Annotated in this window: 49 protein-coding genes (2 of these 49 only partly in view); 17 read left to right on the forward strand and 32 right to left on the reverse strand. The window is 58.1% G+C overall.

Annotated features, from left to right (window positions below):
* From ABVS15_RS09025 to ileS, 5 genes are all read left to right on the forward strand, one after another.
* Positions 1–835: the end of a hypothetical protein gene (locus ABVS15_RS09025; RefSeq protein ID WP_369283402.1), read on the forward strand. The gene continues 1163 nt to the left of window position 1, outside the view; the window shows 835 of its 1998 coding nt (coding positions 1164–1998); the start codon falls outside the window, past its left edge; it ends in the stop codon at positions 833–835.
* A gap of 20 nt (positions 836–855) precedes the next feature.
* On the forward strand, positions 856–1530 hold the full coding sequence (locus tag ABVS15_RS09030; RefSeq protein ID WP_369283403.1) for an N-acetylmuramoyl-L-alanine amidase family protein: 675 nt from the start codon (positions 856–858) through the stop codon (positions 1528–1530).
* Between the two features lie 117 nt (positions 1531–1647).
* Positions 1648–1815 (forward strand): hypothetical protein, encoded by a 168-nt coding sequence (locus tag ABVS15_RS09035; RefSeq protein ID WP_293009972.1) that lies wholly within the window; start codon positions 1648–1650, stop codon positions 1813–1815.
* 457 nt (positions 1816–2272) lie between these two features.
* Positions 2273–2722 (forward strand): hypothetical protein, encoded by a 450-nt coding sequence (locus ABVS15_RS09040; protein WP_369283404.1) that lies wholly within the window; start codon positions 2273–2275, stop codon positions 2720–2722.
* A gap of 111 nt (positions 2723–2833) precedes the next feature.
* Entirely contained in the window at positions 2834–5647 is a 2814-nt protein-coding gene (ileS, locus tag ABVS15_RS09045) for an isoleucine--tRNA ligase (protein WP_369283405.1), read from the forward strand.
* A gap of 189 nt (positions 5648–5836) precedes the next feature.
* Here the strand turns inward: ileS and rsmI are convergent, their stop codons facing one another.
* The 3 genes from rsmI to ABVS15_RS09060 form a co-directional block, all read right to left on the reverse strand.
* On the reverse strand, positions 5837–6682 hold the full coding sequence (gene rsmI / locus ABVS15_RS09050; protein WP_369283406.1) for a 16S rRNA (cytidine(1402)-2'-O)-methyltransferase: 846 nt from the start codon (positions 6680–6682) through the stop codon (positions 5837–5839).
* A complete protein-coding gene (locus ABVS15_RS09055; RefSeq protein ID WP_369283407.1) occupies positions 6679–7422 on the reverse strand; it encodes a tRNA1(Val) (adenine(37)-N6)-methyltransferase in 744 nt (247 codons plus the stop codon). The genes rsmI and ABVS15_RS09055 overlap by 4 nt, the downstream gene beginning before the upstream one ends.
* Before the next feature lie 127 nt (positions 7423–7549).
* The gene (locus tag ABVS15_RS09060; protein WP_293009967.1) at positions 7550–7723 is read right to left on the reverse strand and encodes a DUF362 domain-containing protein; all 174 of its coding nucleotides are present in this window, start codon (positions 7721–7723) and stop codon (positions 7550–7552) included.
* 144 nt (positions 7724–7867) lie between these two features.
* On the opposite strand from ABVS15_RS09060, the gene ABVS15_RS09065 reads away from it, so the two are divergent.
* The 4 genes from ABVS15_RS09065 to ABVS15_RS09080 all read left to right on the forward strand — a co-directional run bounded on the left by ABVS15_RS09065 (position 7868) and on the right by ABVS15_RS09080 (position 11573).
* Positions 7868–8083: a hypothetical protein gene (locus tag ABVS15_RS09065; protein WP_369283408.1), complete on the forward strand. Its 216-nt coding sequence runs from the start codon at positions 7868–7870 to the stop codon at positions 8081–8083.
* Entirely contained in the window at positions 8034–8489 is a 456-nt protein-coding gene (locus tag ABVS15_RS09070) for a CtsR family transcriptional regulator (RefSeq protein ID WP_369283409.1), read from the forward strand. Before ABVS15_RS09065 ends, ABVS15_RS09070 begins: the two co-directional genes overlap by 50 nt.
* Before the next feature lie 91 nt (positions 8490–8580).
* The gene (locus ABVS15_RS09075; protein ID WP_369283410.1) at positions 8581–9090 is read left to right on the forward strand and encodes a UvrB/UvrC motif-containing protein; all 510 of its coding nucleotides are present in this window, start codon (positions 8581–8583) and stop codon (positions 9088–9090) included.
* A 32-nt stretch (positions 9091–9122) separates the two neighbouring features.
* Positions 9123–11573, forward strand: coding sequence for an ATP-dependent Clp protease ATP-binding subunit (locus tag ABVS15_RS09080; protein ID WP_369283411.1), 2451 nt, complete (start codon positions 9123–9125; stop codon positions 11571–11573).
* A gap of 90 nt (positions 11574–11663) precedes the next feature.
* Here ABVS15_RS09080 and ABVS15_RS09085 read toward each other — a convergent pair whose 3' ends face one another.
* Complete coding sequence (locus tag ABVS15_RS09085; RefSeq protein WP_369283412.1) at positions 11664–13544, reverse strand: CvpA family protein; 1881 nt, start codon at positions 13542–13544, stop codon at positions 11664–11666.
* Between the two features lie 286 nt (positions 13545–13830).
* Here ABVS15_RS09085 and ppdK point away from each other — a divergent pair, with 286 nt between their 5' ends.
* Positions 13831–16464: a pyruvate, phosphate dikinase gene (gene ppdK, locus ABVS15_RS09090; protein ID WP_369283413.1), complete on the forward strand. Its 2634-nt coding sequence runs from the start codon at positions 13831–13833 to the stop codon at positions 16462–16464.
* Positions 16465–16690: 226 nt separating this feature from the next.
* Here ppdK and ABVS15_RS09095 read toward each other — a convergent pair whose 3' ends face one another.
* The 7 genes from ABVS15_RS09095 to argC all read right to left on the reverse strand — a co-directional run bounded on the left by ABVS15_RS09095 (position 16691) and on the right by argC (position 26524).
* Positions 16691–18481, reverse strand: a complete 1791-nt coding sequence (locus ABVS15_RS09095; RefSeq protein ID WP_369283414.1) for a methyl-accepting chemotaxis protein — start codon at positions 18479–18481, stop codon at positions 16691–16693.
* Between the two features lie 719 nt (positions 18482–19200).
* Complete coding sequence (locus tag ABVS15_RS09100; RefSeq protein WP_369283415.1) at positions 19201–20301, reverse strand: alanine racemase; 1101 nt, start codon at positions 20299–20301, stop codon at positions 19201–19203.
* Between the two features lie 28 nt (positions 20302–20329).
* Positions 20330–21751 carry a Na+/H+ antiporter NhaC gene (nhaC, locus tag ABVS15_RS09105; RefSeq protein ID WP_369283416.1) on the reverse strand — a complete coding sequence of 474 codons (1422 nt, stop codon included), beginning with the start codon at positions 21749–21751 and terminating at the stop codon, positions 20330–20332.
* 284 nt (positions 21752–22035) lie between these two features.
* Positions 22036–23259, reverse strand: a complete 1224-nt coding sequence (locus ABVS15_RS09110; RefSeq protein WP_369283417.1) for an aspartate aminotransferase family protein — start codon at positions 23257–23259, stop codon at positions 22036–22038.
* Between the two features lie 40 nt (positions 23260–23299).
* Positions 23300–24172 (reverse strand): acetylglutamate kinase, encoded by an 873-nt coding sequence (gene argB, locus ABVS15_RS09115; protein WP_369283418.1) that lies wholly within the window; start codon positions 24170–24172, stop codon positions 23300–23302.
* An 11-nt stretch (positions 24173–24183) separates the two neighbouring features.
* Positions 24184–25404, reverse strand: a complete 1221-nt coding sequence (gene argJ, locus ABVS15_RS09120) for a bifunctional glutamate N-acetyltransferase/amino-acid acetyltransferase ArgJ (protein WP_369283419.1) — start codon at positions 25402–25404, stop codon at positions 24184–24186.
* A 46-nt stretch (positions 25405–25450) separates the two neighbouring features.
* Complete coding sequence (gene argC, locus ABVS15_RS09125) at positions 25451–26524, reverse strand: N-acetyl-gamma-glutamyl-phosphate reductase (protein WP_369283420.1); 1074 nt, start codon at positions 26522–26524, stop codon at positions 25451–25453.
* 181 nt (positions 26525–26705) lie between these two features.
* Here argC and ABVS15_RS09130 point away from each other — a divergent pair, with 181 nt between their 5' ends.
* Entirely contained in the window at positions 26706–27599 is an 894-nt protein-coding gene (locus ABVS15_RS09130) for a LysR family transcriptional regulator (protein ID WP_369283421.1), read from the forward strand.
* 76 nt (positions 27600–27675) lie between these two features.
* On the opposite strand, the gene ABVS15_RS09135 is transcribed toward ABVS15_RS09130, so the two are convergent.
* The 18 genes from ABVS15_RS09135 to miaB all read right to left on the reverse strand — a co-directional run bounded on the left by ABVS15_RS09135 (position 27676) and on the right by miaB (position 47884).
* Entirely contained in the window at positions 27676–28356 is a 681-nt protein-coding gene (locus tag ABVS15_RS09135; RefSeq protein WP_369283422.1) for a TIGR00266 family protein, read from the reverse strand.
* Positions 28357–28771: 415 nt separating this feature from the next.
* Positions 28772–30583, reverse strand: a complete 1812-nt coding sequence (gene lepA, locus ABVS15_RS09140) for a translation elongation factor 4 (protein WP_369283423.1) — start codon at positions 30581–30583, stop codon at positions 28772–28774.
* 48 nt (positions 30584–30631) lie between these two features.
* Complete coding sequence (locus tag ABVS15_RS09145) at positions 30632–31672, reverse strand: hypothetical protein (protein ID WP_369283424.1); 1041 nt, start codon at positions 31670–31672, stop codon at positions 30632–30634.
* Positions 31673–31682: 10 nt separating this feature from the next.
* The gene (locus ABVS15_RS09150; protein WP_369283425.1) at positions 31683–33122 is read right to left on the reverse strand and encodes an MBOAT family protein; all 1440 of its coding nucleotides are present in this window, start codon (positions 33120–33122) and stop codon (positions 31683–31685) included.
* Between the two features lie 4 nt (positions 33123–33126).
* A complete protein-coding gene (locus ABVS15_RS09155) occupies positions 33127–33804 on the reverse strand; it encodes a helix-turn-helix domain-containing protein (RefSeq protein ID WP_369283426.1) in 678 nt (225 codons plus the stop codon).
* A gap of 233 nt (positions 33805–34037) precedes the next feature.
* Complete coding sequence (locus ABVS15_RS09160; RefSeq protein ID WP_369283427.1) at positions 34038–34922, reverse strand: HAD family hydrolase; 885 nt, start codon at positions 34920–34922, stop codon at positions 34038–34040.
* 213 nt (positions 34923–35135) lie between these two features.
* On the reverse strand, positions 35136–35957 hold the full coding sequence (locus ABVS15_RS09165; RefSeq protein ID WP_369283428.1) for a DivIVA domain-containing protein: 822 nt from the start codon (positions 35955–35957) through the stop codon (positions 35136–35138).
* A gap of 75 nt (positions 35958–36032) precedes the next feature.
* Positions 36033–36473, reverse strand: coding sequence for a cell division protein SepF (locus ABVS15_RS09170; RefSeq protein ID WP_369283429.1), 441 nt, complete (start codon positions 36471–36473; stop codon positions 36033–36035).
* Positions 36470–37186, reverse strand: a complete 717-nt coding sequence (locus tag ABVS15_RS09175; RefSeq protein ID WP_369283430.1) for a YggS family pyridoxal phosphate-dependent enzyme — start codon at positions 37184–37186, stop codon at positions 36470–36472. The genes ABVS15_RS09170 and ABVS15_RS09175 overlap by 4 nt, the downstream gene beginning before the upstream one ends.
* 17 nt (positions 37187–37203) lie before the next feature.
* On the reverse strand, positions 37204–38508 hold the full coding sequence (locus ABVS15_RS09180; RefSeq protein ID WP_369283431.1) for an HlyD family efflux transporter periplasmic adaptor subunit: 1305 nt from the start codon (positions 38506–38508) through the stop codon (positions 37204–37206).
* 50 nt (positions 38509–38558) lie between these two features.
* Positions 38559–38783: an RNA chaperone Hfq gene (hfq, locus tag ABVS15_RS09185; protein WP_293009942.1), complete on the reverse strand. Its 225-nt coding sequence runs from the start codon at positions 38781–38783 to the stop codon at positions 38559–38561.
* A 59-nt stretch (positions 38784–38842) separates the two neighbouring features.
* Positions 38843–39787, reverse strand: coding sequence for a tRNA (adenosine(37)-N6)-dimethylallyltransferase MiaA (gene miaA / locus ABVS15_RS09190; protein ID WP_369283432.1), 945 nt, complete (start codon positions 39785–39787; stop codon positions 38843–38845).
* Position 39788: 1 nt separating this feature from the next.
* The gene (locus ABVS15_RS09195) at positions 39789–39968 is read right to left on the reverse strand and encodes a DUF6440 family protein (protein WP_369283433.1); all 180 of its coding nucleotides are present in this window, start codon (positions 39966–39968) and stop codon (positions 39789–39791) included.
* Between the two features lie 18 nt (positions 39969–39986).
* The gene (gene mutL, locus ABVS15_RS09200) at positions 39987–42068 is read right to left on the reverse strand and encodes a DNA mismatch repair endonuclease MutL (RefSeq protein ID WP_369283434.1); all 2082 of its coding nucleotides are present in this window, start codon (positions 42066–42068) and stop codon (positions 39987–39989) included.
* A 25-nt stretch (positions 42069–42093) separates the two neighbouring features.
* Positions 42094–42804 carry a lysostaphin resistance A-like protein gene (locus ABVS15_RS09205; RefSeq protein WP_369283435.1) on the reverse strand — a complete coding sequence of 237 codons (711 nt, stop codon included), beginning with the start codon at positions 42802–42804 and terminating at the stop codon, positions 42094–42096.
* Between the two features lie 22 nt (positions 42805–42826).
* Positions 42827–45430, reverse strand: a complete 2604-nt coding sequence (mutS, locus tag ABVS15_RS09210) for a DNA mismatch repair protein MutS (protein WP_369283436.1) — start codon at positions 45428–45430, stop codon at positions 42827–42829.
* A 157-nt stretch (positions 45431–45587) separates the two neighbouring features.
* Positions 45588–46418 carry an MBL fold metallo-hydrolase gene (locus ABVS15_RS09215; protein WP_369283437.1) on the reverse strand — a complete coding sequence of 277 codons (831 nt, stop codon included), beginning with the start codon at positions 46416–46418 and terminating at the stop codon, positions 45588–45590.
* Between the two features lie 47 nt (positions 46419–46465).
* Positions 46466–47884: a tRNA (N6-isopentenyl adenosine(37)-C2)-methylthiotransferase MiaB gene (gene miaB / locus ABVS15_RS09220; protein WP_369283438.1), complete on the reverse strand. Its 1419-nt coding sequence runs from the start codon at positions 47882–47884 to the stop codon at positions 46466–46468.
* A gap of 213 nt (positions 47885–48097) precedes the next feature.
* Here miaB and lspA point away from each other — a divergent pair, with 213 nt between their 5' ends.
* Positions 48098–48592, forward strand: coding sequence for a signal peptidase II (gene lspA / locus ABVS15_RS09225; protein WP_369283439.1), 495 nt, complete (start codon positions 48098–48100; stop codon positions 48590–48592).
* Complete coding sequence (locus tag ABVS15_RS09230; RefSeq protein ID WP_369283440.1) at positions 48561–49484, forward strand: RluA family pseudouridine synthase; 924 nt, start codon at positions 48561–48563, stop codon at positions 49482–49484. Before lspA ends, ABVS15_RS09230 begins: the two co-directional genes overlap by 32 nt.
* Before the next feature lie 107 nt (positions 49485–49591).
* Here the strand turns inward: ABVS15_RS09230 and ABVS15_RS09235 are convergent, their stop codons facing one another.
* Positions 49592–51064 carry an S-layer homology domain-containing protein gene (locus tag ABVS15_RS09235; protein WP_369283441.1) on the reverse strand — a complete coding sequence of 491 codons (1473 nt, stop codon included), beginning with the start codon at positions 51062–51064 and terminating at the stop codon, positions 49592–49594.
* Positions 51065–51100: 36 nt separating this feature from the next.
* Positions 51101–52123, reverse strand: coding sequence for an LCP family protein (locus ABVS15_RS09240; protein WP_369283442.1), 1023 nt, complete (start codon positions 52121–52123; stop codon positions 51101–51103).
* A gap of 258 nt (positions 52124–52381) precedes the next feature.
* Between ABVS15_RS09240 and ABVS15_RS09245 the strand changes: the two genes are divergently transcribed.
* The 4 genes from ABVS15_RS09245 to ABVS15_RS09260 all read left to right on the forward strand — a co-directional run bounded on the left by ABVS15_RS09245 (position 52382) and on the right by ABVS15_RS09260 (position 57128).
* Positions 52382–53485 (forward strand): hypothetical protein, encoded by a 1104-nt coding sequence (locus ABVS15_RS09245; protein WP_369283443.1) that lies wholly within the window; start codon positions 52382–52384, stop codon positions 53483–53485.
* Positions 53486–53591: 106 nt separating this feature from the next.
* A complete protein-coding gene (locus tag ABVS15_RS09250) occupies positions 53592–54299 on the forward strand; it encodes a response regulator transcription factor (RefSeq protein WP_294855489.1) in 708 nt (235 codons plus the stop codon).
* Positions 54296–55732, forward strand: a complete 1437-nt coding sequence (locus ABVS15_RS09255; protein WP_369283444.1) for an ATP-binding protein — start codon at positions 54296–54298, stop codon at positions 55730–55732. The genes ABVS15_RS09250 and ABVS15_RS09255 overlap by 4 nt, the downstream gene beginning before the upstream one ends.
* 10 nt (positions 55733–55742) lie before the next feature.
* Positions 55743–57128 (forward strand): S1C family serine protease, encoded by a 1386-nt coding sequence (locus tag ABVS15_RS09260; protein WP_369283445.1) that lies wholly within the window; start codon positions 55743–55745, stop codon positions 57126–57128.
* 334 nt (positions 57129–57462) lie between these two features.
* Here ABVS15_RS09260 and ABVS15_RS09265 read toward each other — a convergent pair whose 3' ends face one another.
* Positions 57463–57671, reverse strand: partial view of an RND family transporter gene (locus tag ABVS15_RS09265; protein ID WP_369283446.1) — the final stretch only. The gene runs 2224 nt beyond the window's last position; only the last 209 of its 2433 coding nucleotides appear in the window; the start codon falls outside the window, past its right edge; its stop codon occupies positions 57463–57465.

A 57671-nucleotide genomic window follows, 5' to 3' on the forward strand; every position in this document is an offset into this window, starting at 1 on the left:
TCCTACGGCGGAGGAAATACAGTCGCTGGAATTCCGACTTTACGGGCAGGACTCCATTTATGGCGACAGCGAGGACCCGGAGATGATCGAGCGCTTTTTGACGCTGCATCAAATGCTGGTGGAGGAGCGTCCCAAAGACAACGATTGGGACGAGGACGCGCTTTACGGAAGCATAGGGCTGGACTATACCCTGAAAAGCGGCGCGCATCTGCACAGGCATTACAGCTTTACCATCTTGCCCTCGGAGATTGAGGCACATGCCGCGCTGGCGGAGCAACTGACCGAGCTTGCGCGGGATCCGGAGGTATGGCAGGCGTATATGAAGGAGCGGTTCGAGCCGGGCCGCCTCGTGACGGTGGATATGTATCTTGACAGCGAAAACCGTACGCTGACCTTTGAGGGCGATACCGCCCGGGAAATTCTGGCGGCGCTGGAAAAGGACATTGAAGCGGGCCACACCGGAGCTTATATTTTTGATTCCAAGGGCTGGTCGGCCAATACGTATTCCACAAACCTGTCGTTCTATTACCGTGCGCAGGAAGACGCCGGCAATGGAAACTATTATAACAGCAGCTACTCCGAGGACGTGCAGTTTTCCAAGGACTATACCTACCTTCTGGCGGCGCTGGAAAAAGCGGGTGTGGATACGGAGCGTCTGTCCACATATCAGAACTACTATGATGAAGACTACAACGAGTACGTGAAAGAGGCGTCCTACCAAAACACCTATGCCGAAGAGAGCCAGGAAACTCCCATACCGGATACGCTGACGCCGGAGGGAGATGCGGCCATCATCGGCGGAGCCGACGGACCCACGGCGGTTTACGTCGGCTAAGACGCGGGAGCGGAGAGCACATGGCTTACAGAGAAAAAAGAAGGCGCCTGAATCCGCGGTTCTTTGCGCTGTGCCTGGCGGCGGTCCTTGTGATCGCCGCCGCCGGCGTTTGGATTTGGGGAAAGATTCATGCCGGTGTTTCGGCGGCGGAGGTGGTGCTGCCGGACTATGTGACACAGGAGTTTTTGACGGTGAATCCATGGTCCCGTCCCGGCACGGAGCTCGAACAGGTGAAGGCCATCGTCATCCACTACGTGGGCAATCCCGGCACCTCGGCGGAAGCCAACCGTAGCTATTTTGAGGGCCTTGAGGACGGACATCTGGAGCTTTACGCCAGCGCCCACTTTGTTGTGGGGCTGGAGGGGGAGGTACTCCAGTGCATCCCCATGACGGAGTGGGCCTATGCCTCCAATGCCCGCAACGCGGATACCCTTTCCATTGAGGTCTGCCATCCCGACGAAACGGGAGAGTTTCTTCCTGTAACCTATGACCGGGTGGCGGAGCTGACGGCGTTTTTGTGCGACGCGTTCGGACTGACCTCCAAGGATGTTCTGCGCCATTACGACGTATCGGGAAAGAACTGCCCCAAGTATTACGTGGAAAACGAGGACGCCTGGCAGAACTTTTTGACGCAGGTGGACCAGGGTATTGGGCTGCTGGAAAAAGAAAGGACGGAAAAAGAGGCGCAAAGCTGAAACTTTTTGCCTCTGAGAACCGTCATATAAGACAAGAAGACGGCGGATAGGGAACTCCGCCGGGAAACTGTGTGCGGAGCGGCGGAGGCCGCAGATAAGAAGAAGGGAGCTTTCTGAATGGAAGCCACAAGAAATGCCGGGCTCTGGCGCGTATGGGTAGACACCGTGAACCGCATTGTCTCCTTCCACGAGGCGGAGGGCTTCCGGCCCATTGAATTTCGCAGTCGGGAGATGTTTTTGTCCTGCGTGGACGAGTACACGGGAAAGCACTATCGATATCAGTGATAGAGGGGCGCTTTGCGCTCCTGATTGCCGAGGGCTTGCTGCCTGTCAATTGCGGGCAGCAGGCCCTTTGGCCTTGCATTCGAGAAAACCGGGCCGCCCTCCGGGAAATTTCCGACTTGACAAATCGGCGGCGGCGGGTATAATAGTGTTGAAAAATTGAATAGTTGGCGTGGATAAGGACGAGTAAGACCCAGCCCCTGCACAGAGAGCGGCCCAGTTTGGTGGAAGGGCCGATGGCGGATGGGACCTGAAAATCACCTTGGAGCCTCCTGCTGAAAGACGACGCGAGTAAGTGAGGACGTGTGACGGCGTTACCCGTCGGCCTGTGCATGCAGGCTGTGAGCGGCTTTTTCCCGCAAGGGAGGAGCAACGAGAGTGGTACCGCAGAAGTAGTTTAAACGCTTCTGTCTCTTTAAGAGACAGGGCGTTTTTTGTTTTGACTGAAGGGGGGAACGCGTTGCGCCGGAAAAAAGCAGCAATTCTTGTGTTAGCGGTGCTTGCCCTGTGCGCGGTGGGCTATGCCGTGGTGGGAAACCCGGCAGTTGCTTTTCACAACCGTCAGGTAAATGCCGCGCTTGCCGCCGTGGAGGACGGGCAAACGGTCACGCTGAACGAGACGATTCCCTTTGAGTGGGACCGTGTGTACGCCATCGGCCCTTACACCGGCAGGGAGGAAATCGCGGAGATAATTGGCTTTGACAGTCCCGACATTCAGGAAAACAACGTCAGCGAGGGCATGGTGAACCTTCTGTTTGTCAGGGACGGGAAGGTGATGGCCAGCATTCTGGGCTATGGCGAGACTTTGGGGTATCGGATAGAATTTCCAACAGTGGTTACCTTTGAAGAAAAGACCCCGTTTCTTGCGTCAAAGGAAGACGACGTTGTGACGCTGAATTGCGCGGCATAAATTTTACCCGCTGCCGGGTGCGTCCGCCGAAGGGCGCTGAACCGTTTACTTTATGAATCAATTCCGAGGGCCGAAACGCCCATCAATCTATTTGAGAGGAACCGAACACTTATGGACTATAACAAGACGATCAATCTGCCCAAGACCGACTTCCCCATGCGGGCGGGGCTGCCCAAGCGGGAGCCGGAGATGCTCAAGCGCTGGGAGGATATGGACCTTTATAACGCGCTTTTGAAAAAGAACGAGGGTAAGCCCCTGTTCAACCTCCACGACGGCCCTCCGTTCTCCAACGGCGACCTGCATATGGGCCACGCCCTGAACAAGTCCATTAAGGACTTTATCACCCGGTCCTATGCCATGCGGGGGTATTATACGCCCTATATCCCCGGCTGGGATAACCACGGTATGCCTATCGAATCTGCCATTATTAAAAAGAATAAGCTGGACCGCAAATCCATGAGCGTGCCGGAATTCCGTTCCGCTTGCCACGATTTTGCCCAGCACTATATCGACGTGCAGATGGACGGCTTTAAACGCATGGGCGTCATCGGCGATTGGGAGCATCCCTACAAGACCATGGACCCCGGCTTTGAAGCCGAAGAAGTCAAGGTTTTTGGCGAGATGTACAAAAATGGCCATATTTACAAGGGGCTCAAGCCCGTGTATTGGTGCCCCCACGACGAAACGGCTCTGGCTGAGGCGGAGATTGAGTATCAGGATGATCCCTGTACCACCGTGTATGTGAAATTCCCCATGCTTGATGATGGCGGGAAGCTGGGCAACTTCGACCACAGCAAGCTGTTTTTTGTCATCTGGACCACCACCATCTGGACCCTGCCGGGAAACCTTGCCATCGCCCTGCACCCCGAGGAGAGCTATGCGCTGGCAAAGGCCCCCAACGGCGAGGTGTATATCATGGCCGAAGCACTGGCGGAGAAGGTCATGAAGCTGGGCGGCTTTGACGAATATGAAATCGTGGAAACCCATCCCGGCGCGTTCTTTGAAAACATGCTGGCAAAGCATCCCTTCCTTGATAAAACCAGCCGCCTGCTGCTGGCGGACTACGTTACCATGGATTCCGGCACCGGCTGCGTCCACACCGCCCCCGGCTTTGGCGCTGACGACTATGACACCTGCCGCCGGTACGGTATGGACATGGTGGTGCCCGTGGACGATCAGGGCCTCCACACCGACTATGCCGGAAAGTATGCCGGGATGAAGACCGACGAATCCAACCCCGTGATTCTGGCGGACATGAAGGAGAGCGGCGCGCTGTTTGCCCGGGAGGATATCGTGCACAGCTATCCTCATTGCTGGCGCTGCAAGGGAGCCATTATTTTTCGGGCGACGCCACAATGGTTCTGCTCTGTGGATTCGTTCAAAGAGGAGGCCTGCGACGCCTGCGAGGACGTGCGCTGGGTGCCCGCGTGGGGCAAGGAGCGCATGAAGTCCATGATTCGGGAGCGCAACGACTGGTGTATTTCCCGCCAGCGCAAGTGGGGCCTGCCCATTCCCGTGGTATACTGCAAGGACTGCGGAAAGCCTGTCGTCACAGACGCGTCCATTGACGCCATCTCCAAGCTCTTTGCGCAGGAGGGGTCCAACGTTTGGTTTGCCAAGGAGGCGGAGGACATTCTGCCCCATGACTTTGCCTGCCCGCACTGCGGCGCAAAAGCTGGATTTACCAAGGAAGAGGATACGCTGGACGGCTGGTTTGATTCCGGTTCCACCCACTATGCCTCCATGAAAAAGGATCAGGGCTTCTGGCCCGCCACCGTCTATATGGAGGGGTTGGATCAATACCGCGGCTGGTTCCAGTCTTCCTTGCTGACCGCTGTGGGCGCTTTCGGCAAGGGTGCACCGTTTAAGGAGTGCGTCACCCACGGCTGGACTGTGGATGAGCAGGGCAAGGCCATGCACAAGTCCGCTGGCAACGGCATGGACCCCGCCGAGATTTTCGACCAGTACGGCGCAGACCTGCTGCGCCTGTGGGCGGCTTCCGCGGACTATCACTCCGATGTGAGCGGCTCGGACAGAATCTTCAAGCAGCTCAGCCAGAACTATCTGAAATTCCGCAACACCGCCAGGTACTGCCTTGGCAATCTGGATGGGTTTAATCCCGATGACCTGGTTCCCGCCAATGAGATGGAGGAGCTGGACCGCTGGGCCGTCACCCGGCTCAACGCACTGACGGAAAAATGCCTGAAAGCCTATGACGACTATGAATTTTTCGTAGTGACCCATGCGGTGAATGACTTCTGCGTGGTGGAGATGTCCAACTTCTATCTGGACATCATTAAGGACCGGCTGTACTGCGAAGAAGCGGACGGCAAGCGCCGCCGCAGTGCACAGACCGCCCTGTTCCTGATTCTGGATACTATGACCAAGCTGATGGCCCCCGTTCTGGTCTTTACCTGCGATGAAATCTGGCAGGCCATGACCCATCGGGCTGGGGATGACGGGCGCAACGTGCTGCTCAACGAGATGAACAAACCCTTTGCGGACTATGCGCTGGGCGAAAAGGCTATGGAGCGTTGGGAGACGATTGTCCGTTTACGGGACGATGTAAACGCGGTTTTGGAAACTGCCCGTGCCGACAAGAAAATCGGCAAGGCGCTGGAGGCCCGCGTTTCCCTCCACGCAGACGACGACGCGGCGGCGCAGGCGCTGATGGCGACTGTGGGCGTGAGCCTCGCCGAGGTGTTCATCGTCTCGGATTGCAGCATCACCACGGCGGAGCCTTCGGCGGAAGCCACCGTGGGTAAGGGAACCAATTTCCCCGGCCTCACTGTGGAGGTGGGCAGGGCCGCCGGCGCCAAGTGCGAGCGGTGCTGGATGCAGTCTGCCAAGGTGGGAGAGAATCCCGACCATCCCACCCTCTGCCCCCGCTGCGCGGACGTGGTTTCCAAGCTGCCCCGGTTCTGAGCGGGTATATCATTTCCTTTGCCTAGGGTTTGCACCCTGTACCGCGGCGCAGAGAGAGAACAACGAAGCTGGCGGAAACTTTATAAAAACAACCGCGCCGGAGGGATTTTCCCTCTGGCGCGGCATTTTATATTGATTCTGCTTTTTGGGCGGAACGCTGCCGCAGAGGTGCGGCAGGGAACTGCGGACTTAATTCTCCTCCACTTCGGCGGCCACGGCGGCGCTGTACAGCTCGTTCCGGGAAAGGCCTGTGGCCTCGGCCACCTGCCGCACGGCGTCCTTCATCCGCAGGCCCCGGCTTTTCAGCTCCAATACCTGACGGACGCCCTCCTCCGGCGTGATTTCCGCTTCTTCCGAGGGAGTGGTTCCCTCCAGCACCAGGACGTATTCTCCACGGGGGCTGTTCTCCCGGTAATAAGCCACGGCTTCTCCCAGCGTGCAGCGCATCGTCTCTTCATGGAGCTTGGTCAGCTCCCGGCACAGGGCAATTTTCCGCTCCGGGCCGAAAAAGGCGCACAAATCGTCCAACGTGGTGCGCAACTTGTGGGGTGCCTCGTGGAACAGCATGGTGCGGCGTTCGTTTTGCAGGGAGGAAAGATGCTCCCGCCGCTCCTTTTTGTTGGTGGAAAGAAAGCCCTCGAAGGTAAACCGCCCCGTGGGAAGACCGCTCACTGCCAGCGCGTTCACCGCCGCGCAGCAGCCGGGGATGGCCAGAATCTCCACGCCCTGCTCTGCGCAAAGGCGCACCAGCTCCTCTCCGGGGTCGGAGACGGCGGGCGTGCCCGCGTCCGTCACCAAGGCGCAGCTTTCTCCCGCCAGCAGGCGGTTTAAAATGGACTGCCCGGCGGAAACGTGACTGTGGGCGTGATAGCTCACCATCGGGCGCTTGATTTCAAAGTGATTCAGCAGCTTTACAGAGACGCGGGTGTCCTCGGCGGCAATGAAATCCACCGTTTTCAGCGTCTCCACCGCCCGGGGAGAAAAGTCGCCCAGATTCCCGATGGGCGTGGCGACCAGATACAGCGTTCCGCTCATGGCGTGTTCTCCTTTTGTTCAGGTGTTCGGAAATAGGCGGCGGCATATTCCGCAGAGGGTCCGCCGGACGCATCCGTCAGGCACAGGGGCGGCTCAATGGAAAGGCCGGGCTTTCCGCCCCGGCGGGCCTCCACCAGCAAAAGAGACGGTGCGGCTCCCGGACGGAATTCCACCAACTGCATTCGCTTTGGCTCCAGCCCGTTTTCCCGCAGGGTGCAGATAATATCGCATAGCCGCTCCGGGCGGTGTACCAGACAAAAAGCGCCGCTCCAACGCAGCAGGTGCGCTGCTGCGCGGCACAGGTCCGAAAGGGTGCAGTCCGTCTCGCTGCGGGCGGTCCTCCTTGAAGGGACTGGAGTGGTTGCGCCGCCGCCGTCCAAAAAATAGGGGGGATTCGAGACGCACAAATCAAAGCGCCCGGCGGGTAAAAGCGCCCGAATCTGCCGAATATCGCCCCGCAGGGTTCGCAGGCGGTCCCCAAGGTTATTTTCCGCGACCGCTGAGTCCGAAAGCGCAGCGGCGTGGGGCTGAATTTCAACGCCGGTGATATGAAGATTCGGCTGCCGTTGAAGCAAAAGCAGGCCCAAAAGCCCCGTTCCGCTGCCCAAATCGCATACCCGTAAGCCGGGACGCAGCGGAGGAAAGCTCCCCAGCAGAAAGCTGTCGGTGCCGGGCTTGTGGGCGTACTCGTCCCAGCAAAAGCGCAGGCCCCCGGGGCACAGGCTGTCCCATTGCTCCACCGCGCGCGCCCCCTTTCCGACTGATGTGCTCCTATTATACGGCAAAGCACCGGATCACGCAAGGCGTGCGATTGGGCATAATAAAAGCACCGCAGATTTTCTGCGGTGCTTTTATGTACGAATTCCTTTATTCGCCGGGAACGATGGCGCTGCTGGGGCAGGTATCGCTGCAAGCACCGCAGTCCAGGCAAGCACCGGCATCGATCACATAGGAATCATCACCCTGGCTGATAGCACCGGCGGGGCAAACATCCGCGCAGGAGCCGCAGCTTACGCAGGCAGAAGTAATCTTGTAAGCCATGGAAAAGCACCTCCATAAAATTAGTAAGCTCATTGTAGCACATGTTAAAAAAAAAGCAAGCGTTTTTGCAAAAAATATATTGGAAATTTAGGCGGTTTGTCATGTATAACTGCGTTTTTCGTAACTTTTGAGGGAGATTGGCCGATGTTCACAATTTCTTTTCAATTTGGTCAAAGAAAGTCAAAAATTCCCCTTGACATTTTTGCTGACGGTGCTATACTACGTATCAAACAAAGGTTAAAGAAAGTCAAAGTCAAACTTTATATAAAGCGTTATGCAAAAATGAACGTAAGAGAAAGAGGCGGATTCAGTGGGCATTTCCGATTTGATAGCAAGCTTCCTGCAAGAGAGCCTGAATGAGGCCGACGGCGGAGTGCTGGAGGTGCAGAGAAGCGATCTGGCCCAGCGGTTTAACTGCGTGCCAAGCCAGATCAACTACGTAATGAGTACCCGGTTTTCTCCCGAGCACGGCTACATTGTGGAAAGCCGCCGGGGGGGCAACGGCTATATCCGGATTACCCGGGTGCGGATGGACCGGCAGACGCTGCTGATGCATGTGATTAATTCCGTGGGCGACCGGCTGGATTTTCCCTCGGCAAGGGCGATTTTGAGCAATCTGGTGTCCTCCGGAGCACTGGAGGCCGGGGTGGGCGAAACGCTGCTGATCTGTATGGACGACCGGGCGCTGGGGGCCGTGCCCCGAGAAGCGCGGGATTCTATCCGGGCTGATATGATGAAGCAGGTTTTGATTCATCAGGTGGAGTGATTTTTTTCATCCTAGCGCCGGGATGTAAGGTCGGCGCACAGTACAAACTGTTTTTAATGATAATTTATATAGACTTGAGGAGGAAACAATTATGAAATGCGAACATTGTGGAAAGAATGAAGTCAACTTCGTTTATGAAAGCAACGTGAACGGGCAAGTGGAAAAGGTGCATCTTTGCAGCGAGTGCGCCGAAAAGCTGGGCTATACCCAGGCCGTGGCGGCGCATAACCGCAGAATGATGCAGAGCTTTTTCGGCGGCGGACTGCTGGACAGCTTCTTCAGTCCCCGGTCCTCGCTGCTGGGACCGTCCCTTTTCGGGGAGGATATTTTTGACGATTTCTTCCGTCAAATGCCCGCGCTGGGCGCAGCTCCCGCACAGCAGCAGGAGGTTCGGGAAAAGCCGCTGGTAGAGGAAAAGGAGCAGGCGTATTTTGCAAAAATGCGCCAGTTGAACGCCCTGCGTCTGGAGCAGAGAGCCGCCGTGCTGCGGGAGGACTTTGAAAAGGCCGCCCAGCTCCGGGACCAGATTCGGGGGCTGGAACAGGAAAAACCGCAGGACCATGAGCCTGCCAAGGATCAGGCGCCGCCCAAGGCGGAATAACAAGGACGTTCCTTTGAAAGGGGAGAAAAACAATGAATGAGACGAGATTCAGCCCCAGAGCCGAAGAGGCTCTGCGGCTGGGACAGGAAGCGGCAGGCGAGCTGGGCCACGGCTATGTGGGAACCGAGCATCTCCTGCTGGGCCTTTTAAGAGAACCCAATGGCACGGCCCACGGTGTGTTGGAAACCGCCGGACTGACGGACGGCATAATTGTGGAGATTATCAAAAAGAGCGTGGGCGCGGGGCTGCCCGGCGGCAACCCCGCCCAGGGACTTACCCCCCGCGCTAAGCGGGTGGTGGAGCTGGCCGTGGAGGATGCAGCCAGAGGCGGCTATAACTTCGTGGGTACCGCCCATTTGCTGGCCGGCCTTCTGCGGGAAGGAAACAACATGGCGGTGCGTATCCTGCGAACCGCCGGGCTGGACGCAAAGCAGCTTTATACCGCCCTGATGCAGAAGATGAACGAGGCTCCCCGGGCACAGGGCCGGGAGGGAACCCGGCCTGCCGGAGGCGTCCGTGACGAAAATCAGGATAAAACCCTGCGGGAGTTTACCCGGGACCTGACCGCAAATGCCCGGGCCGGAAAGCTGGACCCGGTGATCGGCAGGGACGCGGAGATTCAAAGAGTGATTCAAATACTGTCCCGCCGGACCAAGAACAACCCCGTCCTGATCGGCGAGCCGGGCGTTGGCAAAACTGCCATCGCCGAGGGGCTGGCCCGGAAAATTGCGCTGGGTGACGTACCCGACGAGCTGCTGGATAAGCGGGTCCTGTCGCTGGACCTCTCCGGCATGGTGGCCGGAACCAAATACCGGGGCGAGTTTGAAGAGCGCATCAAAAAGGCGCTGGACGAGGTGAAACGGGACGGCGACGTCATCCTCTTCATCGACGAGCTGCACACCATTGTGGGCGCTGGCAGCGCCGAGGGTGCAGTGGACGCGGCCAACATTATCAAGCCTGCGCTGGGCCGCGGTGAAATCCGCTGCCTTGGCGCTACCACCCTGAATGAGTACCGCCAGTATATTGAAAAGGACGCGGCTTTGGAGCGGCGGTTCCAGCCTGTTCAGGTGGGTGAGCCTACGCAGGAGGCCAGTCTTGAAATTCTCAAGGGTCTGCGCAAGCGGTATGAGCAGCACCACAAGCTGAAAATTACCGACGAGGCCCTCTCCGCCGCGGTGGAGCTGTCCTCCCGGTATATCAACGACCGATTCCTGCCCGACAAAGCCATCGACCTGATGGACGAGGCCTCCTCCCGGGTACGGATGGAGGAAGAAGAACCCTCCGAAGAGCTGAAAAGCCTGGAAGAGAAAATTGCGGCCCTGCAAAAGGACAAAACTGCCGCCGTGGCAGCGCAGGACTATGAAAAGGCCGCCCAGCTCCGGGATATCGAAAAAAATTATCAGGAGCAGGCGGAGATGGAGCGGGACAAACGCCGTCGGAACAATTCCTCTCACCGTCCCGTGCGGGCGGAGGATGTGGCCGCCGTGGTGGCGGAGTGGACGGGAATCCCCGTCACCCGCCTGACGGAGGACGAAGGCGCCCGACTGCTGCGGATGGAGGACGAACTCCACCAGCGGGTGGTGGGCCAGAGCGAGGCTGTGGCGGCTGTGGCAAGAGCCATCCGCCGGAGCCGGGTAGGATTGAAGGACCCCAAGCGGCCCATCGGTTCCTTCCTGTTCCTCGGCCCCACGGGCGTTGGCAAAACTGAGCTGAGCAAGGCACTGGCAGAGTCCATGTTCGGCGACGAAAAGGCCATGATCCGCATTGATATGTCCGAATATATGGAGCGGCACACCGTCTCCCGCCTGATCGGCTCTCCCCCCGGCTATGTGGGGCACGAGGAGGGCGGCCAGCTGACGGAAAAGGTTCGCAGAAAGCCCTATTCCGTGGTGCTGTTCGACGAGATTGAAAAGGCCCACGAGGATGTGTGGAATATCCTTTTGCAAATCCTTGAAGACGGGCGTATTACCGATTCTCAGGGTCGCACCGTGGACTTTAAAAACACCGTCATCGTCATGACCAGCAACGTGGGCGCATCAAGCATTACCTCGGCGGGAAACCGGCTGGGCTTTGACAGCGGCGCGGCTGTGAACGATGAGGCGGGGGCCTATGAAAAGGCCCGCGAACTGGTGCTGGATGAGCTGCGGCGCACCTTCCGTCCCGAATTTTTGAACCGGATTGACGACATCATTGTCTTCCATCGCCTGACACAGGGGGACATCACCGAAATTGCCCGCCGGATGCTGAAGGCCACCGAAAAGCGCATGTCCGCCATGGGTGTGAAACTGGAGGCCGACGACGCGGCGGTGGAGGCCCTTGCCAAGGAGGGATTCGATCCCAAATATGGCGCGCGGCCTCTGCGCCGGGCCATTCAGAGCAAGGTGGAGGACGCCGTGGCGGAGCAGCTGCTCAGCGGAGGGCTGAAATCCGGCGACACGGCCCATCTCAGCTATACGGACGAAAAGCTTTGCGTGCACAAGTAAAATATCAACCTGCAAAAGCGGGGGACGGTCATGCGACCGTCCCCCGCTTTTTGTTAGCCCTGTGCATGTCCCGGACATGCGAGTAATTTCTTAAACGGAGGCTTGCGCGTCGTCGGCGGGCGTCTGCTCCGTCTGGGCCGGATCAGGTTCCGAAGGGTCCGGCTGCGCGGGCGGCAGAATCGACTCAGCGGCTTTGCCCTCCGCCGTCACGCTGCCCGCCGTGAGGATGCTGCCCTCGCTGCCGGCGGTATAGGTGACGCGCACCCGGTCGCCCACGTTGAGAATCACCGCCAGAGGATTTTTCGCCGCGCTGACAGCGTAAAACGTGTCCGCACCCTCCAGACGCAGGAAGTAATAGCTGTTTCCGTCCATCACCGCCGAACGGATTTCCGCCAGAACGCCTGAAATTTCCTGCTGATCGGAGGGGACTACCTCCGCCTGATTGCCGTCAATCAGCTTGTTGTCCGCCAGAGCCGTACGGTAGTTGATTTCGCATTCCGCAAGAGTGGACCCGGTGGCCACGATCTGATACTGCTGGACGTTGACCATGGCGTACATTTTAACCAGACCGTCCGCCCCCTTCAGTGCCATGAAATAGGTGGGCTGCTCGGCAATGTTCAAAAGCAGGGGGAAAGTTGCATTATAGTTCATCTGCTGGACCTTGCTCTGGGCGGAGCCCCGGGCGGAATACTCCGTGGCCCCAGCGATAGAGTAGAAATGCGTCTCCTTGGTCCGCTGGTTGCACAGTAAAAAGCCGATAATGGATTCGTCGGAGGTGACAGAGGTAACGCCGGTGTACATATATACGTCGTCTCCGATGGCGATATAGTTATAGCCGTCGGTGGTCTGCGTTACGTTGCGCTGCCCGAAGATGGAGTTAAAAAAGCCGCTGTGATAGCTTCCGTAATAGTCGTACTGCTGCATCACCAGATCGCTGTTGTACACCCGGTCCACCCATGTGGGAACATCCTCGTAATACGTGCTTTCGCCGGTAATGGCGTTGGTAAGCACCGCGCCATGGATATCCACGCCGCCAAACAAACCGATGGTTTTCACGATGCGGGCGCTGACCCAATAGGGAACACCCTCTTCGTCAATCTCGAACACCGGCGTGTCGAACATCATGGTGGGGAACTGGAACCGCAGGTGCCGGTTAAGGTTGCGGTTGAAGTGCTCCGCCACGGTGTATTTCATCCCCTCGGGAAGCCGGATTACATCCGCGTCCTGCGTCACCATGTCAATGATGATATAGGCCGGAAGACCCTGTGCCCGGTTGGTAAACCATTTAATCAGATCGCCGTAGGCCAGAGAGGTAACACGGACGGGGCGGCCCCGGTAGTTAATCTGGGTATAGGTGCTGAGAATCTCAAACTGGGAAACCATGTCCGCCAGTTCGCCAAGCTTTCGGTTGCCCAGCAGCGCGGCGGAGTCCGCATCCAGCATGGGAATCTGATCATAGGAGATCTCGTCCACATCCTGGGCAAAGTCCCCCGTCTCAATCGGAAGCAGTTCGCTGTAACTCTTGGCGCGAATGACCACCCAGCCCGCGAGGGAGCCCACCGCCGTCACGATAATCATGGCCAGCGCCAGAGAAAAGGGGATGGTGCACTGCTTTTTTACAAAATGGAAGTAGCCTTTGGCCCCGTCTCCCTGAAACCCGGAGGTGAGCACGGCGCAGCCGCAGTATATCGCGCACAGCAGGAATAAAAACACATAGAATTCCTGACTTTGGAAGTTCAGCGCGGGCAGATTCACATAAAAGTAAACCAGTCCAACCACCAGCGTCACCAGCAGATTGAGCAGCACACGCGTAAACCGGTTGCCCACGGACTTGCGGGGTGCACGTTCCTTTTTTGGCCGTCTGGGCGGCGGGGGAGTGGCCTCGTTCCCGCTGCCCTGAGGTCCGCCGAAGCCCCCGAAGCCGCTGGGGTCAAAGCCGTTTCCGGGTGTAAAATTGATGTGAAAAGGCATATTTTGTTGGCCCTCCTCGTAATTTTTGCCTATTTTACAGTTTATTCTATTGTATGTCAAATATATAAATAAATCAACCTGTTCTATTCTTAGGGCCGGTATTTCTTTGGAGTTGTAGAAACTACACAAAAATTCCACCGCAAATTTTGCGCTCCATTGGTCCTCTGATTGAATTGTGACTTGTCTTTTCCTCTATATCCCTATATAATGAATCTATTCAATTCTTGAGGCAATCGTTTACTGGCTTTCCCTGCCGCAGGGCAATTCTAAGACGGAGGAAAAACACATGGCAAAAAAATATGTCTACAAATTTTCCGAGGGCAATAAGGACATGCGCGAGCTGCTGGGCGGCAAGGGCGCGAACCTGGCTGAGATGACTCTGGCCGGGATGCCCGTCCCTCAGGGCTTCACCATCACAACTGAGGCCTGCACCCAGTATTATACCGACGGCCGCCAGATCAACGCCGGCATTCAGGCTGAGATCGAGGAATGCATGGCCTGGCTGGAGGGGTACGCTGGCAAGAAATTCGGCGATCCCAGCGACCCGCTGCTGGTTTCCGTCCGCTCCGGCGCCCGGGCCTCCATGCCCGGCATGATGGACACCATTTTGAATCTGGGCCTGAACGACGTGGCCGTGGAGGGCTTTGCCAAGAAGACCGGCAATCCCCGCTTTGCGTACGACTCCTATCGCCGGTTCATCCAGATGTTCTCCGACGTGGTGATGGAGCTGAGCAAGAAGCGCTTCGAGGAAATCATTGACGAGATGAAGGCCCAAAAGGGCGTGTCAGAGGATCTGGAGCTGGATGCCGAGGATATGAAGGCGCTGTCCGTTAAGTTCAAGGAATTCTACAAGAAGGAAAAGGGCGAGGACTTCCCGCAGGACCCCAAGGTCCAGCTGATGGAGTCCGTGAAGGCCGTGTTCCGGTCCTGGGACAATCCCCGGGCCAACTTCTATCGCCGGATGAACGAGATTCCCTACGACTGGGGCACCGCTGTCAACGTCCAGTCTATGGTTTTCGGCAACACCGGCAACAACTCCGGTACCGGCGTGGCCTTCACCCGTAACCCCGCCACCGGCGAAAAGGCCCTATTCGGCGAGTACCTCATCAACGCCCAGGGCGAGGATGTGGTGGCTGGTGTGCGTACCCCCTCTCCCATCAGCAAGCTGAAAGACGAGATGCCCGAGGTTTACGAGGAGTTTGCCCAGATTGCCAACAAGCTGGAAGCGCATTACCGCGATATGCAGGATATGGAGTTCACCATTCAGGACCGCAAGCTCTATATGCTCCAGACCCGTAACGGCAAGCGCACCGCCGCCGCCGCCCTGAAGGTGGCCGTGGATCTGGTGGACGAGGGCATGATTACCGAGAAGGAAGCCGTTTTGCGCGTCGACCCCAAGCAGCTGGACGCGCTTTTGCACCCCCAGTTTGACCCGGAGGCTCTGAAAAAGGCCGCCGTCATCGGCAAGGGTCTGGCCGCCTCTCCCGGCGCTGCCTGCGGCCGCGTGGTCTTCACCGCCGAGGACGCCAAGGAATGGTCCGACCGGGGCGAAAAGGTCATTCTGGTCCGGCTGGAGACTTCTCCCGAGGACATCGAGGGCATGCAGGTTGCGCAGGGCATTCTCACCGTCCGGGGCGGCATGACCTCTCACGCCGCCGTGGTGGCCCGGGGCATGGGCACCTGCTGCGTGTCCGGCTGCGGCGAAATCGTGGTGAGCTATGAGAAAAAGCAGTTTGAGCTGGGCGGCAAGGCCTATTCCGAGGGAACATGGATTTCTTTGGACGGCTCTACCGGCAATATCTACGGCGAGGCCGTGGGCACCATCCCCGCCGACCCCAACTCCGGCTATTTCGGCCGCCTGATGGGCTGGGCCGACGAATACCGCCAGATGGGCGTTTATACCAACGCCGACACGCCCAGAGACGCTGCCCAGGGCCGCGGCTTTGGCGCGGAGGGCATTGGCCTTTGCCGCACGGAGCATATGTTCTTCGAGGGCGCGCGCATCAAGGCCATGCGGGAGATGATCGTGGCTGAGACGGAAGAGGAGCGCCGCAAGGCTCTTGCGCAGCTTCTGCCCTATCAGCAGAGCGACTTTGAGGGCATTTACGAAGCCATGGAGGGCTGCCCGGTAATCATCCGCTTCCTGGATCCCCCTCTGCATGAGTTCCTGCCCACCAAGGAGTCCGACATTCAGGAGATTGCCGGGGAGCTGGGCATCACCGTGGAGAAGCTGAAAAACGTTATTGAGAGCCTCCATGAATTTAACCCCATGATGGGCCATCGCGGCTGCCGTCTGGCCGTTTCCTATCCGGAGATTGCCGAGATGCAGACCACCGCTGTCATCAACGCCGCCATCGCCGTCACCAAGAAGGGCGTGTACAGCATTACCCCCAACATCATGATTCCTCTGATCGGCGAGGTGAAGGAGCTGAAATACGTCCGCGAGATCGTAGTGGCCGTGGCCGACAGGATCATCAAGGAGTCCGGCGTCGATATGAAATACGAGGTCGGCACCATGATTGAGATCCCCCGGGCCGCTCTCACCGCCGACGAGGTTGCCAAGGAGGCCGACTTCTTCTCCTTCGGCACCAACGACCTGACCCAGATGACCTTCGGCTTCAGCCGGGACGACGCGGGCAAGTTCCTGAACGCCTATTACGAGAAGAAGATTTACGAGTCCGATCCGTTTGCCCATCTGGATCAGACGGGCGTAGGCAAGCTGGTAGAGATGGCCGTGAAGTTGGGCCGCCAGACCCGCTCCAATCTGCACCTTGGCATCTGCGGCGAGCACGGCGGCGACCCCACCTCCGTGGAGTTCTGCCACAACGTGGGGTTGGACTATGTGTCCTGCTCCCCCTTCCGTGTGCCCATCGCTCGCCTTGCCGCCGCGCAGGCCGCTATCAAAGCTCCCAGAAAATAAAGCTTTTTTGATTTGAAGGCTCTATAAGCAGACAAAAGCACCCCTTGATTTCAACAGAAATTAAGGGGTGCTTTTTATTTGGAAATGCCGAAAGGGGCTGCGCTCTTCTGATGAGGCTGTGTTGTGCCGTGATGGGCGTGCCCATCCGCGACCGCCGTGCCTGAAAAAGCCATGAATGTACAGAAAACTGCACCACGGTCCGTGGTGCAGCTTCAAAAAACGGTGTTTAATATTTTCCCGTGCCTGCGGTAATCAATGTCCGGGATTCCGGAACAGTCTCGACCGCCTCAGTGCACGTCTCCGGTTCATTGGAGGAGGGGAGCTTTGCGGCGCTGGCATCCTCCTCCAGCTTAAATTTTGCAATTTCGCGCTGCAAAGCCTGTGCCTGCGCGGCCAGCTCCTCACTGGAGGCGGAGCTTTCCTCCGCGGTGGCCGCATTCGTCTGAACAACGGTGGAAACCTGCGTCAGTCCCTCACTGACCTGCTCAATGGAGGCCGCCTGCTCAGAGGAAGCGCGTTCTATTTCCTGCATTGCCTGCACGACCAAATCGGCTTTTCCGGAAACGTCGGCCAGACGCGCAAGGGTATCCGCTGCCAGCTTTTCGCCTTCTGCCACCGTGGATACGGATTTTTCAATCAGGTCGGCGGTTTGCTGCGCGGCCTCGGCGGATTTGGCCGCGAGGTTTCTAACCTCGTCGGCGACAACGGCGAAACCCTTGCCGGCGCTTCCCGCACGGGCGGCTTCGACAGCGGCATTTAGGGAAAGAATGTTTGTCTGGAATGCGATGTCTTCCACCAGCTTTGTAATCTTTGAAATCTGCTGGGAGGAGTCACCAATCTCTTTCATGACGGTGTTAAGCCGCTGCATATACTCGTTGCTGACTGTGGTACTCTCACCAACCTGACTAACGTATTCAGAGGCTTTTTTCACGCTGAGGGCATTGCTTTCGGCCAACTGAGAGACGCTGGAGATAGAGGAGTTCAACTCTTCCACGGTTGCAGCCTGCTCCGTTGTTCCCGCCGCCAGAGCCTGCGCTCCGCTGGAAACCTGTCCTGCGCCTGTGTCAACCTGATTTGAAGCCTCGTTAATGGCGGAAAGCACGTTGTTGAGGGATACGGCGGTTGATGCAAAGCTTTGCTTGATCGGCGCAAAATCACCTTCATAGTCCAAATCGACCTGTATTCTCATGTCCCCATCCGCGAGAAGTTCCAGCTTGGCTCCGATGTCCTGTATGTACGACAGAATTTTTCCATTCGCACTCCGAATGCTGTCAGCCATACGGCCAAGCTCATCCTTGCTCTTATAAGTAACCTGCGCGCGCATATTGCCTTTTTCGATCTCTTTGTATACGCCCTCAATTTCCTTTATAGGCCGTGCAATCGATCTGGTAATTGCAACAGTTACAATAATGCAGAAAAACAGTGAAAAAAGCGCCGAGCCAGCAAGAACAGCCAGTGAAATCATTCTTGTCCGCGCGGCCTGCGCGTTAAGCTCACTCATGCGGGTGTTGATGGTTTCCGCGACCTCGTTTACAACATCCCCAACTTGTGAGGCGTTGGGAATATACTCGTCAATCAATAGTTGTTTGCCCTGCTCTAACGAATCGGCAGTGCCGCGCTTTGCATAAGAAAGCAGTACCTGCTGGTAGGTCGCGTTTTTTTCCATAATCTGATCAAGGCTCGCTAAGGTTTCCTCGCTTGCACCGGAGGCAGCCTTGAAATCCACAAGCACCGCGTCAAGTCCCGCCTGCTCGGATGCAATTTTGTCCATATATTCTTGCTTCTTGGTTGCATCGTCAGTCAGGAATGTCAGCGTCATATACCGTTGCAGGGATATGTTATATCTGCGCAGCGTCCAGACATTTACGGTGTTTGGAAGCGCATCGTCCTGATATCGGGTAATCTGCGAATACAAGGTATTCAGACTAAACAGGGAAATGACGGTTGAAATAATCAGCAGAGCAAAAACGGTTCCGAATCCAAGGGTTAATTTTCTGGAAATCTTTAAATTTCTCATAAACATGTCCTCCATAGCCAAAGTTGTTATATTTTTTGTGTTTATAGTGTCAAGCTCTTTTTGCTTTGCGGAAAAGGGGAGACTTTTTGCCAGAGTGCTTCCAAGAAGGCAAGGGTTGCCGTTTAACAAAATGAAAATAGCGGGTATTGCATCAATCTCCGTTATTAACAGGGTTTAAGAAACTGGTAAAAGTTTTAAAACAAGATAATAAGCAGCAACCATGCTTCATGTAAAAACGTTACAAAACAATATTTAATATTCAAAAATCAAAACAAAATGTATCATATGCTTTTAAATGTTAATTGTCAATACAACAATATCAGTGGGTTTTACAAGGAAACACCATATATAATGCTGAAAATTGCGATTTAAAAAAATAAACGTTAAACAAATAACGAAAAAGTTGGTGACCTGCATAAATTGCAGGTTTTTTATTTTAAAAATTTGGAGGCTGTGCGATGATTTTGAGGTATTTTGGTTAGGGATATTTAAAGATTTTTGATAAAAATGCGGATAAATGTGGATTAAGAATACTGAGGAGCTTTTTCAACAGGCAATGTTTTTGACATTGTCACAAGGCGTGCGGTTTCGGTAGGCTGCCAGTTCCATCCGTAAATTGCAACTCCGATTCAACCAGACAGCCAAATTTTGCAAAAAATCGGCAGAGCCTCCGAAAATGGAGGCCCTGCCGGAGCATTCAAGGGAGATGATTGCGGAGCTTAACGCGGCTCTCCGCCCAGATAGACGATTTCCACGCTTTTTGTGTTGGTCAAATACACCAGGGAGGGGTAGCCCACGTCAAATTCCAATACGTCGCCTACCTTAATTTTGTCCTTTACATCCTCCACATCCAAAATGGTGTGGTCTGAAGAGGCACCTAAAATTTCTACCCCGGGAAGTCGGGGCCTGATGTCGGCAAAATCACCGTAATCCACCCGGCCAAGGGCCACCAGGGCCCGCCGCCGGATGCCCCGGTCCTCGTAGCTTGCAATTTTGCCGAAGGCGTCCACCGTCAGCTCTCCCACTGGGAAGCTGGGCTTGTCCCGGCATTCCACGACCTCTGCTTTGAGGGTAAATACGTCCTTGTGGGTAAAGTCCGGGCTGCACCCGTAAATCTGTCCGGTGAGGACAATTTCCCCCAGACGGAGCAGATTCATGCGGCAGGGCATGGTCCCGTTCAGAACCATGTACATGGAGGTGGACGCACCGCCGCTGACGTACTCCAGAGGGCGGCCGATGGCTTTTTCCACGTCCGCCGCCAGAGAAACCAGCCCCTGCATATTTCTGGAGTTGGGCTTTACGGAGCCATAGCAGCTGAGGTTGACGCCCACGCCGATCAGATGCAGATTTTTAAGGCTGTTTTCGATTTCCAAAGCCGCATCCACCACTTCCTCCGCATCCCAAAAGCCCTCCCGCAAATCGCCAAGGTCAATCATCAGCAAAACCTGATGAATTTTACCCTGCCGTTTTGCCGCGGCGTTCATGGCACGGATCACGGTAATCTCGCTTTGCAGGCTGGCGTCGCTCAGGGCCACCGCGTCCTCTGCCTCTGAGAGCATGGGAACGCGAATCAGCATCAGCGGCGCGTCAATTCCGGCGGCGCGCAGGTCGCGGAGCTGATCGATGCGGGAGGTGGCCACAAATCGCACGCCGCTGCGGGCAAATACCCGCGCCACTTTTGGAAGCGCCGTGGCGCCCTTGACAACGCCGGCGACCTCCACACAGGAATCCTGGCAGCGCTCGATGAGCGCTGCCAGATTCTCCTGCAATTTATCCAAATCAATCTCCAACAGGGGATAGCGAATTTGGTTTGCAGACATAATTCTGTTCCTCTACTGTTCGTTTCAATTACTTAGCGGCCTTTTCCAATTTGGCGCGCCGCTTTTTGGTGGCAAGACGGACACCGTCCATATCGCAGGTGGTCAGGCCCATATAAGCCATGATGACCACGACAATGGGCATCAGCCAGTTAAACACGGAGTAGACGCCATACTGGGCCACACCCACGCCTAGTGTGCTCACAATGAACACGCCGCAGGTATTCCACGGAATCAGAGCGGAGGTAACGGTGCCCGCGCCCTCCAGAGCGTTGGACAGTGCCTTGGGGTGCATGCCCATCTTCCGGTATTCCTCGGCATACATCCGGCCGGGAACCACAATGGAGATGTACTGCTCGGGCATGGTGGCGTTGGAAATGATGCAGGTGGCCTCGGTGAGGGTGACCAGAGAGGCCGGAGTTTTGGCAAGCGCTTTCAGCTTGTTGACAATGACCTCCAACTGGTGCGTATACTCCATAATGCCGCCGAACATCATGGCGATAATGGTCATGGAGACGGAGAACATCATGTTGATCAGGCCGCCGCTGGTAAGCAGATTGTCGATGGACTCTACGCCGGTGTTGCACTCATAGCCGCCCATGCCGCAGGAAAAGAGGGTGCCCAGGGTGCAGTCCGGCTGGAAAATCAGGCCGCAGATGGCGCCGGAAAGAATGCCCAGAGTGATGCCGGGAATGGCGGGAACCTTGCAGGCCACCGCCACAATGACGATCACGGGGGGCAGCAGTAGAATCGGGCTGACATGGAACAGTCCGCCCAGTGCATCGGAGAGAATCTGCACCTGGCTCAGATCGGCTTCGCCGCCGTGATATTGGGTAAAGCCCAGGACGCCATATACCACAAGACAGACTACGTAGACCACGGCGGTGGGCAGAATCATAAATTTGACGTGAGTCATCACGTCGGTGCCGGCCATGGCGGGGGCCAGGTTCGTGGTGTCGGACAGGGGAGACATCTTGTCGCCGAAGTATGCACCGGAAATGACCGCGCCCGCGGTCATGCCGGGGTCCATACCAAGGCCCATGCCAATGCCCATCAGGGCCACGCCCATGGTACCCATGGTACCCCAGGAGGTGCCGGTAGCCAGGGAGGTGACGGAGCAAATCAGCAGTGCTGCGATAAAGAAGATGCTGGGCTTGAGAACCATCAGACCGTAGTAGATCATGGAGGGCACAACGCCCGAGTCAATCCACACGCCGATCAGAATGCCGATGATGACCAGAATAATAATGGACTGCAACGCTTTGTAAATGCCGTCCATCATGGACTTTTCAATGTCCTCCCACTTGTAGCCAAGATACAGCGACATCAGAGCGGCGCCGATCACGCCGATGAACATGGGAACGTGGGGGTCCACTCCGTAGACAACAATGCCAACCGCCAGAACGATCACCAGGAACAGCATGGTCAGCAGGGCCTCCCACAGTTTCGGCATTCTGGGTTCTCTTACCTTGTTTTCTCCACTCATCGTTTTACCAACCTTTCTTCACTTTTCATTTCGATTTCTGTTGATCGCCAATGTATTCGTTCAGAGGTATGCTTTTACGGTAATTGGTGAGTTCTTCTCTTCGATGAAATAACCGACATTTGCAGGCATGCCGCCCTTTTCTCTCCGAAAACCACTCATGCAGGGGTTCGGGCGCTAACAGACCGGAGCTGACCTCTTCCCCGCGCCGATAAAGCGGCCTGCGGAGAAGAGGGGCTGCCGGGGGAAGGGCTTTACCAGCCCAGCTTGGTCATGGCGTCGTCCACGGCCTTGATTACAATGTCAATCTCCGCCTCGGTGACAATCAGGGGAGGCACGAAACGAAGCACGTTCCCGTTGGTGTTGTTGATCAGAACGTTGCTGTCCTTGAAGCACAGGTCCACCACCGGCTGACCGGAGGGCTGATTCAGCTCGATGCCGTCAATCAGGCCGAGACCACGGATTTCCTTCACGGCGGTGGGATGCTTGGCGGCGATCACGTCCCGCATCTGCTGGCGGAAGTATTCACCCACCTTTGCGCAGTGGTCGATGACGCCCTCATTGAGCATCACGTCCAGCGTGGTGGCAGCCAGAGCGCAGGCCAGGGGGCCTCCGGCAAAGGTGGAGCCGTGGGTACCGGGAGTGAGGGTCTGGGTGGTTTCGCCACGGGCGCAGACCGCGCCGATGGGAACGCCGGAGCCCAGCGCCTTGGCCATGGAGCAGGTATCGGGCTCCACGCCGTAGTTCTGATGGGCAAACAGCTTGCCGGTGCGGCCGGAGCCAACCTGCACCTCGTCGAACATCAGCAAGATGCCCTTCTCGTCGCACAGGTCCCGCAGGCCCTGCAAAAACTCCTGAGAAGCGGGACGAACGCCGCCCTCGCCCTGCACGGGCTCGGTGAGGATGCCGCAAACATACTCGTCCATCAGATCCTTCACGGAGTTCAAATTGTTGAACTCGGCATAGCGGAAGCCGGTGGGCAGGGGCTCGAAGAAGCGATGGACGGCATACTGGCCGGTGGCGGTGGCGGTGGCCAGTGTGCGGCCGTGGAAGGAGTTCTTCATGGTGATAACCACGAAGCGCTCGGGATGGCCGTGGTCCTTGGCAAACTTGCGGGCCAGCTTGATCTGGCCCTCGTTGGCCTCCGCGCCGGAGTTGGCAAACATCACCTTGTCAAAGCAGCTGTTCTCAACAATCAGCTTGGCGGTCTGCACGGCGGGCTCGTTGTAAAAATAGTTGGAGCAGTGCAGAATCGTCTCTGCCCGCTCCCGCAGGCACTTTGCAATGGCGGGATGGCAGTGGCCCAGACCGTTGACGGCAATGCCGCCCACAAAGTCCAGATATTTGTTGCCATCCTTGTCAAAGACATAGGCGCCCTCGCCCCGCTCCATGGAGATGGGCATACGGACGTGATTGCCGTACAAATACTTGTCACCGGCCTCGATGACCTCCGCGTTGGACTTGTAGAGCTCAATCATGGTGGTTCCCTCCTTGTAGTTATCTGAAATATTATTTTGATTATTTAATGCCCGCGCTGGGCCGCTCCGTCCCCACGGTGGTGCCGATGCCCTCGTCAGTAAAGGCCTCGTACAGGATACTGTGGGGCTTGCGCCCGTCGATGATGTGCACGCTGCCGACGCCCTCTTCAATGGCCTGCACACAGCAGTCCACCTTGGGAATCATGCCGCCAGCGATGGTTCCCCGATCCTTGAGCATCTGAACGTCTTTGGTGTTGAGATAGCTGATAACGTCCCGCAGCTTGATGTCGTTGCAAAGGCCTTCAATGTCCGTCAGCAGCACCAGCTTTTCCGCGCCCAGCGCGCTGGCAAGCTTGCCTGCGGCGGTGTCGCCGTTGATATTGTAGGTGTGCCCCTGCCCGTCGGTCCCCACGGGAGCAACCACGGGGATAAAGCCTGCGTCCAGCATGGCGAGAATGGAGGTGGGGTCCACGTAATCAATGTCGCCCACAAAGCCCAGCTCCTCGCTGCGCTTGTGGCAGTGATAGATGTCCCCGCTGACGCCGGACAGGCCCACGGCCTTGCCGCCAAGCTTATTGATAAAGCCCACCAGCTCCGTGTTTACCTGACCCACCAGCACCATCTCTACCACCCGCATAATGTCCTCGGAGGTGTAGCGCAGGCCGCCGATAAACTCCACGGGGATGTTCAGCGTCTCCAGCATTTTGTTGATGCCGGGGCCGCCGCCGTGGCTCAGCACGGGCTTCAGGCCCAAGAGCTTAAGCATCACCACGTCGTGCAGCACGGCGTCCTTCAGCTCTTCGTTGATCATGGCGTTGCCGCCGTATTTGATGACGACGATTTTACCGGCATATTTTTGCAGGTAGGGCATCGCCTCCATCAAGGTTTCCACCTTGCTTGCGATGTTGGTCATACGTCCCCTCCTTAAGAGCGATAGTCGCCGTTGATCTTCACATAGTCATAGGTCAAATCGCAGCCCCAGGCCTTGGCCTGCCCGTCGCCCTGATAGAAGCGAACAATGATGGTGATATCATGCTCGGTGAGGATTTCCTTGGCCTTTTCCTCGCTGAAATCGGTGCCGAAGCCATCCTTCATCACCTGCACCTCGCCGGCGGCGCTCTTGATGATGCAGTCTGCCCGGGTGGGGTCCACGTCTGCGCCGGAATAGCCGGCGGCGGCCATAATGCGGCCCCAGTTGGCGTCCCGTCCGAAGACGGCGGCCTTGAACAGCATGGAGCCCGCGATGGACTTGGCCACCAGCCGCGCGTCGTGCTCAGTGGGCAGGCCGTAGGACTCCACCTCAATGAGGTGGGTGGCACCCTCTCCGTCGGAGGCAATGCGCCGGGCAATGTCGATGCAGATGTACTCAACCAGAGCCGCCAGAGCCGCCTTGTCCTCCTCCGTTTTGATTTCCACGCCGGAGGCCCCGTTGGCCAGCAGGAAAATGGAGTCGTTGGTGGAGGTGTCTCCGTCCACCGTGCACATATTAAAGCTCTTGTCCACCGCAGCGGAGAGCATTTTCTGCAAATCTGCGGAGTCAGCCTTGGCATCGGTGGTGACATAGGCCAGCATGGTGGCCATGTTGGGGTGAATCATGCCGGAGCCCTTGGCCATGGCGCCGATGCGGATGGTGCCGCCGGAGAGGGTGAGCTCATAGGCGGATTCCTTGCGCATGGTGTCGGTCGTCATGATGGCCCAGGCAGCCTCGGTCCCCTTATCGGCAGACAGGTTGGGCACCACGCGGCGCACGCCGTCCAGCACCTTATCCACAGGCAGGCGCTGCCCGATGACACCGGTAGAGCAGACAAACACCTCGTCTTCGCCAAGGCCCAGAAGCTTTTCCGTCTCCGTTTCCACCAGTTTTGCGTCCCGGATGCCCTGCTCGCCGGTGGCGGCATTGGCGTTGCCGCTGTTGATGACGATGGCGCGGGCCTTTCCCTTTTTAAGAATCTCCCGGCCCAGAATCACCGGGGCGGCGCAGAACTTGTTGGTGGTAAAGCAGGCCGCGCAGGCGCAGGGCTGCTCGGAGTACAAAACGGCCACGTCGGGCTTTTCTTTTTTGCGGCTCTTGATCCCCGCGTAAACAGCTCCGGCCGTAAAGCCCTTTGGAGCGGTCACTCCACCCTGAATCACTTGATATGCCATATGCATGACTCCTCTCTGAATATGAATGGGAAGCAAACCTAAAAAATTATGGATACATGGGGGGGACCAGAAGGCCGGTGGTTTCCGGCAGGCCCATGATGAGGTTCATGTTCTGGATGGCCTGACCTGCCGCGCCCTTACCGATGTTGTCGATGACGGAGCTGACAATCAGGCGATGGGTCCGCGCGTCATACACGGGGGTCATGGCGCACAGGTTCGTGCCGTAGACCCACTTGGTCTGCACGGGCTGGCTGGCAGGGAAGACCATGACAAACGGCTCGTCCTTGTAAAACTCTGAATACATCTGATAGAGCTCGTCGTTGGTATAGTCCCGGTCCAGCGTGGCGTAAATGGTGACCTCGATGCCGCGGACCTGAGGCAGGAGGTGGGGCTGGAAGTTAATGTACTGCCAGGTTTCCGGCTTCATGGTGTCCCGGCCGGTAATGTAGGCGATATTCTGCTCAATTTCGGGGGTGTGGCGGTGGGATGCAGCCAGGCTGTATGCGCAGAAGTTATTCTCCGCCTCGGTGAGCAGCTTGTTCAGCCCCGGGCGGCGGCCTGCGCCGGTATAACCGCTCTTGGCGTCGATCACAATGGTGTTTTCCACAATATGGCCCGCCTTCAGCATGGGCTGAAGCCCCAGTGTGGAGGCAGTGGGATAGCAGCCGGGGTTCGCAATCAGGTTTTTGCCCCGGGCCAGATCGCGCATGACCTCGGGAATGCAGTAAACGGCCTCCCGGGTCATTTCGGGATCGGGATGCTCCGCGCTGTACCACTTGTTCCAGACCTCTGCGTCCCGGAAGCGGATATCTGCGCCGATATCGATGAGCTTCTTGCCCTCGCCCAAAACAATTTTAGCAAACTGAACCACTTCGCCGGAGGGGACAACAATAAACACAACGTCGCTCTCCCGGGCAGTAAGACGTACATTTTCCTCCGTCAGCTCCATGATGTCCTTGTCATAAAAGCCGCGCAGAGCGGGATGAGATTCCTGAATTTTGCTGCCCACCCCAAAGGTATCCAGTACGTTGACAAGCTCCCCCTCGGGATGATTGACCATCATCCTAAGAAGCTCCCCACAGACATAACCCGTGGCGCCGATGAACGAATAGCGAACCATGACACTTCCTCCTTTTTATCTTGCCAAAGCCGAAAAAACAGCTTTAATTTGGGAATTGGCACAGCTAACTGTTGAAATCCCCTAGCATGTATTGTATAGTTTAATGAAGAAATAAGAAAGCGAATTATTTTTTTACATAACATTCTGATTTGGAATGTAAAAGGGAGTTGGAAAATTTTTCATGAGTATTCGGAAATACATCGCCTATCTGCGGACCATTGAAACCGGCAGCATCACGCAGGCGGCAAATGATTTGGGCTATACGCAGTCCGCCGTGAGCAAAATGATTGCGGATTTGGAAGATCTGTGGCAGGTGACGCTGCTGACCCGCAACCGCTCAGGCATCGAGATCACCTCGGAGGGTCAAAATCTTTTGCCGAAGCTTCAGGAAATCGTCAGGAATTACAGGGATTTGAATTTTGCGGTTTCGGAGCTCCATGGAGTTCACTCCGGGCTTTTGCGGGTGGGCTGCTTTACAAGCCTGTCCACCAGCGTGCTGCCGTCGGTCCTGCGCCTGTTTCATGAGAAATATCCCAATATCCAGATTCAGCTCTTCACGGGGGAATACAGCGACGTTTCCGAGTGGCTGCGCCGGGGCATGATCGACTGTGGCTTTCTGGCTATGCCCGCCGCGGGAGAATTTGAGGCTACCTACCTCTTTCAGGATTCTCTGGTGGCCGTGCTTCCCCAGGAGCATCCCATGGCCGACGAGCCCTGCTTTCCCGTCAGCCGTCTGCCGGAGGAGAGCTTTGTAAACCTCAAAGAGGTGCAGGATTATGAAATCACCCAATTTTTGGACCATCTCAGGGCCTCACCCAAAACCATCTATGAGGTGACCAGCGACTTTGCGCTGCTGTCTATGGTGGAGTGCGGCCTGGGTATGAGCATTGTGCATGATTTGATTCTGCGGCCCAACCGCTACAATATTGTTCGCCTGCCTATGGATATCACCCAGTTTCGGGAGGTAGGCATCGCCCTCAAGCGGGATGTCACGCCCTCGGCGGTTACATCCCTGTTTTTGGAGCACGTGGTGTTCTGCATGAAAAAGTCTGCCTTTCTCGAGGGAATGAACTAAAGAGTAAAAGTGGCGGAATGCGGGAAGACCCGCTTCCCGCCGCTTTTTTTAATATGCTCCGCCCGAAAATAAAATCTTAACTCCCGGAGGGAATAAAACGCCCGATGACGCCGGCCACGTTGCTGATGGGCATGGTCTGCAAATAGACGCGGCCCGGCCCGGTGACCACTGTGTTGAACAGGCCTTCGCCGCCGAAAATGGCGTTTTTCACACCGGGAACAGTCTGGATATCCATGGAGCAGGTGGCGTCCATGGCGGCAAGATAGCCCGTGTCAACTACAATAGACTGGCCTGCCGCCAGATCGTATTCCATCACATGCCCGTCAAACTCGGCAAAGACAATGCCCCGGCCCGACAGCTTCTGCATAATGAAGCCCTCGCCGCCGAACAGGCCTGCGCCCAGCTTCTTGCGGAAAAACACCGACAGCTCCACGCTTTCTTCGCTTGCCAGAAAGCCGCTCTTTTGCAGCACCAGCTCCCGGCCCGGCCCGATTTCAAATACCCGGATGTCGCCGGGAAAGCTGGAGGCAAAGGCAATCATTCCGGGGCCGCCCTTGGCGGTATAGCGGTTTTGAAACATGCCCTCTCCCGCAAACATCCGGCCCAGCGCCTTACCCATTCCGCCGTTGGAGGTGGTTTCCATCTGCATGTTGGGGCTCATCCAGCTCATGCTGCCCCGCTCGGTAATCATGCTTTCTCCCGAATTGAGCTGGCAGATGACCACGGGCAGGGTCTGTCCTTCAATTTTGTATTCCATAATTCGCTCCTTCTACATTTGATTCGGCGGCAGGTGCCTCCAACCGGGGCGTGACCTTTACCGCTGTCCTTCTGGGGCGGATAATCAAGTAAAACCCGCGTGCAGGCCCTTAAGGGTTTACTTTTATTTTAATCCGTATTATCCGCTATTCCATTGCTCACGTCAATATATTTCGTGAAAATATTCAATCAATCGTGTATAATATTTTTGCGAAAAATCGCGCCTTCTTTTGTGATATTTAATAAATTCCCTTATACAAAGACAAAAATTCAATATTTGTGCTTCGTAAAAGAGAAGGCTTTAAAATTTGCTATGATAAATTATACTATTATTGTGTATTTTTTACCACGATGCGGTTCAAAAGAAAACCACTGTAAGCCCCTGCGTTTGGGGTGCTGCGCTATGGAGGAACACCTTATTCGTCTCCGTCCAGCTTGAGAACGGCCAGAAATGCCTCGGTGGGGACCTGAACGGTGCCCAGAGAGCGCATTTTCTTTTTGCCCTCCTTCTGCTTTTCCAGCAGCTTTTTCTTTCGGGTGATGTCGCCGCCGTAACACTTGGCAAGTACGTCCTTGCGCATGGCCTTCACCGTCTCCCGGGCAATGACCCGGCCGCCGATGGCGGCCTGAATAGGGATTTCAAAAAGCTGGCGGGGAATGTTGTCCTTCAGTTTTTCACACAGCCGCCGTGCCCGGGGATAGGCCTTGTCCCGGTGGGCGATGAAGGACAAAGCATCCACATGGTCGCCGTTGAGCAGCAGATCCACCTTTACAAGGTCGCTGGGCCGGTAGCCGGAAAGCTCGTAGTCCAGCGAGGCATAGCCCTTGGTGTTGGCTTTCAGGGTGTCAAAAAAGTCGTAGATGATCTCGTTGAGCGGCATTTGATAATGCAGTTCCACCAGATTTGTGTCCAGATATTGCATGTCCTTGAACTCTCCCCGCCGGTTCTGGCACATGGGCATGATGTTGCCCACATACTCGTTGGGGCTGATGATGGACACCTTCACATAAGGCTCCTGCGCGTCCAGAATAGCGGCGGGGTCGGGGTAGTTATGAGGATTGTCCACGGTAAGCTCCGTCCCGTCGGTTTTCGTCACGTGATAGATAACAGAGGGAAGGGTAGTCACCAAATCCAGGTCAAATTCCCGTTCCAGCCGTTCCTGAATCACCTCCATGTGCAGCATTCCCAAAAAGCCGCATCGGAAGCCAAAGCCCAGCGCCGCAGAGGACTCCGGTTCAAAGGAAAGGGACGCGTCGTTCAGCTTGAGCTTGTCAAGGGCATCCCGCAGGTCGGGGTACTCAGACCCGTCCTCGGTGTAGATGCCGCAGTAAACCATGGCTTGGGCGGGCCGATAGCCGGGGAGCGGCTCTGCTGCGGGGCGCTCTGCACCCGTCACCGTGTCGCCCACCCGGGTGTCCTTCACATTTTTGATGCTGGCGGTGAAATAGCCCACCTCGCCGGCCTCCAGCGTGTCGCAGGGCTCCAGCCCCAGGGGCAGCAGATGGCCGCATTCCACGATGCCGTACACCGCGCCGGAGGCCATCATTTTCACCTGCATTCCCGGGCGGAGGGTTCCGTCCATCACGCGCAGATAGACCACCACGCCCCGGTAGGCGTCGTACTGGCTGTCAAAAATCAAAGCCTTCAGCGGTGCGGCCCGGTCCCCCTTGGGAGCGGGGACGTTTTTCACCACGTCCTCCAGCACCGCGTCAATGTTAATGCCCATTTTCGCTGAAATCTCCGGCGCGTCCATGGCGGGCAGGCCGATAATGTCCTCCACCTCCTGCTTCGCCTTTTTGGGGTCGGCGGCGGGCAGGTCGATTTTGTTGAACACCGGTAGAATTTCCAGATTGTGCTCCATGGCAAGGTAGGTGTTGGCAAGGGTCTGGGCCTCCACGCCCTGCGTGGAGTCCACCACCAGAACGGCGCCTTCGCAGGCGGCAAGGGAGCGGGAAACCTCGTAGTTGAAGTCCACATGGCCCGGGGTGTCGATAAGGTTCAGCTCGTAAACCTCGCCGTCGTTGGCCTTGTAATTCAGCTTCACAGCCCGGGCCTTGATGGTGATGCCCCGCTCTCGCTCCAAATCCATGTTGTCCAGAAGCTGGCTGGACATCTCCCGGGCGGAGACGGCCTCGCATTTTTCAAGCAGCCGGTCGGCCAAAGTGGATTTGCCGTGGTCGATGTGGGCGATGATGGAAAAGTTGCGGATATGAGACTGGTCGGTCATATATGGAAAGCCTCCTTGGCGCCTGCCCCACAGGGGTTGCGGCGCAATTTACGCGAAGATTTTTTCGTAGTCGTAGTTTACCACAAAGGCGTGGAGCGCGTCCAGCCTCTCGCGGTAATTCTCCTCCGTCAGGCGGTATTCGTCCCCGGGCATGGCCTGAGACATGGCATAGGTCACCCGGCCTGCCACATGGATGTGGTCGGCGTAGTTTTCAAGATCGCAGATGGTGTCCGTGTCGGTCAAAAAGCATTGGAGGTCTGCATTGTCATAGGGGAGCAGCGTCTCCGCCGTGCGGCGCAGCAGGGAGAACACCGCCTCGGTTTCCCCAAGGCGCTGCATTTTGTCCCAATAGAGAATGCTGTACGGCGAGAGGAAAAAAACAAACTGCGTATCGGGATGGGCCTCCAGCCAGCTTGTCACCACCATGAGATTTTTGTCGCAGTCCTTTAAAAACGCGTCCGCAGGGAGGGGCGTGTCCGCAATTTCAGGCCGCTCGTAGCTGCCAAGGGCCAGCTCCCGGCTGAAATACAGGCTGCCGTCCCACATGAACGCGTCCTGTAAGGGGAGCGTCTGCCCCTGCGTCTTTTCTCCCGCGGCGTAGACGGCGCGAAGCAAGACATCCTTGCTGAAAAGATACTCGGCGTCGTTCCACGGGTTGTCGTCATAGAGATAGGCAGGAAGCTGATCCGGCGCGTCCGATGCAGGACGGGCCAAAATGTTGGGGTCCAGACCAAAAATCACCCGCTTCACGTCCTGCCGCGCATAGGCGTAGTCCAGCGCCTGTGTAAACTCGTGGAATCCGCCGTTGGGAAAGGTCACCTTGACGGTGGAGGTATCATAAAACACGTCGAACCAGAAGGGGCGGTAATTGGCGGCAAGGGACGTGCCCATCAGCACTGTTTCATAGCTTTGGCTTCGCAAAAGGCCCGCCGCCTGATAGCGCTCGTCAAACCAGACCTCTCCCTCCGGGTCCGGGGCACGGTAGTGGAAAAAAGGGTCCACTGCCCGCACCGTTCCGGCGCAGAAAAATAGAATGGACAAAAAGCCGGCCAAAAGCCCAACGGCCCAGCGCTTTTTTGCATTTTTCACAGCGCCCTCCTCAAAAATTCGCATAGATAAATGTCGTTACTCCGGAAAACGACAGGGCTGCCCACGCCAAAAGGATGCAGCACACGGCGCACCGCAACCCGGTGGGCCGGAAGGTGTCCATCCTGCGGACGGTATTTCCCGGCTTCAGTGCGGCAAGCAATGCGATGAAAAACACCGCCGCCAGCAGCAGATTGCCCGCGCTTGGGCCAAGCCCCAGTGCGGAAAGGGCTGTCGTCTCCGAGGGGAGCAGATTTTCCGTCAGGAACGCGGGGATTCCCGCGCCACCGGAAAATGCACTTCGTAAAAGGGAAGCCGCCGCCGCCAGAGAGGGGGCTCGGAAAAAAACCCATGCCAGATTGACAAATAAAAACGTCCCCGCCCAGCGCAAAGTCTTGGGCAGGCGGGTAAGCCTCACCCCGGCGGCTCGCTCGGCAACCTGCGCAAGGCCGTGGAGCAGACCCCAGAAGAGAAACGTCCAGCCCGCCCCGTGCCAGAAGCCGCTGACAAGAAACACCAGCAGAATGTTGCCGTAGGTCCGCATTTCGCCCCGGCGGCTGCCCCCCAGAGGAAAGTACAGGCACTCCCGCAAAAATGTGGTCAGCGTGATGTGCCACCGTTTCCAAAACTCTCCCACGCTCAAGGAGCGATAGGGCGAGTCGAAGTTTATGGGAAGACGCAGGCCAAGCAGCCGGGTCGCTCCTGTGGCAATGTCGCAATACCCGGAGAAGTCAAAATACAGTTGCAGGGTATAGCCCAAGATGACAAGCCATGCGCCGTGGGCGGTCAGCCCGTCCAAATGCGCGTAGCCGCCGTTGACCACTGCGCCCAGAGAGTCCGCCAGCAGCACCTTTTTCGCCATGCCAAGGGAAAAGGCATACAGGCCCGCCGCCCGGTCGTCCCAGTCGGGACGGAGAAAGTTTTCGCTCCGAAGCTGGGGAAAAAAACCATCCGGGCGTAGAATGGGGCCGGAGGACACGGTGGGGAAGAACAGGGAGAACAGCGCGAACTCGTCACCCCGCAGCCGCGCGGGTTCCGAAAGGGAAAATTGTCGGGTGCCGACCTCCTTTAAAAACCATAGCTGCTGGAAAGTAAAAAAGCTCAGGCCCAAAGGCGCCCAGCCTAAAGAAACAGCCCCGCCGGTAAAAAACCCCAGATACTTAAAACCCAGCAACACCGCGATGTGCCACGCCGCCGCTGTGAGCAGTACCCGCTTTTTCGGCTTTTCCGGCCCGGATAGGGAAGTCCGCGCGGCGGCAAAGGTCACAAGGCTTCCCAATGCCAGCACGGCAAGACCGAGCATGGCGTGGATGCCCAGCCCCCACAGGTAGAATATCACGGAAAAAAACGTGAACAGCGCGATTCCGGCCGGTCTGCTTTTTTTCGCCGCCAGAGGGCAGAGAACCGCCGTCAGCGCCAGAAGCAGCAGAAAAGACAGAGATTGAAACCCCATTTCCTCACTCTTTCACAAGGGCTGCGGTCCTTGCGTCGGCGCTGTGGAGCACCTGCGTGATGCACTGGCCGCTGCCGGAATAGCTTTTGCTCAGCGTTTCGCCGGTGGTGTCGGGAAAGTCTGTCCGCTGGGCCCGCAAAGTCTCCAGTGAGCGGGCGTACCGCGTCTCCGCCAGCTTCATCCCGGCGGAGGGAAGGCCCATGGACACCAACTCCGCCGGGGCGGAAAACATGGACTCGTTGCCGCCACCGGCTCGGTGCAGACGGCGGAAAAGAATGTAGACGGCGCTTCCCAGCATCTGTGCAGCTTCGTTCACCGCGTCCTTGTCGTTCAGCTTGCCCAAAAGGTCAAACAAAACGCTCACTGCGCCGCCGATCAGCTTGGATTGCAGGGTAGCCAGCACGCTGCCCCGCAGAATATTCCCCTGATCCGCCATGCTGACAAGGTCGTCCTCCGTTAGCGCGCCGCCCTCCCGGGTAAGGGTCCGACCCAGCAAAAAGTCTGCTGAGACATGGTAGTATTCGCAGGCCCGCACCACAAACGCAAGGCCCGGTTCCCGGGCCCCGTTTTCATAGTGGCTCAATAGGGCCTGAGAAATGCCCAGCTCTCCCGCAGCCAACCGCTGGGAAACACCCCGTTCCTGCCGCAAAAGGGACAGGGTCCTTGAAAATTCCGTGTTCATTGTTTCTCTCTCCTTCGCGCTGATTCGCCGTCGAATCATCTTCTCTTTAAAATCAAACTGCACTTGATGCCTGCCCCATGCACAAACCCGGCTGGTGTTGCCGTATTTGCAGGTGAAACTACAAGGCAGTCTCCCATAACCCGCCTCAGGTTTCGTCAATTCCTAGGCACAAAATTACACGCTGTATAGTTTAACAGAAACTATACAGCGTGTAAAGAAAATTCTTACATTACTTAAAACAGGCAGGACTGCTCCGGCAGCTCGCACCGCCCGACGGAACGGAGCTGCTGGGTGTTTTCCTCCGTCAATTGATCGGTGATCGCCATGCGCCGCAGGATGTTTTTCACCGTTTCCTCCAGCGCCGTGCCGGGGGAATAGTCCGCCGGGAAAATGAAGTCCACCCGGCCCTTGGCCAGCAAATCCTCCACCCCCGTTCGGTTGGACGCCTGATACACGGCGATGGCCTGCCCGCCGTAGGCCCGCATCATTTTCATGCAGGGCACGTCGGAAAGGCCGTCCCCTACATAGATCATGTTTGTAAAAGGGACGCGCTTGCCGTCGTCGGGCATGGAGGCGTTCAGGTCCCGGTCGTTGGATACGTCCAGCACGCCCTTGTTGATCCGGTAGACAAACTGGGTTTTGGCTGTAAAATTTACCGCCAGCTTGGGCCAGACCGGACAACCCTGCTCGTCGTAATAAAACTCGCTGGCGTAAATCTCTTTGAACGCCCCGCTGATGGAGCTTCCTTCGATAATTTCCCGCAGGCCGGAGGAGATGACATAGTGCTCCACCTGCACGCCCTGCTCCTCGCCAAAGGCGTTCACCCGGGAAAACCAGTCCTCCACGCCGGGGAACAGGACAATGCTGCGCCCTTTTTCCACCAGCTCCGCCCGGGTAAAGGGCAGGTTTTTCCGACCCGCCTCCCGCAGCATGGTGTACATATAGGCAAGAATCCCGTCCATCCGGTTTTCCCGGCCAAAGCGGTTGGCCTGTTCCCAAAATTCCGCGGGAGCCATTCCAAGGCTTGGAATAAAGGCGTAGTCCTGCATGTCGGTGGTACACAGGGTTTTGTCAAAATCATAGAGAAACGCCGCAATGGGTCTGGTTCCCCGCTGCATAAAAGTCCTCCCTTTCCCGGGCGGAGCCCACAAAAAGGCGAAACCGTCCCAAACCGGCGGCTCCCCAAAAGCCCCCTCGGTTTGAACGGCTCCGTGTGCTCCATCCGTGCCCGTGGCCCGAAAAGCCCAAGCCCCGCCGAACGCATCGCCCGGAGCCCGGTCGCAGGAAAAGCGGAGCGGGGGCAAAAGCCCCTCGTCTCCGTTTCCAGCGGCTTATTCGGACCGGTTGTAGTTCCGTCCGAACTTCAATTCGTCCAACTCAATTTTTTTGGTCGGCTCCTCCGACATGGGGATAAAGGGGTTTCCCTCGGGATAGGGAAATTCGTCGCCCTTTTCCGCTTCCGGCGGGGTGGGCTGCTCCACGCGTTCGGGTGTGCGCTCGGGCGCGGGACGAACCGGCTCCTCGGGCTGCGACCACTCGGCTTGGGAAGACACACTCTGAGCAGGTACGTCTTCTCCGGCGAAAGCCTCCGCCGGAGTGGAAACCCCTTCTGGGTCAGGTTCCTCCTGCTGGAAGGAGCCCATGATGTTGGCCTCGATTTCTCCTGCGGGAATTTCCGGCGCCGACGGGGCTGGCGTGGTTACCTCCGCCTGAGGAAGCTGCTCTAAAAACTGGAGCTGCTGGCGGCACAGGCCGCGCACCCGCTCCGAAAAGGCCGCCAGCTCTCGCTGACCGAGACGCAGACGCTCCTGCATCTCCTCCGCCTCCCGGCGCATAGCCCCGATTTTCTCCTGCGCGTGAAGTTCCCCGTCCCGCAGCATTTGGTCGCGCTTTGCCTCCGCCTCTCGGACGATGGAGTCGGCCATCTTCTGGGCAGTGAGCAGAGTGGCCCGCATGGAGTCCTCCGTGGCGCGGTAATCCTCCACCTTTTCGACCAATACCTTCATTTTTGCCTTCAATGCCGCGTTTTCCTTATACAGCGCGGTGTAATCGTCGGTCACTTCGTCCAGAAATTCGTCCACCATGGCCATGTTGTAGCCGCCCATCACGGCCTTTGCAAACGCATGGCCGGAAACCTCCTGCGGTGTCAGCAATGCAATAACCCCCTCCGCGTCCGCGGGGACGCCGGTTTCATAAATTTTTCTCCCGGGCCCGCCGGGACGACGGCCTTAGAAATAGAGGCCGTTGTTTTCCAGCTCGTCAATCAGATCTCCCTGAATGTCGACATGGTAGGGCGTAATGATGTATGTATTGGCCGCCACCTTTTTGATCTTACCCTCCCCAGCATAAGCCACGCCGGACAAAAAGTCGATCAGCCGCCGGGCTACGTCCTTGTTGGTGGACTCCAGATTCAGCACCACGGTGCGCTTGTCCTTCAAATGGTCCGCGATTTCCGAGGCGTTTTCAAACCGCTCCGGCTTTACCAGAACCACCTTCAGCTGGGTCGTGGCGTGAATGTTGACCACCTTGTTGTGGCGGTCCTCCCCCCGGGAAGACTTGCGATCTTCAAACGCGCTGTCTCTGCGGGACGGTCCGTCAAAATCTTCAAAGTCCTCGTCCTCATCCTCGTAAGGGTGAGTCCATTTTTTCAGTTCATCCAAAAGGCTCATACAGTTCCCTCCTGATTTGCGGCGGGGTACGCCCGGTGGCCAAAAATGGCTGTTCCCACGCGGATCATGGTGGCTCCGGCGCGGATGGCATCGGGATAGTCCCCGCTCATCCCCATCGACAAGATATCGAGTGTATTATCATATAGTTTTTGATTTATGTCAACATAAAGCCTGTCGACTTTTTCAAAATTTGTTAGATTCTCCCCCGGTTTTTTTTCGATGGGGGGCACTGTCATCAGTCCCCGAAGCCGGACATGGGCCAGCTCCTTGGCCTTTTGGGCGGCGGCGGGAATATCCGAGGGGTCATAGCCGCTTTTGGCCTCTTCGCCGCCCACGTTCACCTCCAGAAGAATGTCCTGCACGATTTCCAGCTTTTCCGCCTGCCTTTCAATCTCCTCCAGCAGTGCGTCGGAGCCTACGGACTGTATCAGCGCCGCCTTTCCCACCACCTGGCGCACCTTGTTGCGCTGCAAATGGCCGATGAAGTGGAGGGGGGCGCCGTCGTAGGCGTTTTCTTCCAGCTTGGACACAAGCTCCTGTACCCGGTTTTCTCCCAGCGCGTCGATTCCGGCGGCAATGGCCTCCCGGCAGGCCGCGGCGTCGTTCATTTTGCTGGCCCCAACCAGCGTAATCTCCGCCGGGTCCCTGCCTGCGGCTTTGGCCACAGCTGCAATTTCGGCGCGCACCCGCGCAATGTTTTCTCCAATGGACATAAAAAGCCTTCCTTTCTCTAGCCTGCGTAACTGACCACCGTGCCATGCTCCAGCCCCTCGGCGGAAAGAATTACCTCATCGCCGGGGCGCAGGGCAGTTTTGTCAACCCCGTCGGCACGTACCACGGCGTAATCGTCGTCCCCGGACCACAGCACCGTCACCGGCTTGAAGCAGGACTCCACGCCCACGATGCAGTAAACGCCGGCGGCGCCGTTCTCGTCCACCCGGATGGCCTGCTGGGGAATCCGGATACCCGAGTAGGAGGAAAGAATCACGTCGGCGGACTGGCGGCGCAGCAGCGTGAGCTGCGTCAGATACGAGCGCCCGCGAAACACCACGACCACCCGCCCGTTCTCCGCCTCGCCGACGGACTGGACGGTGACGCTCAAGTCCCGGTCCACGCCCTTGGCAAAACGCAGTGTCTGCGTGGCGCCGGGAACGAGGGTCTTTGCGTCGGCCGTAGAAAAAGCGGCCGCAAAGTACCACGTGTCTCCCACCACCAGCTTTCCCACGTCTCCGGTGGTCCCGGAGGGCTGTAAGCTGCCAAGGGCAGCGGGGGTCAGCGTGTCCAGCGCATTGGGCGTCAAAACTGTTTCATAGCCGTCCACCACGGCGGAATACAGCCCCGACTTTGGGGCCTTCACCGTCCGGGTAGAACCGGCCGACTGTGCCTTCAGCCCGGCAAGCTGGCTTTTCAGCTCCGTCGTCTGTGCTTTCAGCTCTTCGGCGTCCGTATAGGTGTAGTCCCGGCGCAGAACCAGCGCCTCCAGCTCCGTCACGCTGCCCGTGGCCGTATCCAGCCGGTCTGCGGCCACGGCCCGGCGCATGGTTACAAGCGTCTCCGCGATCTGGCTGTCCAGCTGAAGGGCTGCTTCGCTGGCGGAGGCGGCCTCCGACGCGTAGTTTAGCTGGTCCAGACGGGTCTGGAGCTTGTCAATTTCCGTCTGCCGGTCCAAGGAGGCCTGATCGGAATAAATCTGCGCAACCTTTCCGCCTGCGGCTACCCGCTCGCCCTCCCACCGGGTCAGCCGCAGCAGTCCGCCCCCGGAATCCGGCAGTACCAGCTCGTCCCGCACCAGAAAGCCGGTGACGGAGAGGGTGTCCTCCACCTGATAGGAATAGGCCACGGCGGTAATCAGCGGGTCGGCATAGGCCTGATAGACCTTGACTCCAAAGTAGGTCAGAACGGCCAGAAAAATCAAAACCGTTAAGGCTTTGGCGCCCAGCGACCCACCCTTTTTCCCGGCGGTGTCCCGGCCGGGGGCCGCTTCCTCCTCCACGCTTCTGACGGATTCGATTTTCGGAGCGTTGTGTTTTTTCATAGGTACCTTCTTGTCTCTTGGGCGGGACACGCCGGGTTTCCTCCGCCCGGTTATTCCTCATTCAGGTCCACCGTCCGCACGGGAGCGATGGTGGAAATGGCATGCTTGTAAATCACCTGCTGCTTACCCTCGGAATCCAGAACCACCACAAAAGAGTCGAACCCAGTGATAATTCCCCGCATCTGAAAGCCATTCATTAAAAACAGCGTGACAGGGACCCGATCCCGACGGGCCTTGGTGAGAAAAATGTCCTGCAAATTTGATTTGTTCTGCATATGTATCCGCTCCTTTTCTTTTTTTCAAGCGGACCGAGCTCTCTCTGCCCGCCTTGGACCTAGAATAAGCCCTCCTCGGAGAGAATTTCAGTCGAAATCTGCATGGCGCGGACAAAATCTCGGTTTTTTTCCCATTCAATCCAGCGGACGGACGGGTCCCGCCGCAGCCAGGTAAGCTGACGCTTGGCGTATTGCCGGGAGCGGAGCTTCACCTCTTCCACGGCCTCGTCCTCGGTTTTTTCACCCGCCAGAACCCCGGCGAACTCCTTATAGCCGATGGCCTGCATGGCGGTGGCGCTGCGGGGGAGGCCTCGGCGCAAAAGCCCGCGGACCTCGTCCAAAAGCCCCGCGTCCACCATGGCGTCCACCCGGCGGTCAATCAGGGCTTTCATGTCGTCCCGGTCGGCAAACCGCAGCCCGATTTTCACCGCGTCGAATCTGGGGGGCAAAGCCCGCTCGGCGGCGTTGTGGGCGGAGATGGTCTGCCCCGTCTCGTGAAAAACCTCCAATGCGCGAAGAATGCGCTTTTCGTCGGCGGGGTGGAGCTTTTCGGCGGAAATGGGGTCTACCCGGCGCAGCTCCTCCAAAAGAGGGCCGATGCCGTCCTGCTCCAGCCGGGTTTCCAGCTTCGCCCGGATGGCGCCGCCCGCCATGCCGGGTGCAAAGCCGTGGCCCCGCAGCAGCGCGTCCAGCCACAATCCGGTGCCGCCCACCAAAACGGGGCGCTTGCCCCTGGCCAGAATGTCTTCCACCACCGGCGTAGCTGCGGAGACATATCGGGCGGCGGACCAGCTTTCTTCCGGGTCTGCCACGGCAAGCATGTGGTGGGGAATCCCCTCCGTCTCCTCCGGCGTAGGGGCGGCGGTGCCGATGGTCATGCCCCGGTAAATCTGCATGGAGTCACAGGAGATGACCTCTCCGTTGTATGCTTGGGCCAGCAGAACGCCCAGCTTCGTTTTTCCGCAGGCGGTGGGGCCCACCACGCAGATGAGCTTTTCCGCCATATCAGTCCTCCAGGCTCAGTGGGGTGACAATGGGTGTTCCGTTGGCGTTCAAAAGTGGGGTCAGCCCTGCGGCAGAGCCGCTGAAATGGAAGAAATAGTTTACCCCCGTCTCCCGGTCCACCCAGATTTCACTGCCGTTGATGGTTCCCTCGCCGTCTATTTTCACGAATCGCTTTCCCATTGTGTAGCTCCTTTCCGTCTATGCCCGTTTGAACATTTTTTCAAGCTCATATTTGGTCATCCGTGCTTTCACGGGCCGTCCGTGGGGGCAGTATTGAATCTCGCCGGACTGCACCTTGTCCACCAGTGTCCGCAGCTCGCTTTCATCGCTGTCCCAGCCTGCTTTGATGGCGGCCTTACAGGCGATGGTGTGCAGCAGGTTCTGCCGCTTTTCCGTGGGACTGCGCCCGGCGCGGAGGCTTTCTGCCAGCTCCTCCAGCGTGGCGGGAATATCCGCCGCGTCCAGATCCGCCGGGACCTCCCGCACCAGCACCGCCCCATCCCCAAAGTCCTCGCAGGCGAGGCCCAGAGATTCCAGCAGCGGAAGATTTTCCAGCAGCAGTGCGCAGTCCTCCCGGGACAGCTCCGCCGCAACAGGGCGCAGCAGGGTCTGGCGCATGGGGGGCTGCTGGGACGCCATCAGACGGTCGAAGTTGACCCGCTCGTGGGCGGCGTGCTTATCGATGAGCCACACATTCTGGTGTCCGTCTTCGCAGACAATATAGGTTTTTAAAACCTCGCCCGCGATGCGCCAGGGGGCCTCCGGCCCGTCCTGCGTCATCCGCTCTCCCGGAAGGGGCAAAATCTCCTGCTCCATGGGAATGGCGGGGACAAAGGGCCTTTCCTTTGAAACCTGCGGCCCTACGGGTGTGGAATCGGCGGACTGCCGGACAAAGCGTGCCCCCTCTTCGAGGTGCGCAGGCTTTTCTGCTTCACTGCCCACAGCCGGGGTTCCAGCGCTCCAAGTCTCGCGGGCGGGTTCCTCCGTTGCCGCAAAGCCGCCGGAAACCGGAACGGAAAGCTCCACCGGATGGGAGGGAGCATATGCAAACGCTTCCCGGGCGCTGTCCGCCACACGGACGGAGGAGGGCCGCTCGGTGTTCCACCCGGTAAAAGCGGGGGCTTTTTCTTCCGGGATTTGTGGCTGGTCGGCAATTCGCCATTGGGCTCCGGCGTTGCCGCCCCCGGAAAGCGCGCTGTGGCGAAAGGCTTTCGCGTCCATAGTCTGGTAAAAATCCCCCCGGGGATTTACAACGGTCTCCGGCGCAGTAGCCGCCGCTTGGGGAAGTCCGTCCGCCGCCAGACTGTCCAGCACGGTGTGGTACACCGCGTCGAACACCTCCCGGTCCCTTGAAAATTTCACGGTGGTTTTGGCAGGGTGGACGTTCACGTCCACCTCCGTCACCGGCAGGTCAATCCGCAGCACGCAGCCGGGGAATTTCCCCTTCATCAGTTGATTGCGGTATCCCTCCTCCAGCGCGGCGGTGAGAAGCTGGGACTTGATAAACCGTCCGTTGACAAAAAACGTCTGCATGGAGCGGGAGCCTCGGCCCAAAAGAGGCTTTGTCACAAAGCCGGAGACAGACACCTCGCTGCCCCGGCCCTCCACGGGCGTGAGCGTGCGGGCAAATTCCCGGCCAAGAGCGGCGTAAATGGCGGAGTCCGCCTTTCCGTCACCGGGGGTGTGGAGAGCCTCGGTTCCGTCCTTGATAAAGCGGAAGGAAATCTCGGGATGGCTCAGGGCCAGATGCTGCATTAAGCCGTTTACCGCGGCGGTTTCCGCGCTGTCCTTTTTCATAAACTTCAGTCGCGCAGGGGTATTGAAAAACAAATCCCGTACGGCGATGGTCGTCCCCTCCGGGACCCCCGCGTCCCGCACCGATTCCGCAATGCCGCCCTCCAAGCGGAGGGAAGCGCCGGTTTCGCCCCGGCGGCAGGAGGAAATCTCCACCCGACTCACGGAAGCGATGGCCGCCAGTGCCTCGCCCCGAAAACCCAGGGTGCCTACGCCTGCCAAATCCTCCGCGGCGCGGAGCTTGCTGGTGGCATGGCGCAAAAATGCGGTGGGCAGTTCCTCCCGGGCGATTCCGCAGCCGTCGTCCGTCACGCGGATCAGGCGCATTCCGCCATTTTGCAGCTCCACCGTTATGGCGGAGGCACCCGCGTCCACGGCGTTTTCCACCAGTTCTTTTACCACACTGGCGGGCCGCTCCACCACCTCGCCGGCGGCAATCAGGTCTGCCACATGGGGGTCCAGTTGTTGAATGTGGGGAATTGTCATAGCAAAGCCTTTCTAATTCCTCCGCTTACAGCCGCGAGACCAGCACGCTCAGCGCATTGGCCAGTCCGTGCAGCGCCACGGAGGTCCACAGGGTTCCTGAATGGTCGTAGGCCCAGGCAAGCACCGCACCGGGCACCAGATATTGCAGCATCAGCCAGAAATAGGTTGCGTCCTGATTTCCCCAGGCATACTGCCACACATGTAAAAATGCAAATAAAACACAGCTTACAAGATACGCAACTGTGCGGCTGCGGCTCCGCAGGCCCCCGAAGACAAGGCCCCGGAAGAGAAATTCCTCCACAAAGGGGGCCAGAAACAGAACAATGAGCAGCGTGCTTAAGGGGGCGGCATCAATCCGGGCGGAAATGCTGACGTCGTTCAGGTTGGTCTGGTTGTTCATCAGCGCGTGGGTCAGGCGATAGGCCAGCTCATTTAGCCCATACAATGCCACAAGACCCATGCCGAGAGTTTTCGCGGCCAGCGCCGCGTTATCCACCAGCGTCCGGGTGGAGCGGCCCAGAAGACCGTGAAAAATCATCGCCGTGACGGCAAACAGCACGTAATAATAAATAGCGCTTTGCATGCCGGGGCTGATATTGATATCTAAAAGCAGCTCCGCCAGCCGAAACAAAGGGTCTGTTGCAAAGGGAAGGACCAGCAGATAGACCACAAAGAAAATCGTGCCGCCCGTTACCTCGCCGGAGGAGAGGTTTGCATTTGTGCGCTGTCTTGCCATGTAGTTCTCCTTTTCGTTGTTGTCAGGACAGCTTGCGTTTCAGCTCGTACAAAAGGCCCATGGCCTCAATGGGGGTCAGCGTATCCGGCTGGCAGCGGCGTAGCGCGTCCAGCACCTCGCCCTCGCCCACCGCGTCCAAAGACACCTGTCGGGCCTCCTGCCGCGGCTTTACGTACTGTACGCCGTTTTCCGCCTCCAGCTCTTCCAAAACGGTTCTCGCCCGGGCCACCACCTTGTCGGGCAGGCCCGCCAGCTTTGCGACCTCGATGCCATAGCTCCGGTCCGCCCCGCCGGGGACGATTTTGCGCAGGAAAATGATGTCCTCGCCCCGGGTTTTCACGGCAATGTTGTAGTTTACCGCGCCGGGGAGCGTGTCCTCCAGTTCCGTCAGCTCGTGATAGTGGGTGGCAAACAGGGTTTTGGCCCCCAGCTTTTTGGGGTCTGCGCAGTGCTCCACCACCGCACGGGCGATGGACATGCCGTCGAAGGTAGAGGTACCCCTTCCGATTTCATCCAAAATCAGCAGGCTTTTTTTCGTGGCGTGGCGGAGAATGTCCGCCACCTCCGTCATCTCCACCATGAAGGTGGACTGGCCCGCCGCCAGATCGTCGCTGGCGCCGATGCGGGTAAAAATCCGGTCCACCACGCCGATGCGGGCCGCGGCGGCGGGGACGAAGGAGCCGACCTGCGCCAGCAGCACAATCAAAGCCACCTGCCGCATATAGGTGGATTTACCCGCCATGTTGGGGCCGGTAATGACGGCTACCCGCTGCTCCCGCTCACCCATAAACGTGTCATTGGGGACAAACAGGCTGTCCTTCAGCACCTGCTCCACCACGGGGTGCCGTCCCCCGGTCACTTCAATCACGCCGGACTCGTCCACATGGGGACGGCAATAGCCGTTCCGGGCCGCGACGCTTGCAAGGGACCCCAGCGCGTCCAGCTCCGCTGCTGCCGCCGCGGTCTGCTGGATGCGGGCGGCCTCGGCCACGATTTTTTCCCGCAGCGTGGTAAAAAGCTGATATTCCAGCGCCGTCACCCGCTCCGAGGCGGTGAGAATCTCCCGCTCCAAATCCTTTAGCTCTTGCGTGACATACCGCTCGCCGTTTGTGGTGGTCTGCTTGCGGATGTAGCTGTCGGGAACCTTGTCAATCATGGACTTGCTGACCTCAATGTAATAGCCGAAGACCTTGTTGAAGCCCACCTTCAGGGTGCGGATGCCGGTTTTCTCCTTTTCCCGGGCCTCGATGTCCGCAAGCAATCCCTTTCCCCCGTTCATCACGCTGCGAAGCCGGTCCACCTCGGCATCGTATCCGTCCCGGATAAAGCCTCCCTCCCGAACGGAAAAGGGCGGTTCGTCGCAGATGGCGGCGGCGATCAGCGCCCCCACGTCCGCAAGCGGGTCCAACAGGTCCGAAAGCTCGCGAAGTCGGCGGTCGGAAAACGCGGAAAGGCGGCCCCCGATGTCCGGTAGCTTTTCAATGGCGCAGCGCAGGGCAGAAAGGTCCCGCCCGCCGGCGGTTCCGTAGGTGATGCGTCCAATCAGGCGCTCCAAATCCCCCAGCCCGCTCATAGAGGCAATCAGTTCCTCGCGGCCGATGGTGTTGTCCACCAGCGCGGCCACGGCGGAAAGGCGGCTGTTGATAGCGGTGACGGAGAGCAAGGGCCGTTCCAGCCAGCCCCGCAGGCACCGGCCTCCCATGGAGGTTTTCGTCTTGTCCAAAACCCACAGAAGGCTGCCCCGCCGCTCTTTGCCCCGCATCGTCTCTGTCAGCTCCAGATTTCTGCGGGAGCTTAAATCCAGCTCCATAAACCGGCCCTGCTCGTAATAGTCCAGCCGGTTGATGTGGCTTAGGTCTGTCTTTTGGGTTTCGTAAAGATATTTTAAAAGTCCGCCCAGCGCCATCCCCGCTGCCGGATTGTCCGTGGGCAGGCTTTGCCAGCCGTCTTCTCCGAATTGGGCGCGGATGTTTTTCTCCGCTTCTCCCGGCAGGAAGCGGCCCTCGCCGCCGTTTTCCACCCGGCAGTTGAATTTTTCGCACAGGGCTTCCGTCAAATGCTCCTCGGCAAAGGCCCCGTCGTTTATCACTGCCTCGGCGGGAGAGAAGCGGCCCAGCTCGTTGACAATGTGCTCCGCCCGGTCTTTCCCTGAAAAGGACGTGACGTGGGTTTCACCGGTGGACATGTCGCAAAAGGCCGCCCCGGCGTGTTTGGAGTCGAGATAGATTCCGCAAAGAAAATTGCCCGCCTTCTCGTCCAGACACGCCGCGTCGATCACCGTGCCCGGCGTCACCACCCGGATGATGTCCCGCTCCACCAGACCCTTGGCCGTCGCGGGGTCCTCCATCTGCTCACAGATGGCCACCTTGTAGCCCTTGGCAATCAGCCGGGCGATGTACGCGTCGCTGGAGTGATAGGGGATCCCGCACATGGGAACCCGGTCCTCCGGGGCCTTGGTTGGGTCCTTGTCCCGGCTGGTAAGGGTCAGGTTCAGCTCCTTCGATGCGGTGCGCGCGTCGCTGTCGAACATCTCATAGAAGTCCCCCAGACGGAAAAACACGATGGAATCCGGGTTTTGCTCCTTGATTTTCAGATACTGCTTCATCATGGGGGTCAATTCCGCCATGGATGGGTCACCTCATTCTCTTTCTAAGCTAAAAGCCGCAGGTCCCGTCAATACGCGGGACAATGTATGTAAGAATTTCTGTTTTGGCGCAAGGTGCGCCATATTTTCAGAGCCGCACCGACAGCACGACGGATTTCCCAGCTTGCGGCCGGTTATCTCAGATTTCCGAAGTTGTGCCGCCGGTCATGTAGTGAAGCCGGTCGCCCAGCAGCTCTTTTAAAATGGCGAACGCGTCCTGCCCGGTGCAGTGGCCGGTGTAGTAAACGGTAAGCTTCCGAGCCAAAAGCTCCCGACCCACGGCCTCCACCAGTTCCCGGGGCTCCGTCTCGCCGGTGCCGGGGTTGTACAAATGGAACCCGGCAAATACCGCGTCCGGCGACCGGCCCAAAAGCTCCTCCGCCCGGCGCAGGATGTTGACGATGCCCCGGTGGGAGCAGCCCGCAAGTAAAACGGCCTTGCCGTCCTCGCAAATCAGAAGGTTCTGCTCGTGGCGAAACTCGTCCATGGGGTAGTCCTCACCTTGCTTCTCTTTCAGCTTATCGTTGGCATGGGAACGGTAATCGGCGGTTTTGATGTCGGAAAAAAGCCTTAGCGTGTCGTCAATTGTCAGCGCGTCCCCGGTAAGCGTCAGTCGGTCTTCAAAGGGGCGGATCTCCTCCGGCATCCCGATAAACTCCGGAACGCCGTTTTTGCCCATTGCATAATAGTCGCCCATGGCTGCGCGGCTGAGATAAACCCGTGCAGTTTCGTTGACGGAAAGAAACGGGGCAAGGCCTCCGGAATGGTCGTCGTGGGCGTGGGAGAGCACAGCGGTGTCCACCAAGGCCAAATCCACCCCCAGAGCGCGGGCGTTGTCCAGTACGGCGGGGCCGGGACCCATATCAAAGAGGATTTTGTGGGTTTTCGTCTCCACATACTGGCTCAGTCCGTGGGCGTGAACCACGTCGGTGCGGCAGGAGGTGTTTTCAAGCAAGGTTGTAATCTTCATGAGATTCGCTCCTTTCAAAAACCCGCGGCAAAAGCCGCCGAGGAAATTCAGACTGTGACTGCCTCTCCGTACAGTGCCCAGGTATTGCTGTCGGTAATTTTTACGTCTGCAAAGGTCCCGATCAGGGATTTGTTTCCCTTGACGCGCACCAGACGGTTCCCCTCCGTACGGGAGGAAAGGGGCCAATCGGTGTCTTCGCTTTCCCCGTCCACCAGAACGCGCAGGGTTTTCCCCACATAGGCGGCGTGGGCGGCGGCAGACTTGGCGTTTTGCACCTCCAGCAGCCGGTCAAACCACTTCTGCTTTTCGCTGCGGGGCACCGGGTCGGGCAGCTCTGCCGCCTTTGTGCCGGGACGGGGACTGTAAATAAAGGTAAACAGGGCGTCAAAGCCCACGTCCTCCACCAAGGACACGGTTTCCATGGCCTCCGCCTCCGTTTCCCCGGGAAAGCCGATAATCACGTCGCTGGTGAGCACCAGATTGGGCATTTTCGCCTTGGCGTAGTTGATTTCCTCCAGATACTGCTCCCGGGTGTACCGCCGGTTCATCTCCTTGAGAACCCGGTTGTTGCCGGACTGGAAGGGAAGGTGGAGCTGCTTTGCAACGTGGGAACACCGGGCCATGACGTCAAACAGCTTGTGGGTCGCGTCCTTGGGGTGGCTGGACATGAAGCGGATGAGATAGTCCCCGGGAATCTGGTCGATGTCGGAGAGCAGGTCCGCAAAGTCGTATCCGCCGCCAAGGTCGTTTCCATAGGAATTTACGTTCTGGCCGAGGAGAGTAATTTCCTTGTATCCGGCCTCCACTAGCTCCCGCACCTCCGCCAAAACCGCGTCCTTGTCCCGGCTGCGCTCCCGGCCCCGGACGTAGGGCACGATGCAGTACGAACAAAAGTTGTTGCACCCGTACATAATGGAAACCCAGGCCTTGGCCCCCTCCTGGCGAAGGGTGGGAAGCCCCTCGGCAATGCTGCCCACTTCGTCCTCCACGGCAAATACCCGCCCGTGGGACTCGTATACCTGCCACAAAAGCTCCGGGAATTTCCACAGCGCGTGAGGGCCAAACACCAAATCCACATGGCGATAGGATTCCTTCACTCGCTTGGACACCCGATCCTCCTGCGCCATGCAGCCGCACAGGCAGATAATCTGGTGGGGATTGGCTTTTTTGGTGTGGGTCAGGGCGCCGAGGTTGCCAAATACCCGCTGCTCCGCATGCTCCCGGATGGCGCAAGTGTTGAGAATCACCACGTCGGCCTCCTTCGGCTCGTCGGTGAGGGAAAAGCCCATCTCTTTCAGCATGCCCATCAGCTTTTCCCCGTCTGCCACGTTTTGCTGGCAGCCGAAGGTGTCCACGCAGGCGGCGGGGCGGCTCTCCCGCGCCAAAAGCATGGTGCGAATCAATTCCGTAAAGCCCCGCTGGTGCGCAATCTCATCCGGGGCAATGGTAACGTTTTTGCGTTCCAAGGGTAAATCCTCCAAAACCTGAAAATGTCGATAATTTATCCACGTTAGCTTATCACAAAACAAAAAAAAGCACAAGCCGCATTTCCCGGAGAGCGGGGTCCCGCACACGGGAAAAGACGCGCCCATGAGGAAGTTGCTTTTTTTGCCAAAATGGGGTAGGATAGGGCATAAATCTTCAAGAGAATCGGCGCATACCGCGCAGGGAGGTCTTTTATGCTCTATCTTATTGCCGGCGCAGGGCTTTTGGCTGCGGACCAGTGGGTCAAATATTGGGTGACGGTCCATCTGGAGCTGGGCGCGTCCGCGCCTCTGTTCCCGGGATTTTTGGAACTGCTGCGGATTCATAACTACGGCGCGGCTTGGTCCAGCTTTTCCGGGATGCGGTGGCTGCTGCTGGCCATGACCGGGGCCATCGTGCTGGCGGTGATTTTTGTCGTGGTGAAAAAGCTGGTCCGCCATCCTCTGGGACTGGTTGCCGCCACGCTGATTATCTCCGGGGGCCTTGGTAATATCCTCGACCGTGCGCGGCTGGGGTATGTGGTGGATATGTTCAACTTCCAGTTTGTGCACTACCCCGTGTTCAACGTGGCGGACATCTGCATCGTGTCCGGGGCCATTCTGGGGGCGGTATACTACCTGTGGTTTTATGAGAAATACGATGGGAAGGAAAACGCCGATGGAAACGCTGACGCTGAAAGCAAGTCCTGACGACGCGGCGCGGCTGGATGCGTTCTTGACCGCCCGGGGCCCCGGACTGACCCGCTCTGCCGCCGCGCGGCTGATCGGGGAGGGGAAGGTGCTGGTGGACGGGAAAAAGCCCGCCAAAAGCCTGCGCCTTACCGGCGGGGAGACGGTGACCGTGGAGCTGCCGCCGCCCGAGATGTCCGAAGCCTTGCCGGAGGATATTCCGCTGGATGTGGTGTACGAGGACGGGGACGTGATCGTTGTGAACAAGCCCCGGGGACTGGTGGTCCACCCCGCCCCGGGCCATCCCGGCGGCACGCTGGTCAACGCCCTGCTGAACCGGTGCGGCGATTCGCTTTCCGGTGTGGGCGGGGTGCTGCGTCCAGGCATTGTCCATCGCATCGATAAAGACACCTCGGGCCTCATCATCGCCGCGAAAAATGATTTTGCCCACGGTCGGCTTTCCGCCCAGCTTCAGGACCATACGCTGGCCCGGACCTACGAATGCATCGTGGTGGGAAATCTCAGGGAGGATTCCGGTACGGTGGACGCGCCCCTTGGCCGCTCTCCCGCCGACCGAAAAAAGCAGGCGGTGGTACAGGGGGGCCGCCGGGCCGTGACCCATTGGGAGGTCATTGCCCGCTATCCCGGTTTCACCCACGTGCGCTGCCATTTGGAGACGGGGCGCACCCACCAGATTCGCGTCCACATGGCGCATTTGGGCCACCCCATTCTGGGGGACACGGTGTACGGCGCGAAAAAGCCCGTCCCGGGATTGCAGGGACAGTGTCTTCACGCGGCGGGTCTTCGGTTTCTTCATCCCCGCACGGGATTGCCGGTGGAGCTTACCTGCCCTCTGCCGGAGGAATTTCTGCGCCAGCTGCGCAAGCTGGAGGAGGGACGGCGGCCTCTTTGAGGAAAAACCGGCTTTTCCGGAAAACAGAAAAGAATCTGACAAACCGGACCTTTTATAAAAACCAGCCGCGCCGGAGAATGCTCTCCGGCGCGGCTGTGTTTATGTATTTACCATGGATGGAAGCTGCGGGACTGCGCCTCGGTCATGGCAAAATAACGGTAGTCCACGCTGTTTGCGCCGTCGCCCCACGTGGTATCGATGTGATAGGACGTACCGTCCAGGGTGGCCACCGTCCAGATGTGCTCAGGGTTGGACAGGGCGTAGCAGTCGATTCCCTCCAGCTTTAAAAGCAGGTTGTAGGCCCCGGAGTACCCGTCGCACACGGCCGTTCCGTGGCGGAAGAGGGTATAGGCGATGTGAGAGAGGGAGTCGTTTCCGGCGGCGGTGTCGTAAACACAGTTGTCACAAATCCACTGGAAGTAGACTTTCGCTTTTTCCATCTGGGTCATGGTGGCTGTGATCGCGCCCTCGGCCCAAAGCCGGTCGTGCAGGGCGATGGCGGCTTGAAGGGTATAGTCCCGATAGGCGGGAAGGTTGGCCTCCGCCGACACGGCGGAAAAAGTCAGCGTCACCCGCCCGGTCATCGTTTCGTAGGTGCACTCCACGGAGTTGTACATCTGCTCACAATAGGACTTGACGACAGCCAGCGCCTTGTTCATTATGTCGCCCGCCTGTGCGGAGGTAATGTACGTGCCGTAATTCAGCTCCAGCACGTTTGTCTCCTGAGAGAGCATATAGGCCACGCTGGAGGCAATCTGCTCCTGCGCGGAGGGGGAGGGGAAATAGGTGGCGCCTGAGGTGACCAAGTCTCCCCAGGAGGTGCCCGCTACGCTGTAATCCGGCGCTTCCGGGACCTCCAGCACGGTCCACGCAGGCGTCAGACGCAAAGCGGGGTCCACGATCCGGGTCAGCATGGCCGCCGCCGCCCCGCGCGTCACCGCGTTTTCAGGGCCAAAGGTTCCCGCGCTGTCGGACCCGGCGGACACGCCGGCTTTGTAAAGCGTCAGAATATCGTTGTAATAGGGTGTATACTCCGTCACGTCCGTGATAAACTGACGGGAGGCGTAAGCTCTTGTCACCAATTCGTCGTTGACAGGGAAAAGCGTCTGCGCGGGGAGAGCCGCCGCCAGTACATGGGCGGTCTGTGCCCGGGTGGCGGGGCCTTGATAAAGCCCGTCCAGCTCCGAGGCAAGCGCGCCGACACTTTGGAGATATGCGAGATACGACTCATAGGCCGACTGGCCCTCCGCTCGGAAGGCGGTGGCACCGGCCTCTGCGTCTCCCGTGGCGTACAGGCTGCGGATGCGGCCCGCGAAAATCACGATCTGGCCCACGGTCATGCGATCCTTCGGGCCGAAAGTGCCGTCGCTCTTGCCCACTGAAAGTCCGTATTCGTACAGGGCCGCCACGTTGTCGTAAAAAACCGAGTCGGGGGTCACGTCGGAGAATTCCCCGGCATAGGTTTTCCCGCGGACGAAATTGTCCGCCGAGTTTTCAGCCGCCGCCGCGGGCACGCACAGGCCGGCTGCCAGAACAAACGCCAGCAGCAGCCCCGGCAGGCGCAGCTTCAGATGTATCATAGGGCCTCCTCTTCTTCTTTCATGGCGCAGCCGCGCTCAGGACAAAATGTTCAGATCCGCCAACACCCGGTCCTCCACATAGGGGTTAAGATACTCGTTGACGATGCTCAAAACCTCGTCTGCATTCAGGTAAATATAGGGGGAATGCCACTCCCCCGGCAGGGTGGAAAAATTCACGTTGTCCGCGCCCATGGAGAAGGCCTCCTGCCCCAGCCAGGCAAGCTCGCCCAGCTCCAGGTCGGTTTTCACATACTGCTGAAAAATCTTTGCAAACTGGGAGATTTTCGTCAGGTTGGCGGGCCGCAGGGTCTGCTTTGCCACGGCCTTTAAAAAATCCTGCTGGGTTTTCATCCGGCCAATGTCCTCGCTGCCGTAGCCCGTGCCGTCGTTGTTATGGCGGAAGCGGACCACCTTCAGCGCCTCTGTCCCGTTCAGATGCCGCGTCCCGGCGGTGAAGTGAATGGACAGGTTTTGTATCGGGTCGTCATAGTCCATGTCCACAGGGATGTTGAAATCCACGCCGCCGATGGCGTCTACCAACGCGGAAAAGGCCTTCAGACTGACCTCCACGGTGTAGTCCACCGGAATCCCCAGCTGACCCGACAGGGTTTCTGCCGCCTGGTCCATGCCGCCGAGGTTGTAGGCGGCGTTGAATTTATAGTTTTTGCCGTTGATGCGGCTTTTGGTGTCCCGGGGAATGTTCACACCGTAGATCCGTCCGGCCCCGGCGTCCACCGCCACCAGAATATTGGTGTCGCTGCCGCCGTTTCCGTCGTCCACGCCGGAGACAAGGATTGTGTAAAAATCGGACTTCCGGGCCGAGTGGGCGGCCTTTGCCGCCAGGGCCAACTGGTCGGCATCCTGCAAGGCCAGCTCCGCGGAGGAGAAGGCCTGAGACGAAGCGGGAAGACCTGCGCCGTCCTCGCCCTCCAATTGGGGCGGGCGGACAATGGCCTTGTAGGTCAGGGTCAGGCCCACAAAAACGGACAGAATGACCACAAGCCCCATCAGGCGGCGCTGAAGCGGAGAAATACGGCGGCGACGGCGTTTTTTAACCATGGGTACGGCGAACTCCTTATCGGCCCCGCCTCTTTCTGAGGAGGGACCGTCAAATCTAAACACCGGCCCGTGGCAATGGGTAAAACGGGGGGCGGCTGTTATGCCTCATTATACTGCCTTCCGGTGCAAAGCGCAAGATCGGATTTACGTGGAAGGGCCTGCGTCTCTTAGCATGGGGATGCTTTACAAAACTGCCGAAAGCGTGCTAAAATAGAAAAAAACTATCCTGTGAAGATGGAAAAGGGAGGGGAACGCCGCGTGAAAAAGAGATTTGCCGCCGCAGTGCTGGCGCTGGTCCTGCTGGGAACGCTGTGTCCTCCCGTTTCGGCGGAGGATTCGGTGTATTTCACCGCTGTGGACGAGCGGGTTCTGGATTTGAAGGATTCTACCATGCCCTTCTGGTTCGGCGGATATCTGTACGTGGCGGCCACGGTGTTCCGGGAGTCCGGCGTGGGCTATTCCTATAACGTGGTCACCCAGACACTGGTGCTGTACGACTCCAGCAGGTCCCTGGTGTTCAACGTTTCTACCGGCTCCGGCACCACCGGACAGGGAGATCTGTACGACCATGTGTGCGTAACCCGGGGCGGAGTGACCTTTGTGGCGGCCTCGCCCGTAGCATCCTATTTCGGCCGCGCATACAGCAATACGCCGGTGAACCACGGATACCTGATCCGGGTAAAAAGCGCGTCCGCCGTTCTGCCCGACAGCATGTTTACGGATACCGCCTCCTATCAGCTGGACGCGAAATACCAGCAGTATCAAAAACAAAGCATCGCCGACCCGACGGACATCAACACGGGGGAGACGGAAGACCCGGAGGTCGAGGACCCCGCTTCTTCCGGAAAATCCATTTACCTCTGCTTCCTGGCGGAGGACGCGGAGACTGTGACCGCGTGGCTGGACGCGCTGGAGAGCCAGGGCTCCCACGCCGCCTTTTATTTCACGGAGGAGAGTCTTGCCCGCAGCGGGGACCAGCTTCGGCGCATCGCGGCCTCTGGCAGCGCCGTGGGTCTGCTTCTTGGCCCCGGAGCGGGTGTGAGGGAGCGACTGACCGCCATGAACCGGACATTGTTTTCCGAGGCCGGGATGAAAACCCGGCTGGTCTATGGGGCGGACGGAGACGCAGCCGCCCTCAGGGCGGCTGGCTATTGCTCTTTGAATCCTACCATCGACCGCGCGGAATACGGCCTTGGCTCCTCCGGTGCGGCGAACACGCTCCTGAAGCAAATCGGCAAACGGCGGGGCGCTGTGTCCGTGTGGCTGGGGAGTGACGTGACCGCCGGGGCCCTGCGGGCGTTTCTCGCCTCCGCCGCGGAAGAGGAGGACCGGCTGCCCGCCATGACGGAAACGGCCTTTTAAGCGTGTGTTTTACAAAAAATTCAACATCTGAGGGCCAAAGCGTATATAATAGGTAACATAGAGCGGGGGAGACGCCCCCATTTTAAAAAAGTACGGAGGCAGGACTATGGCGCGAAACATTCTGGTTGTGGAGGACGATCACAACATCTCCGACCTGATCCACATGTATCTTGTGAAGGAGGGCTTTGACGTCCGCATCGCCGCGGACGGCGGCAGGGCGGTGGAGGAATTCCAGAAGCAGGCGCCCGATCTGATTCTGCTGGACATTATGCTGCCGGTGATGGATGGCTGGGCCGTGTGCGCGAAAATCCGGGAAACCAGCAAGGTTCCCATCATCATGCTGACCGCCAAGAGCGAGGTGTTCGACCGCATTCAGGGCTTGGAGATGGGCGCGGACGACTATATTGTAAAGCCCTTTGAAATGAAGGAGCTGCTGGCGCGGATCAACGCGGTTCTCCGCCGGACGGAGATCCCCAACGACACGTCGAAAAAGCTGACCTTTGACAAGCTGGTGGTGAATCTGGATTCCTACGAGCTGATTGTGGACGGCAAAAAAGTGGACACGCCCCCCAAGGAGCTGGAGCTTTTGTACCATCTGGCAGCCACGCCCAACCGGGTGTATACCCGCAACCAATTGCTGGACGAGGTGTGGGGCTTTGACTATTTTGGAGACAGCCGCACCGTGGACGTCCATATCAAGCGCCTGCGCGAGAAGGTGGAGGACGTGTCCGACCAGTGGGCGCTGAAAACCGTGTGGGGCGTGGGCTATAAGTTTGAGGTGATGGGCGCGGCAAAGCAGACGGAGAAGGCATGAAACGGCTGGGCGAACGCTTTCCGGGGCTATATTGGCGGCAGATGCTTCTGACCATGGGCACCGTGCTGCTGACGCTGGCTCTGCTGGGGGCATCTTACTCTGCGCTGGGCTATAACTTTCTCCGTCAGCAGCGGATCAATGATATGGAAACCCGGGCGGGCGTGGTGGCCCGCCTCTCCGCCAGCTATCTGAGCAGCGGCGGGTTTTCAAGTGAAACGGAGCTTTTGACGCTGGCTGGTTTTGCCGCGTCCATCTCTGATTTGAATTTTCTTGTCTGCGACACGCAGGGCCGCGCACTCCTTTCCACCGACGAGGGGCTGGACGGGCTGTCTGTCACCGTCCCCCAGAAGCTGATGGACAAAATCCTGACGCAGGGGGTAAGCTCCGGCCGCTCCAATCTGAATGGGGTGTACACGGAAAAGCACCTTGTGGTGGGCGTTCCCGTGGCTGATGCAGGGGGAAAACAGGTGGGCGCGGTGTTTGCCGTGTCTGTGCTCCACTCTGCGCTGGATAAAATGTGGCAGGGGTTTATCGGCCTGTTTGTCATGACCTCCTGCGTGGTGCTGATGGTGGCGTTTATGGCCTCCTCCGTCACCGCCATGCGGCAGGTTCGGCCCATCCGGGAGATGGTGGCCGCCACCCGGCGGTTTGCCGACGGAGAATTTGACATCCGGATGCGGGATACCGAACGAAACGATGAAATCGGCCAGCTGGCGGTCTCCTTCAACAACATGGCTGAGACGCTGCTGCAAACAGAGCGCAAGCGCAGAGAGTTTATCGCCAATATCTCTCACGAGCTAAAAACCCCCATGACCACCATCGCCGGGTATACCGACGGCATTCTGGACGGGACCATCCCCTATGAAAGCGAAAAGCAGTACCTGCAAATCATCGCGGAGGAGAGCCGCCGCCTGAGCCGCATGGTCCGGCGGATGCTGGACGTGAGCCAGCTTCAGGCCATCGATCCCATGAAAAGCGGGGCCCACTTCGACCTTTGCGAAAGTATGCGCCGGGTGCTGATTTCCATGGAAAAGAAAATTACCGACCGTGGGCTGGACGTGGACGCAGACATCCCGGAGGAGCCAATTCTGGTTCTGGGGGACAACGACATGATCACTCAGGTCATTTATAACCTGCTGGAAAACGCGGCAAAATTTGCGACGCCCGGCTCCGTGCTGTATCTGGGCGTGGCCCGGCGGGACGGCAAGGCCCGCGTTGTCGTGCGCAACGAGGGAGACACCATTCCTCCCGACGAGCTGCCGCTTTTGTTCGAGCGGTTCCACAAGAGCGACAAGTCCCGCAGCGAGGATAAAACCGGCGTGGGGCTGGGGCTTTATATTGTCAAAACCATTTTGGAGCAGCACCGGGAAAAAATCAATGTGACCAGCGAGAACGGCGTCACCGAGTTTTCGTTCTCCCTGACCGCGGAATAACGAGGCGCAGATGAACGACCAGTTTTTTAAAATTCAGCCCGCTGACGAGCAAGGCACCGTGCCGGAAGGGAGCCGAGCTGCCCCCGTCCGGGACGACCCCCGGGAGGTGGTGGAATACTATCCCCCCCTGCCCAGGCCTCAGGAGGTGGTGGAGGTTTATGTCCAGTCCCGGCGGCTGCCGGGCCGGGCGGAGCCACCGGTTCCGACGAACAGCGTCCCTGCGATCGGGCCGATTTTGACCCCGAAGGTTTCTAAAAAACGGGTCCGGGGAAGACGGGGGCTGTGGATTTTCTTGGCCTGCCTTGCTGTTGCGGGGGGACTGGCCGTCGGTGCATTCATTTTGAACGGCGGCTTTTTTTACTTCAATCCCTCTTCTTCGGGGGAGGAATACCTGCAAAACGAGGACTGGGATCAGGAGGAGGTTTCCATTGAGACCTATCCATACGGCCAGGGCGCGATGATGGAGCTGACCTCCGCTCCCAGCGGTGCACTGAGTATTCAGGAAATTTACCGCAGGGTGAATCCGGCGGTGGTGACGGTGATCGCGCAGCTGGACCGGGGCGCGTCGGTGGGCACCGGCATGATTTTCCGGGAGGATGGGTATGTTCTCACCAACTATCATGTGGTGGCGGGAAGCCACGATTGCAGCGTGACGCTGGCCTCCGGCAGGACCTATGAGGCCCTCTATGTGGGCGGCGACAGCGGAAACGATGTGGCGGTTTTAAAGCTGGAGGCTACGGATCTGCCTGCGGCGGAGATGGGCGATTCCGATGCGCTGATGGTGGGCGACACGGTATACGCCATCGGAAATCCTCTGGGCGTGGAGCTGCGGGGAACGCTGACGGACGGCATTGTCTCTGCCATCAACCGGGATGTGGATGTTTCGGGCCGTACAATGACGCTGATCCAGACCAACGCGGCTTTGAACGAGGGGAACTCCGGCGGCCCCCTCATTAATGTATACGGGCAGGTTGTGGGCGTAAACACCATCAAAATGATGTCCTTTTCTTCGAACGTGGAGGGACTGGGCTTTGCGCTGCCCATGCGTTCGGTACAGAAAATGGTGAATGATATCCTGGAGAGCGGACAGGTCCTTCCGGAGCCGCGGCTGGGCGTCACCATCCTCGATATGCCCAAGGTCCTGCCCGATGGAACGCAGGGCGTAGAGGTGCAGGACGTGAGCATCGGTTCCGCTGCCGACAGGGCCGGGGTGAAGGGGGGAGACGTGATTGTCTCCGCCGGTGGGCAGACCGTGACCGAGCGGCATATGCTGCTGAACGTTCGCCGCCAGTTCCGCATCGGCGACGACCTGCCTATGAAGCTCTGGCGGGACGGGGAATATTTAGAGGTGGTCCTTCATCTGGACGAGGCGTTTGAAGAGCTGCCCGCTGATTAAAGCCACGATGGAGCGAAATGAAACCGAAAGTAAATTACGCGGGAGTTTATGAGGAGAGCCGAGCATTAATTCCTGCGAAGGGGCGGACAGTTTTAACTGTCCGCCTTTTCGTTTGTCTGCCCAAAGACCTGCGCTGGGTGGCTGCTGAAATGCGGCTCAGGATAGCAAAAAGTCGTTGTTAAACCGAGTTTTTTCACGCCACAGACGTGACAGGGGGAGATCCGCAACGTTGATTCTACCGGGATATCGCCCGTTAAGATGGCCTCCTCTCACGCTTGCCGCGCGAAAGGAGGCCGTTTTGCTTTCGCTAGAGGACGAAAACGAGGTGTGTAATTCAATGGGTTTTAGTAGGCTCTTTTTCTTCCGGAGTGGTTGCAGCCGAGGATTCGGAGGACGTATTTTTGGGGCCGGGGCGGTTGGAATTGCTGCCTGCATCAGCCGAAATTTTTGCTTTTCCACGGGAAAGAGTGCGTTTAAACACCACGAAATGCGCTTTTTTCTCGTGCGCCTTGCCGGAGGAAGGTTTTTGTTTCTCAGAAAGGG

This window comes from Oscillibacter sp. GMB15532, from assembly GCF_041020825.1.
GTDB lineage: Bacteria > Bacillota > Clostridia > Oscillospirales > Oscillospiraceae > Oscillibacter.

Excerpts from the sequence above, each read along its gene's own strand:
- ABVS15_RS09175 (WP_369283430.1), bottom strand. The coding sequence starts at position 37,186 with ATGTCCATTGGAGAAAACATTGCGCGGGTGCGCGCCGAAATTGCAGCT.
- ABVS15_RS09240 (WP_369283442.1), bottom strand. The coding sequence starts at position 52,123 with ATGGTTAAAAAACGCCGTCGCCGCCGTATTTCTCCGCTTCAGCGCCGC.
- argJ (WP_369283419.1), bottom strand. The coding sequence starts at position 25,404 with ATGGCATATCAAGTGATTCAGGGTGGAGTGACCGCTCCAAAGGGCTTT.
- ABVS15_RS09155 (WP_369283426.1), bottom strand. The coding sequence starts at position 33,804 with ATGAACACGGAATTTTCAAGGACCCTGTCCCTTTTGCGGCAGGAACGG.
- mutL (WP_369283434.1), bottom strand. The coding sequence starts at position 42,068 with ATGACAATTCCCCACATTCAACAACTGGACCCCCATGTGGCAGACCTG.
- nhaC (WP_369283416.1), bottom strand. The coding sequence starts at position 21,751 with ATGCCGAAACTGTGGGAGGCCCTGCTGACCATGCTGTTCCTGGTGATC.
- ABVS15_RS09095 (WP_369283414.1), bottom strand. The coding sequence starts at position 18,481 with ATGAGAAATTTAAAGATTTCCAGAAAATTAACCCTTGGATTCGGAACC.
- ABVS15_RS09085 (WP_369283412.1), bottom strand. The coding sequence starts at position 13,544 with ATGCCTTTTCACATCAATTTTACACCCGGAAACGGCTTTGACCCCAGC.
- ABVS15_RS09150 (WP_369283425.1), bottom strand. The coding sequence starts at position 33,122 with ATGGGGTTTCAATCTCTGTCTTTTCTGCTGCTTCTGGCGCTGACGGCG.
- ABVS15_RS09060 (WP_293009967.1), bottom strand. The coding sequence starts at position 7,723 with ATGGCTTACAAGATTACTTCTGCCTGCGTAAGCTGCGGCTCCTGCGCG.
- hfq (WP_293009942.1), bottom strand. The coding sequence starts at position 38,783 with ATGCAGAACAAATCAAATTTGCAGGACATTTTTCTCACCAAGGCCCGT.
- ABVS15_RS09260 (WP_369283445.1), top strand. The coding sequence starts at position 55,743 with ATGAACGACCAGTTTTTTAAAATTCAGCCCGCTGACGAGCAAGGCACC.
- lspA (WP_369283439.1), top strand. The coding sequence starts at position 48,098 with ATGCTCTATCTTATTGCCGGCGCAGGGCTTTTGGCTGCGGACCAGTGG.
- mutS (WP_369283436.1), bottom strand. The coding sequence starts at position 45,430 with ATGGCGGAATTGACCCCCATGATGAAGCAGTATCTGAAAATCAAGGAG.
- ABVS15_RS09180 (WP_369283431.1), bottom strand. The coding sequence starts at position 38,508 with ATGAAAAAACACAACGCTCCGAAAATCGAATCCGTCAGAAGCGTGGAG.
- ABVS15_RS09035 (WP_293009972.1), top strand. The coding sequence starts at position 1,648 with ATGGAAGCCACAAGAAATGCCGGGCTCTGGCGCGTATGGGTAGACACC.
- ABVS15_RS09255 (WP_369283444.1), top strand. The coding sequence starts at position 54,296 with ATGAAACGGCTGGGCGAACGCTTTCCGGGGCTATATTGGCGGCAGATG.
- ABVS15_RS09135 (WP_369283422.1), bottom strand. The coding sequence starts at position 28,356 with ATGGAATACAAAATTGAAGGACAGACCCTGCCCGTGGTCATCTGCCAG.
- argC (WP_369283420.1), bottom strand. The coding sequence starts at position 26,524 with ATGGTTCGCTATTCGTTCATCGGCGCCACGGGTTATGTCTGTGGGGAG.
- ABVS15_RS09170 (WP_369283429.1), bottom strand. The coding sequence starts at position 36,473 with ATGAGCCTTTTGGATGAACTGAAAAAATGGACTCACCCTTACGAGGAT.
- ABVS15_RS09130 (WP_369283421.1), top strand. The coding sequence starts at position 26,706 with ATGAGTATTCGGAAATACATCGCCTATCTGCGGACCATTGAAACCGGC.
- ABVS15_RS09160 (WP_369283427.1), bottom strand. The coding sequence starts at position 34,922 with ATGCAGCGGGGAACCAGACCCATTGCGGCGTTTCTCTATGATTTTGAC.
- rsmI (WP_369283406.1), bottom strand. The coding sequence starts at position 6,682 with ATGAGCGGAACGCTGTATCTGGTCGCCACGCCCATCGGGAATCTGGGC.
- ABVS15_RS09080 (WP_369283411.1), top strand. The coding sequence starts at position 9,123 with ATGAATGAGACGAGATTCAGCCCCAGAGCCGAAGAGGCTCTGCGGCTG.
- ABVS15_RS09195 (WP_369283433.1), bottom strand. The coding sequence starts at position 39,968 with ATGGGAAAGCGATTCGTGAAAATAGACGGCGAGGGAACCATCAACGGC.
- ABVS15_RS09075 (WP_369283410.1), top strand. The coding sequence starts at position 8,581 with ATGAAATGCGAACATTGTGGAAAGAATGAAGTCAACTTCGTTTATGAA.
- argB (WP_369283418.1), bottom strand. The coding sequence starts at position 24,172 with ATGACCAACATCGCAAGCAAGGTGGAAACCTTGATGGAGGCGATGCCC.
- ABVS15_RS09205 (WP_369283435.1), bottom strand. The coding sequence starts at position 42,804 with ATGGCAAGACAGCGCACAAATGCAAACCTCTCCTCCGGCGAGGTAACG.
- ABVS15_RS09235 (WP_369283441.1), bottom strand. The coding sequence starts at position 51,064 with ATGATACATCTGAAGCTGCGCCTGCCGGGGCTGCTGCTGGCGTTTGTT.
- ppdK (WP_369283413.1), top strand. The coding sequence starts at position 13,831 with ATGGCAAAAAAATATGTCTACAAATTTTCCGAGGGCAATAAGGACATG.
- miaA (WP_369283432.1), bottom strand. The coding sequence starts at position 39,787 with ATGGCGGAAAAGCTCATCTGCGTGGTGGGCCCCACCGCCTGCGGAAAA.
- lepA (WP_369283423.1), bottom strand. The coding sequence starts at position 30,583 with ATGACCGACCAGTCTCATATCCGCAACTTTTCCATCATCGCCCACATC.
- ABVS15_RS09065 (WP_369283408.1), top strand. The coding sequence starts at position 7,868 with ATGTTCACAATTTCTTTTCAATTTGGTCAAAGAAAGTCAAAAATTCCC.
- ABVS15_RS09250 (WP_294855489.1), top strand. The coding sequence starts at position 53,592 with ATGGCGCGAAACATTCTGGTTGTGGAGGACGATCACAACATCTCCGAC.
- ileS (WP_369283405.1), top strand. The coding sequence starts at position 2,834 with ATGGACTATAACAAGACGATCAATCTGCCCAAGACCGACTTCCCCATG.
- ABVS15_RS09100 (WP_369283415.1), bottom strand. The coding sequence starts at position 20,301 with ATGTCTGCAAACCAAATTCGCTATCCCCTGTTGGAGATTGATTTGGAT.
- ABVS15_RS09230 (WP_369283440.1), top strand. The coding sequence starts at position 48,561 with ATGGAAACGCTGACGCTGAAAGCAAGTCCTGACGACGCGGCGCGGCTG.
- ABVS15_RS09215 (WP_369283437.1), bottom strand. The coding sequence starts at position 46,418 with ATGAAGATTACAACCTTGCTTGAAAACACCTCCTGCCGCACCGACGTG.
- ABVS15_RS09110 (WP_369283417.1), bottom strand. The coding sequence starts at position 23,259 with ATGATTGAGCTCTACAAGTCCAACGCGGAGGTCATCGAGGCCGGTGAC.
- ABVS15_RS09030 (WP_369283403.1), top strand. The coding sequence starts at position 856 with ATGGCTTACAGAGAAAAAAGAAGGCGCCTGAATCCGCGGTTCTTTGCG.